At 45.1% G+C, this 57671-nt stretch carries 58 protein-coding genes, 2 tRNA genes and 1 rRNA gene; 56 read left to right on the top strand and 5 right to left on the bottom strand.

The features are described 5' to 3' along the window. The 11 genes from rrf to rsmI all read left to right on the top strand — a co-directional run. Positions 1 to 79: ribosomal RNA gene (gene rrf, locus M3593_RS24405) — 5S ribosomal RNA — on the top strand; the annotation flags it as partial. Between the two features lie 569 nt (positions 80 to 648). Further along, a complete protein-coding gene (locus M3593_RS22455; protein ID WP_395883838.1) occupies positions 649 to 810 on the top strand; it encodes a sigma factor G inhibitor Gin in 162 nt (53 codons plus the stop codon). A gap of 83 nt (positions 811 to 893) precedes the next feature. Then, on the top strand, positions 894 to 2315 hold the full coding sequence (locus M3593_RS22460; protein ID WP_251544914.1) for an aminotransferase class I/II-fold pyridoxal phosphate-dependent enzyme: 1422 nt from the start codon (positions 894 to 896) through the stop codon (positions 2313 to 2315). Next, positions 2316 to 2948, top strand: a complete 633-nt coding sequence (gene tmk / locus M3593_RS22465; RefSeq protein WP_144481328.1) for a dTMP kinase — start codon at positions 2316 to 2318, stop codon at positions 2946 to 2948. 329 nt (positions 2949 to 3277) lie between these two features. Beyond that, a complete protein-coding gene (locus M3593_RS22470; RefSeq protein WP_079504170.1) occupies positions 3278 to 3607 on the top strand; it encodes a cyclic-di-AMP receptor in 330 nt (109 codons plus the stop codon). A gap of 27 nt (positions 3608 to 3634) precedes the next feature. Further along, positions 3635 to 4075, top strand: coding sequence for a YaaR family protein (locus tag M3593_RS22475; protein ID WP_251544913.1), 441 nt, complete (start codon positions 3635 to 3637; stop codon positions 4073 to 4075). A gap of 13 nt (positions 4076 to 4088) precedes the next feature. Next, a complete protein-coding gene (gene holB / locus M3593_RS22480) occupies positions 4089 to 5096 on the top strand; it encodes a DNA polymerase III subunit delta' (protein ID WP_251544912.1) in 1008 nt (335 codons plus the stop codon). Beyond that, the gene (locus tag M3593_RS22485; RefSeq protein WP_144481331.1) at positions 5089 to 5919 is read left to right on the top strand and encodes a PSP1 domain-containing protein; all 831 of its coding nucleotides are present in this window, start codon (positions 5089 to 5091) and stop codon (positions 5917 to 5919) included. Before holB ends, M3593_RS22485 begins: the two co-directional genes overlap by 8 nt. Before the next feature lie 13 nt (positions 5920 to 5932). Beyond that, positions 5933 to 6304 carry a DNA replication initiation control protein YabA gene (gene yabA / locus M3593_RS22490; protein WP_144481332.1) on the top strand — a complete coding sequence of 124 codons (372 nt, stop codon included), beginning with the start codon at positions 5933 to 5935 and terminating at the stop codon, positions 6302 to 6304. Positions 6305 to 6366: 62 nt separating this feature from the next. Continuing rightward, the gene (locus M3593_RS22495; protein ID WP_144481333.1) at positions 6367 to 7110 is read left to right on the top strand and encodes a tRNA1(Val) (adenine(37)-N6)-methyltransferase; all 744 of its coding nucleotides are present in this window, start codon (positions 6367 to 6369) and stop codon (positions 7108 to 7110) included. A gap of 217 nt (positions 7111 to 7327) precedes the next feature. Further along, a complete protein-coding gene (gene rsmI / locus M3593_RS22500; protein WP_251544911.1) occupies positions 7328 to 8209 on the top strand; it encodes a 16S rRNA (cytidine(1402)-2'-O)-methyltransferase in 882 nt (293 codons plus the stop codon). 50 nt (positions 8210 to 8259) lie between these two features. On the opposite strand, the gene M3593_RS22505 is transcribed toward rsmI, so the two are convergent. Next, positions 8260 to 8547: a transition state genes transcriptional regulator AbrB gene (locus tag M3593_RS22505; protein ID WP_079504177.1), complete on the bottom strand. Its 288-nt coding sequence runs from the start codon at positions 8545 to 8547 to the stop codon at positions 8260 to 8262. An 859-nt stretch (positions 8548 to 9406) separates the two neighbouring features. Between M3593_RS22505 and metG the strand changes: the two genes are divergently transcribed. The 8 genes from metG to M3593_RS22545 all read left to right on the top strand — a co-directional run bounded on the left by metG (position 9407) and on the right by M3593_RS22545 (position 17492). Beyond that, positions 9407 to 11362, top strand: a complete 1956-nt coding sequence (gene metG, locus M3593_RS22510) for a methionine--tRNA ligase (RefSeq protein ID WP_251544910.1) — start codon at positions 9407 to 9409, stop codon at positions 11360 to 11362. Positions 11363 to 11658: 296 nt separating this feature from the next. Beyond that, entirely contained in the window at positions 11659 to 12426 is a 768-nt protein-coding gene (locus tag M3593_RS22515; protein ID WP_251544909.1) for a TatD family hydrolase, read from the top strand. Positions 12427 to 12664: 238 nt separating this feature from the next. After that, positions 12665 to 13849: a resuscitation-promoting factor gene (locus M3593_RS22520; RefSeq protein WP_251544918.1), complete on the top strand. Its 1185-nt coding sequence runs from the start codon at positions 12665 to 12667 to the stop codon at positions 13847 to 13849. A gap of 230 nt (positions 13850 to 14079) precedes the next feature. Next, positions 14080 to 14643 (top strand): ribonuclease M5, encoded by a 564-nt coding sequence (rnmV, locus tag M3593_RS22525; protein ID WP_251544908.1) that lies wholly within the window; start codon positions 14080 to 14082, stop codon positions 14641 to 14643. After that, positions 14636 to 15514 carry a 16S rRNA (adenine(1518)-N(6)/adenine(1519)-N(6))-dimethyltransferase RsmA gene (gene rsmA, locus M3593_RS22530; protein ID WP_251544907.1) on the top strand — a complete coding sequence of 293 codons (879 nt, stop codon included), beginning with the start codon at positions 14636 to 14638 and terminating at the stop codon, positions 15512 to 15514. Before rnmV ends, rsmA begins: the two co-directional genes overlap by 8 nt. Positions 15515 to 15817: 303 nt before the next feature. Beyond that, the gene (gene yabG, locus M3593_RS22535; protein WP_144481352.1) at positions 15818 to 16696 is read left to right on the top strand and encodes a sporulation peptidase YabG; all 879 of its coding nucleotides are present in this window, start codon (positions 15818 to 15820) and stop codon (positions 16694 to 16696) included. Between the two features lie 195 nt (positions 16697 to 16891). Continuing rightward, a complete protein-coding gene (gene veg, locus M3593_RS22540) occupies positions 16892 to 17155 on the top strand; it encodes a biofilm formation stimulator Veg (RefSeq protein WP_023613322.1) in 264 nt (87 codons plus the stop codon). Positions 17156 to 17312: 157 nt separating this feature from the next. Beyond that, a complete protein-coding gene (locus M3593_RS22545; RefSeq protein WP_144481339.1) occupies positions 17313 to 17492 on the top strand; it encodes a small, acid-soluble spore protein, alpha/beta type in 180 nt (59 codons plus the stop codon). 198 nt (positions 17493 to 17690) lie between these two features. On the opposite strand, the gene M3593_RS22550 is transcribed toward M3593_RS22545, so the two are convergent. Beyond that, positions 17691 to 17918 carry a hypothetical protein gene (locus M3593_RS22550; RefSeq protein ID WP_144481340.1) on the bottom strand — a complete coding sequence of 76 codons (228 nt, stop codon included), beginning with the start codon at positions 17916 to 17918 and terminating at the stop codon, positions 17691 to 17693. Positions 17919 to 18029: 111 nt separating this feature from the next. On the opposite strand from M3593_RS22550, the gene ispE reads away from it, so the two are divergent. The 18 genes from ispE to M3593_RS22640 all read left to right on the top strand — a co-directional run bounded on the left by ispE (position 18030) and on the right by M3593_RS22640 (position 36332). Beyond that, positions 18030 to 18899, top strand: a complete 870-nt coding sequence (gene ispE, locus M3593_RS22555) for a 4-(cytidine 5'-diphospho)-2-C-methyl-D-erythritol kinase (RefSeq protein ID WP_251544906.1) — start codon at positions 18030 to 18032, stop codon at positions 18897 to 18899. 55 nt (positions 18900 to 18954) lie between these two features. Then, on the top strand, positions 18955 to 19779 hold the full coding sequence (gene purR / locus M3593_RS22560; protein ID WP_144481342.1) for a pur operon repressor: 825 nt from the start codon (positions 18955 to 18957) through the stop codon (positions 19777 to 19779). Between the two features lie 33 nt (positions 19780 to 19812). Then, positions 19813 to 20187 (top strand): RidA family protein, encoded by a 375-nt coding sequence (locus M3593_RS22565; protein WP_144481343.1) that lies wholly within the window; start codon positions 19813 to 19815, stop codon positions 20185 to 20187. Between the two features lie 766 nt (positions 20188 to 20953). After that, entirely contained in the window at positions 20954 to 21244 is a 291-nt protein-coding gene (gene spoVG / locus M3593_RS22570; protein WP_251665138.1) for a septation regulator SpoVG, read from the top strand. Positions 21245 to 21473: 229 nt separating this feature from the next. Continuing rightward, a complete protein-coding gene (glmU, locus tag M3593_RS22575; RefSeq protein WP_144481344.1) occupies positions 21474 to 22847 on the top strand; it encodes a bifunctional UDP-N-acetylglucosamine diphosphorylase/glucosamine-1-phosphate N-acetyltransferase GlmU in 1374 nt (457 codons plus the stop codon). An 18-nt stretch (positions 22848 to 22865) separates the two neighbouring features. After that, positions 22866 to 23822 (top strand): ribose-phosphate diphosphokinase, encoded by a 957-nt coding sequence (locus M3593_RS22580; protein WP_144481345.1) that lies wholly within the window; start codon positions 22866 to 22868, stop codon positions 23820 to 23822. 689 nt (positions 23823 to 24511) lie between these two features. Beyond that, the gene (locus tag M3593_RS22585) at positions 24512 to 25144 is read left to right on the top strand and encodes a 50S ribosomal protein L25/general stress protein Ctc (protein WP_251544905.1); all 633 of its coding nucleotides are present in this window, start codon (positions 24512 to 24514) and stop codon (positions 25142 to 25144) included. A 136-nt stretch (positions 25145 to 25280) separates the two neighbouring features. Next, the gene (gene pth / locus M3593_RS22590) at positions 25281 to 25841 is read left to right on the top strand and encodes an aminoacyl-tRNA hydrolase (RefSeq protein ID WP_251544904.1); all 561 of its coding nucleotides are present in this window, start codon (positions 25281 to 25283) and stop codon (positions 25839 to 25841) included. Positions 25842 to 25989: 148 nt separating this feature from the next. Beyond that, a complete protein-coding gene (gene fin / locus M3593_RS22595) occupies positions 25990 to 26220 on the top strand; it encodes an anti-sigma-F factor Fin (protein ID WP_144481348.1) in 231 nt (76 codons plus the stop codon). A 183-nt stretch (positions 26221 to 26403) separates the two neighbouring features. Next, positions 26404 to 29940, top strand: coding sequence for a transcription-repair coupling factor (gene mfd / locus M3593_RS22600; protein ID WP_251544903.1), 3537 nt, complete (start codon positions 26404 to 26406; stop codon positions 29938 to 29940). A gap of 265 nt (positions 29941 to 30205) precedes the next feature. Further along, positions 30206 to 30742: a stage V sporulation protein T gene (spoVT, locus tag M3593_RS22605; RefSeq protein WP_144481350.1), complete on the top strand. Its 537-nt coding sequence runs from the start codon at positions 30206 to 30208 to the stop codon at positions 30740 to 30742. A 180-nt stretch (positions 30743 to 30922) separates the two neighbouring features. Further along, positions 30923 to 32527, top strand: coding sequence for a putative polysaccharide biosynthesis protein (locus M3593_RS22610; protein ID WP_251544901.1), 1605 nt, complete (start codon positions 30923 to 30925; stop codon positions 32525 to 32527). 30 nt (positions 32528 to 32557) lie between these two features. Continuing rightward, entirely contained in the window at positions 32558 to 34021 is a 1464-nt protein-coding gene (yabN, locus tag M3593_RS22615; RefSeq protein WP_251544900.1) for a bifunctional methyltransferase/pyrophosphohydrolase YabN, read from the top strand. Positions 34022 to 34060: 39 nt separating this feature from the next. Next, on the top strand, positions 34061 to 34333 hold the full coding sequence (locus M3593_RS22620) for an RNA-binding S4 domain-containing protein (protein WP_251544899.1): 273 nt from the start codon (positions 34061 to 34063) through the stop codon (positions 34331 to 34333). Positions 34334 to 34420: 87 nt separating this feature from the next. After that, positions 34421 to 34723 (top strand): sporulation protein YabP, encoded by a 303-nt coding sequence (gene yabP, locus M3593_RS22625; RefSeq protein WP_079504197.1) that lies wholly within the window; start codon positions 34421 to 34423, stop codon positions 34721 to 34723. After that, the gene (gene yabQ, locus M3593_RS22630; RefSeq protein WP_144481417.1) at positions 34720 to 35355 is read left to right on the top strand and encodes a spore cortex biosynthesis protein YabQ; all 636 of its coding nucleotides are present in this window, start codon (positions 34720 to 34722) and stop codon (positions 35353 to 35355) included. Before yabP ends, yabQ begins: the two co-directional genes overlap by 4 nt. A 48-nt stretch (positions 35356 to 35403) precedes the next feature. Beyond that, positions 35404 to 35802, top strand: a complete 399-nt coding sequence (locus M3593_RS22635; protein WP_251544898.1) for an FtsB family cell division protein — start codon at positions 35404 to 35406, stop codon at positions 35800 to 35802. A gap of 74 nt (positions 35803 to 35876) precedes the next feature. Beyond that, positions 35877 to 36332 carry a S1 domain-containing RNA-binding protein gene (locus M3593_RS22640; RefSeq protein WP_144481415.1) on the top strand — a complete coding sequence of 152 codons (456 nt, stop codon included), beginning with the start codon at positions 35877 to 35879 and terminating at the stop codon, positions 36330 to 36332. Between the two features lie 158 nt (positions 36333 to 36490). Here M3593_RS22640 and M3593_RS22645 read toward each other — a convergent pair. Both M3593_RS22645 and M3593_RS22650 read right to left on the bottom strand, forming a co-directional pair. After that, positions 36491 to 36562, bottom strand: a tRNA-Glu gene (locus M3593_RS22645). An 87-nt stretch (positions 36563 to 36649) separates the two neighbouring features. Then, positions 36650 to 36723, bottom strand: a tRNA-Met gene (locus M3593_RS22650). 283 nt (positions 36724 to 37006) lie between these two features. Here M3593_RS22650 and spoIIE point away from each other — a divergent pair. After that, the gene (gene spoIIE, locus M3593_RS22655; protein WP_251544897.1) at positions 37007 to 39481 is read left to right on the top strand and encodes a stage II sporulation protein E; all 2475 of its coding nucleotides are present in this window, start codon (positions 37007 to 37009) and stop codon (positions 39479 to 39481) included. 43 nt (positions 39482 to 39524) lie between these two features. Here spoIIE and M3593_RS22660 read toward each other — a convergent pair whose 3' ends face one another. Beyond that, entirely contained in the window at positions 39525 to 39710 is a 186-nt protein-coding gene (locus M3593_RS22660) for a hypothetical protein (protein WP_251544896.1), read from the bottom strand. A 156-nt stretch (positions 39711 to 39866) separates the two neighbouring features. Between M3593_RS22660 and M3593_RS22665 the strand changes: the two genes are divergently transcribed. The 18 genes from M3593_RS22665 to lysS all read left to right on the top strand — a co-directional run bounded on the left by M3593_RS22665 (position 39867) and on the right by lysS (position 57421). Then, the gene (locus M3593_RS22665; protein WP_251544895.1) at positions 39867 to 40604 is read left to right on the top strand and encodes a vWA domain-containing protein; all 738 of its coding nucleotides are present in this window, start codon (positions 39867 to 39869) and stop codon (positions 40602 to 40604) included. Beyond that, entirely contained in the window at positions 40573 to 41598 is a 1026-nt protein-coding gene (locus M3593_RS22670; protein ID WP_144481412.1) for a protein kinase domain-containing protein, read from the top strand. The genes M3593_RS22665 and M3593_RS22670 overlap by 32 nt, the downstream gene beginning before the upstream one ends. A 168-nt stretch (positions 41599 to 41766) precedes the next feature. After that, positions 41767 to 43155 carry a tRNA lysidine(34) synthetase TilS gene (gene tilS, locus M3593_RS22675; RefSeq protein ID WP_353056116.1) on the top strand — a complete coding sequence of 463 codons (1389 nt, stop codon included), beginning with the start codon at positions 41767 to 41769 and terminating at the stop codon, positions 43153 to 43155. Between the two features lie 27 nt (positions 43156 to 43182). Next, positions 43183 to 43722, top strand: coding sequence for a hypoxanthine phosphoribosyltransferase (gene hpt, locus M3593_RS22680; protein ID WP_251544916.1), 540 nt, complete (start codon positions 43183 to 43185; stop codon positions 43720 to 43722). A gap of 137 nt (positions 43723 to 43859) precedes the next feature. Then, positions 43860 to 45830 carry an ATP-dependent zinc metalloprotease FtsH gene (ftsH, locus tag M3593_RS22685; RefSeq protein ID WP_144481410.1) on the top strand — a complete coding sequence of 657 codons (1971 nt, stop codon included), beginning with the start codon at positions 43860 to 43862 and terminating at the stop codon, positions 45828 to 45830. A gap of 168 nt (positions 45831 to 45998) precedes the next feature. Further along, positions 45999 to 46775: a type III pantothenate kinase gene (locus M3593_RS22690; RefSeq protein WP_186326893.1), complete on the top strand. Its 777-nt coding sequence runs from the start codon at positions 45999 to 46001 to the stop codon at positions 46773 to 46775. A gap of 53 nt (positions 46776 to 46828) precedes the next feature. After that, positions 46829 to 47707, top strand: coding sequence for an Hsp33 family molecular chaperone HslO (hslO, locus tag M3593_RS22695; RefSeq protein WP_144481408.1), 879 nt, complete (start codon positions 46829 to 46831; stop codon positions 47705 to 47707). A gap of 21 nt (positions 47708 to 47728) precedes the next feature. Continuing rightward, positions 47729 to 48613: a peptidyl-prolyl cis-trans isomerase gene (locus M3593_RS22700; RefSeq protein ID WP_251544894.1), complete on the top strand. Its 885-nt coding sequence runs from the start codon at positions 47729 to 47731 to the stop codon at positions 48611 to 48613. A 218-nt stretch (positions 48614 to 48831) separates the two neighbouring features. Continuing rightward, a complete protein-coding gene (cysK, locus tag M3593_RS22705; RefSeq protein WP_144481406.1) occupies positions 48832 to 49758 on the top strand; it encodes a cysteine synthase A in 927 nt (308 codons plus the stop codon). Between the two features lie 162 nt (positions 49759 to 49920). Next, a complete protein-coding gene (locus M3593_RS22710; protein WP_483308941.1) occupies positions 49921 to 51324 on the top strand; it encodes an anthranilate synthase component I family protein in 1404 nt (467 codons plus the stop codon). Beyond that, positions 51321 to 51911 carry an aminodeoxychorismate/anthranilate synthase component II gene (gene pabA, locus M3593_RS22715; protein ID WP_251544893.1) on the top strand — a complete coding sequence of 197 codons (591 nt, stop codon included), beginning with the start codon at positions 51321 to 51323 and terminating at the stop codon, positions 51909 to 51911. Before M3593_RS22710 ends, pabA begins: the two co-directional genes overlap by 4 nt. Continuing rightward, the gene (pabC, locus tag M3593_RS22720; RefSeq protein ID WP_251544892.1) at positions 51911 to 52786 is read left to right on the top strand and encodes an aminodeoxychorismate lyase; all 876 of its coding nucleotides are present in this window, start codon (positions 51911 to 51913) and stop codon (positions 52784 to 52786) included. Before pabA ends, pabC begins: the two co-directional genes overlap by 1 nt. Then, positions 52783 to 53616 (top strand): dihydropteroate synthase, encoded by an 834-nt coding sequence (gene folP / locus M3593_RS22725; protein ID WP_251544891.1) that lies wholly within the window; start codon positions 52783 to 52785, stop codon positions 53614 to 53616. The genes pabC and folP overlap by 4 nt, the downstream gene beginning before the upstream one ends. Continuing rightward, a complete protein-coding gene (gene folB / locus M3593_RS22730; protein WP_251544890.1) occupies positions 53609 to 53968 on the top strand; it encodes a dihydroneopterin aldolase in 360 nt (119 codons plus the stop codon). The genes folP and folB overlap by 8 nt, the downstream gene beginning before the upstream one ends. Positions 53969 to 53970: 2 nt before the next feature. After that, complete coding sequence (gene folK, locus M3593_RS22735) at positions 53971 to 54498, top strand: 2-amino-4-hydroxy-6-hydroxymethyldihydropteridine diphosphokinase (RefSeq protein WP_251544889.1); 528 nt, start codon at positions 53971 to 53973, stop codon at positions 54496 to 54498. Then, positions 54450 to 54653, top strand: a complete 204-nt coding sequence (locus M3593_RS22740) for a helix-turn-helix domain-containing protein (RefSeq protein ID WP_144481400.1) — start codon at positions 54450 to 54452, stop codon at positions 54651 to 54653. The genes folK and M3593_RS22740 overlap by 49 nt, the downstream gene beginning before the upstream one ends. 82 nt (positions 54654 to 54735) lie before the next feature. Beyond that, complete coding sequence (dusB, locus tag M3593_RS22745) at positions 54736 to 55737, top strand: tRNA dihydrouridine synthase DusB (protein WP_144481399.1); 1002 nt, start codon at positions 54736 to 54738, stop codon at positions 55735 to 55737. Positions 55738 to 55936: 199 nt separating this feature from the next. After that, entirely contained in the window at positions 55937 to 57421 is a 1485-nt protein-coding gene (gene lysS, locus M3593_RS22750; RefSeq protein ID WP_144481398.1) for a lysine--tRNA ligase, read from the top strand. Positions 57422 to 57671: the final 250 nt, after the last annotated feature.

Here is a 57671-nt window from a genome sequence, read left to right on the forward strand (position 1 = left end):
TACCGAACACGGAAGTTAAGCTTCTCAGCGCCGATGGTAGTTGGGGGTTTCCCCCTGTGAGAGTAGGACGCCGCCGGGCACACGAAAGAACAGCTGAATGGCTGTTCTTTTTTTGTGTTTTGATCAATTTTCATGAGCAGCAGAATTTTTCCGTTTAGCCAGGTTGGTTGATATCTTTGGCAAAGTGGTTGATATATCTCTGGATTTGGCCGATATATTTGTAAATCCGCCGATAAATTCGAAAATGTGGTCGATAAAATCAAAAAATCGCCAATAAAATTCAGAATGGATCCTCATAGACTATTCTTAGGCACTCTATTACATTAAAATCTTAACTTCTCATGAATATTTTTGAAGGAATATCTCAAAATGTTGGTCTAATATCATCAATCTAAGTCCTAACGCTTATATTTCGATAAAAACAAGTGCAATTCCCCCGTGAACGGCTTAATTAAATAATAAACCAACCTAAATTGTTATAAGACATACAAGGAAATCGAATGACAATCATAAAATATAAAACAATTAAACTTCCTGAAATATTATTCGGAAAATTGTATACAAAATTGGGCTCCTGGCAACAATAGGTGTACGGAGGTGGAGAATTTGGGTTCGCTTTTAGCTAAGAATCAAATCGGGGAGACGTGTGTGGTTTGCGAACAGACGAAAACAGCTGGCATACACCTGTATACTTCATTTATTTGCACAGACTGTGAGAGCATCATGATTAAGACAGATACGAGTGATCCTCAATATAAATATTACGTGGAGAAATTAAGGAAAGTAACTAAACCAGGTATTTACAGTTAAAAGTCCATTTCGGGCTTTTATTTTTTTTGCCATGAATCAGTGTTAGAATAGATAGGTGTGAAAATGACAATAAAGGTGAGAATATGGATCAATCGAAGACCCCCTTGTATTCCCGATTGGTGGGGCATGCTGAAGGGGAACCGCTGTCCTTCCATGTACCGGGCCATAAAAATGGGACTGTTATTTCCGAGAAGGGACAAAGCTTTTTTAAAGATATTCTAAAACTGGATGCCACTGAAATAACCGGACTGGATGATTTTCATACTCCCGAGGGAGTTATTTTAGAGGCTGAAGAGTTGCTCACGGACTTATATAAAACGGAAAAAAGCTTTTTTTTAGTAAATGGATCGACTATCGGGAACCTGGCGATGATTCTTGCCGCGGTTAATGAAGATGATGTTGTGCTGGTTCAGCGCAATTCGCATAAATCAATCATGAATGCACTCAGGCTCGCTAAAGCGAGGCCAGTTTTCATCAGTCCGGAGTATCATGAGGACTATGCTGTCGCTGCAGGACTGAGTTTGGAGGCTGTAGAATCGGCAATCCAGCAGTATCCCGGGGCAAAGGCACTCATTCTGACATACCCAAATTATTATGGATTAACGTATGATCTTAAAAGCATCATTGACTTGGCGCATCGTTATCGGATTCCTGTATTGGTGGATGAGGCACATGGCGTGCATTTTATCGCAGGGGACTATTTCCCGAAGTCAGCGGTTGAGCTTGGTGCTGATCTTGTTGTGCAATCGGCACATAAGACACTTCCGGCCATGACCATGGGGGCGTTCCTTCATTTTCAGACAGAACGGGTAGCGATGAGCAAGCTGGAGTTTTACCTGCAGGCGCTGCAATCAAGCAGTCCTTCCTATCCATTGATGGCATCGCTGGATTTGGCCCGGAGCTATCTGGGTACCTATAATCAGGCGGATCTGACTTATTTGAAAGCAGAATTGCAAAAATTCCGGGTAAGCCTCGAGCACCTGGAAACAATTCGGATTTTGTCAGGGGATGACCCGCTAAAGTTAACCATTCAATCCTGGTCAGGCTTCGAGCTGCAAACTAGACTTGAAGCAAAAGGGATTTTTACAGAATTGGCTGACCCACATAATGTCCTGCTCGTTCTGCCTTTACTTAAAAAGAATATGGCACATTACCTGCAGGAAGCTGCTGATAAGATTAAAGAGGTTGTCAGCAACATTCCAAGAAGAGTCAGTCACCCGGAATCGAAACTAACGGATAAAGGAATTTCCACACTGGCAGCAAGCTATAAAGAGATGGAGAATCAGCTATGTGAGCCTATACCACTGGAAGAGGCGGCTGGCAGGGTTTGTGCGGAACAGATCATTCCGTATCCGCCGGGGATTCCCATTTGCCTGCCAGGGGAATGCATCACTGAAGAAGACATTCAAATGATCTTATATTTAATAAGAAAAGAAGCGAAAATCCAGGGCGGAGAGTATTTGCATGCTGGTAAAATAAAAGTGTTTCAGAGTTGGAGGATATAGATGGACAAGGGTATATTCATTACAGTCGAAGGGCCGGATGGTTCGGGAAAAACGACCATCATTCAGATGCTGGCGGAGAAGCTTGAAAAGGAAGGATATGAGATTGTCGCGACACGTGAACCTGGTGGAATAGAGATTGCGGAACAAATCAGGCAAGTCATCCTCGATCCGAAAAACACCGCAATGGATCCGCGTACAGAAGCCCTTTTATATGCGGCAGCCAGAAGGCAGCATCTTGCCGAAAAGGTCAAGCCAGCGCTGGAAAGAGGGAAAATTGTTTTATGTGACCGATTTGTCGATAGTTCACTGGCGTATCAGGGCCATGCCCGAGGCTTGGGTATTGACGAGGTCTATTCAATCAACCAGTTTGCGATTGAAAGCATGATGCCCAAAATGACACTGTATTTTGATGTAGCACCAGAAGTGGGGCTTGAAAGGATCAATAAAAATAAGGGCCGTGAAGTGAATCGTCTCGATTTAGAAAAGCTGGAGTTCCACCAAAAGGTAAGGGAAGGCTATACGATGATTGCCGAGCGATTCCCGGAGAGGATTGTCACGATTGATGCTTCAAAGGAATTGGAAGAGGTTTACGTACAAGCTGAAGAGAAAATTAAAGAAATATTGAAAATGTAGATTCCATGAACAAGCCTGTCCTCTGTCAGGCTTGTTTTTTATCTGGTAAAGATAGAAGTAAATTTCCAGTCTGCGAATAAAGGGCTGCTTTTTGCAAATGAACACTGTTTACTAGCGAATAAAAAGTTTTTTTAGCGAACTATGTATTAAAATTTGCGAATAAAGAGTTGTCTTTAAGGAATGGGGGCAATTTAGGCACCCTCTTTTCTGGAAGCGAATGGAATTTTACGTTTATATCATGTGTTGTCCCAGGAATCCTGTTATAATAAGGATACAACTGTTACGGAAGCAAAATTTCATGCCAATAAAAAAATTCAGGGGGTAAACGAATGAAATTAATTTTAGCAGTGGTTCAAGACCAGGATAGCAACCGCCTTTCAAATGCGCTGGTCGACCATAATTTCCGTGCAACAAAGATGGCCAGTACAGGTGGATTCCTGAAATCAGGGAATACCACGTTTATCATAGGAACAGAAGACATCAGAGTGGATAAGGCATTGGAGGTCATCAGGGACAACTGTAAGTCTCGTGACCAGCTTGTGGCACCTGTCTCACCTATGGGAGGGAATGCAGATTCATATGTTCCATACCCTGTCGAGGTCGAAGTTGGCGGTGCGACTGTTTTCGTATTGCCTGTCGAGCAGTTTCATCAATTTTAACGGGAAATGCCCGGAGGTTAGCACCAAATGAAAATTAATCAGGATATGCGCCTTAACATAGATAAAGTGCGCCAGGACCAGAAACAGCAGCCTGGCAGCGGCATCAAATTCAATGCACTTGTGGAGAAACAGGAACATAAATTGCAAATCGGACAGCTCCAGCAATTAATGAAGGAAGTGGAATCTGCCGGCGAGCGGCTGGCACGGTCCAGGACTTTCAAGGACCTTGCCAAGTTCAAGACGCTGGTGAAGCAATTCGTTAAAGAAGCAGTCAATTTCGGAATGGAGCTCAAGCACTCGCATAGCTGGAACCAATTTGGCGAAGGCAGGTCTTTGAAGGTCGTGGAAACGATTGATGATAAGCTGGTCGAGTTGACGGATGAGCTGATGAAGAAAAAGGATGAACAGATTGATATCCTCGGCAAGATTGGGGAAGTCAAAGGCCTGTTGATCAATTTATATACGTAAGTGAGTGATCGCCTTGGCAAAGACATGGGACGAGCTGGAGAGACTCCAGCCCAATGTTTTGAAGATGATAAAAAACAGCATCCAGAAAAATCGGGTCGCCCATGCCTATTTATTTGAGGGAATGAGGGGCACCGGCAAAAAGGAGATAAGTATACTCCTTGCCAAGAGCATCAATTGCCAGGCGCCGGTGGATGGCTATAAACCTTGCGAAAACTGTTTGAACTGCAAAAGGATCAACCATGGGAACCATCCGGATATCCATCTTGTAGAGCCTGATGGCCTTTCGATCAAGAAAGGGCAGATTCAGCTGCTGCAGGAGGAGTTTTCGAAAACAGGGGTTGAGTCGAAGAACAAGCTTTACACGATTGTCCATGCTGACCGGATGACGACTAATGCGGCGAACAGTTTGCTGAAGTTCCTCGAGGAACCCCATGCAGGGACTGTTGCTGTGTTGATCACCGAGCAGGCACAGCAAATGCTTCCGACCATCTTATCCAGATGCCAGATGATCAATTTTACGCCATTATCTCCTAAAAATATGACAGAACAATTGATAGCAAACGGGGTCCACCCGCATACAGCCCCGCTGCTGGCACAGCTGACGAATAATTTGGAAGAAGCTTTAGAGATAAGTAGTAATGATTGGTTTGCACAAGCACAAAAAATAGTGTTAAAATTATATGAAGTGCTGAAGAAGAATTCGCTTGAAGCTATGGTCGCGCTTCAGGAGAACTGGTTCACGCACTTTAAAGAGAAAGAACAAATCGATCGTGGTTTGGATTTATTACTTCTTATATTTAAGGATTTACTATACATTCAGCTTGGCAAGAAGGACCAGGTTGTGTATCTAAACGAAAGCTCACGTTTAGAACAGTTTGCACTACAGACATCCGGACGGCGTCTTACCGAACAAATGGCAGCCATTCTGGAGGCGAAGAGGAAGCTGCATGCCAATATGAATCCCCAGCTGCTCATGGAAGAGCTGGTGTTAAAATTGCAGGAGGGATCTACACTTGTATGATGTAGTAGGTGTCCGCTTCAAGAAAGCGGGGAAGATTTATTATTTTGATCCCGGCGATCTCTCAATTCAAAAGGACGAATTCGTCATTGTCGAAACTGTAAGGGGCGTTGAGTACGGCAGAGTGGTCATTCCCCGAAAGCAAGTCGGCGAAAATGATGTGGTCCTGCCTCTGAAAAAGGTCGTCAGAATTGCAGATCAGAAGGATCGTCTCATTGTCGAGGAGAACAAAACAGCTGCAAAGGAAGCATACGATGTTTGCAGTGAAAAAGTGAACGAACATCAGCTTGATATGAAGCTTGTTGATGTTGAATATACATTTGACCGCAACAAAGTCATTTTTTACTTCACGGCTGACGGCCGAGTTGATTTCCGGGAATTGGTCAAGGATTTGGCATCCATCTTCCGGACAAGGATCGAGCTTCGCCAGATTGGTGTCAGGGATGAAGCAAAAATGCTTGGCGGTATAGGGCCATGCGGAAGGATGCTTTGCTGCTCTACGTACCTGGGAGACTTTGAACCTGTTTCAATCAAGATGGCCAAGGATCAAAACCTCTCGCTCAATCCAACAAAGATTTCCGGTCTTTGCGGCAGGCTGATGTGCTGTTTGAAATATGAGAACGACGAATATGAAACAGCGAAAGAGCAGCTGCCAGACATTGGTGAAACAATCTTGACGCCGGATGGACGAGGGAAAGTCGTCGGATTGAACATCCTGGAACGAGTCATGCAAGTTGATATCCCAGGACAGGAACGCGTTCTGGAATATACACTTGAGGAAATTCAGGAAGCAGGAGCTGTATCGTTGCAATCATCCACAGATTAATGAGGTGGAACAGGTGGATAAAAAAGATATCTTTGACTCAGTAAGTAATATGGAAGCGCAGATCGGTGATTTATACCGTCAGCTTGGTGAGTTAAAACAGCATTTGGCAGAGATTCTGGAAGAGAATAATGCACTAAAGCTGGAAAATGAGCATATAAGACGCCGTCTGGATCAAACCATTGGTAAAAAAGATCCAACCATTAAGAAAAGCGGCAAGGAAAACAGCAATCAGGCACAGGCTGATAAAAACGTAGTCGACATCGGTGAAGGCTATGACAATCTTGCCCGCCTGTACCAGGAAGGCTTCCACATCTGCAATCTGCATTTTGGCAGCCCGCGAAAAGAGGATTGCTTGTTCTGCCTGTCCTTTCTTAATAAAAAGTAATTGGCAGCCTTCCTTTATAGGGAAGGCTATTTTTATAAGTTCGTTTTGGAGGAACACAACAAATGGTAAACTTACGAGAAGATGAACGACTGGATTATTTGCTTGCGGAGGATTTGCGGATTATCCAGAGCCCGAATGTATTTTCTTTTTCCCTGGATGCTGTCCTGCTTGCGAGATTTGTATGGGTGCCGATCCAAAAAGGGAAGATCGTCGACCTATGCAGTGGCAATGGGGTGATTCCCTTGTTTTTAAGTGCGAGGACGAAAGGGACAATCACCGGAGTCGAAATCCAGGAACGATTGTACGATATGGCCATCCGCAGCATTGAATACAATCAATTAAATGACCGTCTCCATATGGTTCATGGGGACTTAAAGGATGCTCCAAAACAGCTTGGCTTTGAGAAGTACGATGTTGTAACCTGCAATCCGCCATATTTTCCGACCCCGTCCAAGGAAGAGATCAATGTGAATGAACACCTGGCGATTGCGCGCCATGAGATTCTTTGCACGCTCGAGGATGCGATTCGGTCGGCAAGCCAGCTGGTCAAACAGGGTGGGAAGGTTGCATTTGTCCACCGTCCGGGAAGGCTGATTGACATCATTGAGCTTATGCGGAAATACCGGCTTGAGCCCAAGCGGATCCAGTTTGTCTATCCAAAGGCAGGGAAGGAAGCGAATACGCTGCTGGTAGAAGCCATAAAGGATGGCAGCCCTGACCTTAAGATTCTTGAGCCGTTAACGGTCTATGATGAAAATAATGAATATACCCCAGTGATCAAAGAGATGTTATATGGAAGCAAATAAGTAAAGGCTCTTTTCTGGAACTTTGTTGCCATTTGCTGCAAAATTGCATTGAAGGACCTAGGTAACTTAGCTAAATGGACGATTTAGACGGGAAAAGAGCTTGCAAACTATTTACCGACCAGCAAAACGCCTTATAATACGTTAAAATCGGCTTTAGGATTTTAACAACATTCATTACGAAAACAGCCTAAGTAAAAGAGGAACGGGTGGTTTAAAAATGCAGCAGCAAAAAAGTTTTGAACGCGAGAATGAAAAAGGAATCCTGTATCTGGTGCCTACGCCAATCGGAAACCTGGAGGACATGACCTTCAGGGCGATCAGGATGATGAAGGAAGCGGATTTGATTGCCGCGGAAGATACAAGAAATACAAAAAAGCTGTGCAATTACTTTGAGATTGAAACGCCCGTTACCAGCTATCATGAACATAATAAGGAAAGCAGTGGGCATAAGTTGGTTGAGAAACTGAAGGACGGAGCCAAAATTGCGCTGGTCAGCGATGCGGGAATGCCGACTATATCAGACCCTGGTATGGAACTTGTGGCCGAGGCGATTGCCGAGGGGCTCACGGTCGTCCCGCTGCCAGGAGCAAACGCAGCCCTTACCGCATTGATTGCTTCAGGGATCCAGCCGCAGCCTTTCTATTATTACGGTTTCCTCCAGAGAGGCAAAAAGGATAAAAGAAAGGAACTCGAACAGCTGGCAAAACAGGCAGCCACCATAATCCTTTATGAATCACCACACAGATTGAAGGAGACACTGGCATTGATGCTGGATGGTCTGGGTGACCGCCGAATTGTTCTTTGCCGGGAATTAACGAAGAAATATGAAGAGTTCCTCAGAGGGACTGTTTCTGAAGCACTTGCATGGACTGAAACGGAAGAAGTGCGCGGTGAATTCGTACTGATTATTGAGGGGGCGTCTGTAGATACCCTTGAACTTGAAGAAAATCAATGGTGGGAAAAACTTAGCTTGACTGAACATGTGGAGCATTATATCTCAAAGGAAAATATGAATTCCAAAGATGCCATCAAGCAAACAGCAAAGGACCGGGGTCTGCAAAAACGGGAAGTTTACCAGGCTTACCATATAGAAGAATGAAAACGTAAAAAGGCCGTGGATGCTATCCACGGCCTTGATTATATTTTATATTAAGCTTTTACAGGTTCGAAGCTTCCCTGGATTTCTTTAAGAAGCTGTTCAGCACCTTCACGGCTAAGGATTAACTTGCCGCCAGCCAATGTGATGTTGTTGTCAGATACTTCACCAGTGATGTGGCAAGTCATGTTTGGCTTGTACTTCTTCAGGATGATGCGGTCATCGTCAACATAGATTTCCAAAGCATCCTTTTCTGCGATGCCAAGAGTCCTTCTTAATTCGATTGGAATAACCACGCGGCCAAGCTCATCAACTTTACGTACGATACCAGTAGATTTCATTTTTTATAATCTCCTCTCATTTTCCCATATATTTATTCGTCATTTTTCGACATTTTTCTCTTATTGGTTTTATAATACCAGTGATTCCAATTACCGTCAATTAAATTATTTTTCTTTTATTAGAAAAATTTTACACAGGGCTTGAAGCTTATCATACCAAGGTTTACTGATAAGTAGTATTAGAGGGGAGACACCTGGGAAGGGATTTTTACTAATGGATAAAAGGAGAAAATATTATTCGACGATAACATTAAGCGCATGTTTCGACAAAATTCTACAATCTATTCGACAAAAAAGTCACAAGTTTGTCATATTTGAAAAGCACCGTACATTATTTTCTAATCAGGTATATTCTATTAATGAAATTGGTTATGATTTTATTAAGTAAAAATTCACAGTAGTTCATCTCCTGCCAGAATCATAAGGCGGGATTTTTAATTTAATGATAGAAACAGAGCAAACTGCATTCTGCTAATGACAAAATACGTTAACATTATGAGGAGAATGTCCGTAGCAGTAATTTTTTTTACAAATTTCGAGTTTATTTATAATTTTGGTGCCTGCTCTCCTTTTAGCCACTACATATTCTTCGGTTGTAAGCGGCAAATTTACTTAAGCCGTTTCCGCATGGATTGTTGCTTTTGTGCATCAACCTTAGTTATAAAGCCTCAGGTGCTATTTTCATACAGGCTTCCAAACTGGAAATGCGGGAGTAATAATAAATCCAGAAGCTGTTGTATGTAAAAACAATGTAAATTACGAAAAAGGCCATTGTTAAAGTGTTATGAATCCCAACGCATTAACTGGTATAATAACTACTATTAGAATGAACTAGCAGTATTAGTTAAGGAGGATCTTCATGGAAGAGAAACTGAAAACCTTTTATCTTACGACACCGATTTATTATCCAAGCGGAAATCTTCATATCGGACATGCTTATACAACGGTAGCTGGCGATGCGATGGCCCGCTATAAAAGACTGCGCGGCTATGATGTCATGTATTTGACAGGCACGGATGAGCACGGTCAGAAGATTCAGCGGAATGCAGAGGCAAAGGGTGTTACCCCGCAGCAATATGTAGATGAAATTGTTGATGGGATCCAGGAACTCTGGGGCAAACTGGATATTTCTTATAACGACTTTATCCGTACGACCCAGGACCGTCATAAACAAATCGTTGAGAAAATCTTCGCTCAGCTTCTGGAGCAGGGGGATATATATCTTGACCAATATGAAGGCTGGTATTGCACACCGTGTGAATCCTTCTATACTGACAGACAGCTTGTGGATGGGAATTGCCCGGACTGCGGCCGACCTGTTGAAAAGGTAAAGGAAGAATCTTATTTCTTTAAGATGAGCAAGTACGCTGACAGGCTTCTGAAATACTATGAAGAGAATCCTGACTTCATCCAGCCGGAATCACGGAAAAATGAAATGATCAATAACTTCATCAAGCCAGGACTTGAAGACTTGGCCGTGTCCAGGACAACTTTTGACTGGGGTATCAAGGTTCCCGGGGATCCGAAGCACGTCATTTATGTGTGGATCGATGCGTTATCGAACTATATTACAGCTCTGGGCTATGGTACTGATGATGATTCCAAGTACTTGAACTACTGGCCGGCGGATGTCCACCTTGTCGGAAAGGAAATTGTCCGCTTCCACACCATTTATTGGCCAATTATGCTGATGGCTCTTGATCTTCCGCTTCCTAAAAAGGTTTTTGCCCACGGCTGGCTTTTGATGAAGGACGGAAAAATGTCGAAATCCAAAGGGAATGTAGTGGACCCTGTCACGCTGATTGACCGCTACGGCCTGGATGCTCTTCGTTACTACTTGCTTCGTGAGGTTCCATTCGGTTCTGATGGCGTATTTACGCCTGAAGGCTTTGTCGAAAGAATCAATTTCGATCTTGCCAATGACCTTGGAAACCTGCTGAACAGGACTGTTGCCATGATCAATAAGTATTTCGACGGTGAAATTCCTGCATACAATGGTTCTGAAGGAGAATTTGAAAAGCAGCTGCTTGAAGTGAACAAGGAGACTGTCTTGAAATACGAAGAGGCAATGGAGAAAATGGAGTTTTCCGTTGCGCTTACGACTGTTTGGCAGCTGATCAGCCGCTGCAATAAATTCATCGATGAGACACAGCCATGGGTGCTGGCGAAGGATGAAGAAAAGAAAGCGGCTCTGGCTGATGTCATGGTCCACCTGGCTGAATCTTTAAGAAGAGTGGCGATCCTGTTAAAGCCATTCCTGACAAGGACTCCGGATAAAATCTTCGCTCAGCTGAATGTTGCTTCCGAGGGACTACAGACATGGGAAAGCCTTGAAGAGTTCGGACAGATACCAGCAGGAACCAAGGTGGTCCAAGGTGAACCGATTTTCCCTCGTCTTGAACTGAAGGACGAAGTGGAGTTCATCAAGGAAAAAATGCAGGGATCTGCTCCTGCCGCGGCACCTGTGGAAGAAGAGAAGCCGGAATTGCAGGAAGAAATCACGATTGATGACTTCATGAAAGTTGAACTGCGTGTAGCACAAGTCATTCACGCAGAGCCTGTCAAAAAAGCTGATAAGCTGCTGAAGCTTCAATTGGATCTTGGCTATGAAAAACGCCAGGTCGTTTCGGGTATTGCAAAGTACTTCAAACCGGAAGACCTTGTGGGCAAAAAAGTGATTTGTGTGACCAACCTTAAGCCTGTTAAACTTCGCGGGGAGCTTTCCGAGGGAATGATCCTTGCAGGTGAAAAAGATGGCGTCATGTCACTGGCATCAGTTGATGATTCACTGGCTATCGGGGCGAAAATAAAATAAAACCATACGAACCTGAAAATGTTTCATGTGTAACATTTTCAGGTTTTTTGTGTTAAAAAGGCAATTTTTTAAATAGCGTGATTTATGATAGATAAGAGAGTCAGTTAGCAAGCATTCCCGACACTTGTCGGGTTTTTATGAAACCGAATCCAGAAATTTGACCTGGACATTGGAAAAAAGTTATGATATCGACACAACTTTATCACAATAATAAGAACATGGCAGCGGGTCTATTCTCCCTAACAGGGAGCTGGATTAGTATAAAGCTGCAGGCAATGCCAGTAAAGGAGTTAAATATGCTTTTTGATACACATGTACACTTAAACGCGGAACAATACAACGAAGATCTCCAGGATGTCATTGACCGGGCCCTTGCTGAAGGAGTTACCAACATGGTGGTTGTCGGGTTCGATGAAGTGACAATCAAAAAAGCGATTGAGCTCGCAGAAAGCTATGAATTTCTTTATGCAAGTGTAGGATGGCATCCAGTCGATGCGATCGATATGACGGAGGAGTATCTGGCTTGGCTGAAAGAACTGGCGAGCCACCCTAAAGTCGTCGCTCTCGGGGAAATGGGACTTGATTATCACTGGGACAAGTCACCGAAGGACATCCAGAAAGAGGTCTTCCGCAAACAAATCAGGCTTGCAAAAGAAGTGAATCTTCCTATCATCATACATAATCGTGACGCAACAGCAGACATAGTGGAAATTTTAAAGGAAGAGAATGCCGGGGAAGTTGGCGGGATCATGCACTGTTTCAGCGGCAGCGTGGAAACAGCACTTGAATGCGTTGATATGAACTTCTATATATCACTTGGCGGACCGGTTACGTTTAAAAATGCAAAGAAACCGAAGGAAGTGGCAGAGGCGATTCCAATGGACCGTCTTTTGGTCGAAACAGATTGCCCTTACCTGACTCCGCATCCATATCGCGGAAAACGAAATGAACCAGCCTATGTAAAATTGGTAGCACAGCAAATTGCGGAATTGAAAGGGCTAACTCTCGAAGAAGTTGCAGGCGAAACAGCCAAAAATGCAAAAAAATTATTCGGCATAAAGTGATAGGGAATGTTGTCGATTTATCAGCAAGGTTGTCCAAAACTTTTCTGATTCTAAAAAGTTCTACATGTCTCACTTGCGACATAGGATAACCGTGTCGATAACTCTTGCTTTTCTTTTTATGGTGCATCTTGCATAATAGGGACTACGTTTGGGCAAGGGTGTCTGGGTTGACAAGTCGGCAACAATATCTTTATAATCACTCCGAGAAGAGGAGGCGTTTTTCATCGTGATTAATAGCATGAAAAACCTGTTTTCCAAGACTTTGAGTAAGAAGAAACTGGTGCTTTTTTCTGCTAGTTTCCTAGTTTTTGCCGCTGCTCTTGGGATCTTCATGTATGAAGGGACCAAAAAGACAGTCGCATTGACATTGGATGGCGAAGAAAGAGTCATTAAAACACACGCAAATACTATCCAGGATATATTTAATGATCTCGATATCTCATTGCGCTCAGAGGATTATTTATCGCTGGCGGCACACACCAAGGTGAAGAATAACCTATCAATCGTGTGGAAACCGGCCAAACAGGTAGAAGTAATACAGGACCAGGAGACCAAGAAGTATTGGACAGCAGCCGATACGGTCGAAGATTTCCTGAAAGAACAGAATATCGTTATAAATGAACACGACAAGTTAAGCCCAAACCCAGACGCTAAGTTAAAGCAAGATGTGAAGATTGCCATTCAAAGAGCTTTCCCGCTTAAACTCGTAGTAGGCGGAAAAGAGCAAGATGTATGGTCGACTTCGACTACGGTCGCTGACTTTTTATCACAGCAAGGAATCACACTGAACGATATGGACCGTGTTGAGCCTGCGTTAAAGCAGACAGTCACAAAAGATGCCGTGATTAATGTCACTCGAGTTGAAAAAGTCACCGATGTAGTTGAAGAACCAATTAGCTATGCTGTCGTCACGCAAAAGGACAGCAAACTGGAAAAAGGGAAACAAGAAGTTGTGACAGAAGGCCAGGAAGGTTTGCTTTCCAAGGAATATGAAGTCGTCCTTGAAAACGGCAAGGAAGTATCAAGAAAACTGGTCAGAGAAAAGACATTAAAAGAGAAAAAGGATAAAGTCGTGGCAATGGGAACGAAGGTCATCGTTGCTCAAGTTTCACGTGGCTCAAGTGAACCGGCAGGGAAGGAATTCTATGTTTCCTCCACAGCTTATACTGCTAACTGTAACGGTTGCTCCGGCTACACTGCTACAGGGATTAACCTGAGGGCGAATCCAAATGTCAGAGTCATTGCAGTAGATCCAAGCGTCATTCCATTAGGAACCAAAGTATATGTTGAAGGCTATGGCTATGCCATCGCTGCCGACAAGGGCTCAGCGATTAGAGGTAACAAGATCGATGTTTTCTTCGCATCAAAATCAGATGCCTACCGCTGGGGACGTAAGACAGTCAAAATCAAAATCCTAAATTAATTAACGGATGCAGGGGAACCTTCCTCTGCATTTTTGTTTTTTCAAACAGTCTTTAAGGTATAATAAGAAAAGCATATCACCTAAAAAACTTTACACTTATATAGACGATTATATTTCAAAAATGTTTCATTTATTTCATAGGAAATTTTTTCTTTTTAAAAAAAGTGTAATTAAAAAGTCTACTGCTGGCTGAATGAAGCAGCGTAAGCAATATAGGTATCGGAGGAAACATGAGATTAAAAGAAATCATTGTAGTCGAGGGCAAGGATGATACAACGGCGATCAGGCGTGCCATCGACGCGGACACTATTGAAACGAATGGTTCTGCCGTAAACGCAGAAACAATTGAAAAGATCCGGAATGCCCATGAAAAAAGAGGAGTCATTATTTTTACCGACCCGGATTTCCCTGGTGAAAAAATTCGCAAGACCATTTCAGAACAGGTTTCTGGCTGCAAGCATGCATTCATTCCAAAGGAATTGGCCAAGCCCAAGTCTGGAAGAGGCCTGGGCGTTGAGCATGCCGCTCCCGAAGTGATCCGTGAAGCACTCAAGGATGCACAGATCATGGACGCAGAGGCAGTCGAGGAAATCACCCAGGAGGATTTGCTTGTTGCCGGGCTGATTGGCGGCCCTGGTTCCAAGGAGAGGCGGGAAAAGCTTGGAAGGCTGCTGAAGATCGGATATACAAACGGCAAGCAGCTCCACAAGCGCCTGATGATGTTTCAGGTGAAAAGACAGGATTTCGCAGATGCTCTGGCTGAGATCCTCAAGGAGGAACAACAAAATGCATAAAGATATTGCAACCCCTGTGAGAACGAAAGAAATATTGGATAAGTACGGCTTTTCTTTTAAAAAGAGCCTGGGACAGAACTTTCTGATCGATACCAATATCCTCAACCGGATTGTTGATCATGCAGAATTAACGGACGGAAGCGGCGCGATTGAAATTGGCCCTGGAATTGGCGCATTGACCGAACAGCTGGCGAAAAGAGCAGAAAAGGTTGTCGCTTTTGAGATTGACCAGCGCCTCCTCCCGATTTTGGAGGACACCCTTTCGCCATATCCCAATGTGAAAATCATCCATAGTGATGTCCTGAAAGCAGATGTCCATGCAGTCATGGAACAAGAATTTGCCCAATTTAAAGATGTGATGGTCGTTGCCAACCTGCCTTATTATGTGACGACACCGATCCTTATGAAGCTGCTCGAGGAAAGACTGCCGATCAGGGGAATCGTCTGCATGCTTCAAAAAGAAGTGGGAGACAGGATTTCAGCCAAGCCGGGGACAAAGGAATACGGTTCCCTTTCGATTGCTGTCCAGTATTACACGAAGGCAGAGACCGTGATGATTGTTCCGAAAACAGTATTCATGCCGCAGCCAAATGTCGACTCTGCGGTCATCCGGCTGACATTGCATGATGAGCCGCCTGTAAAAGTGACGGATGAAGCTTTCTTTTTCCATGTCACCAGGTCAAGTTTTGCCCAAAGACGAAAGACCATCCTGAATAACCTGACCAGCCAGCTCCCAGATGGAAAGCTGAAGAAAGAAAGTATACAAGCAGCGCTTCAACAGGCAGGAGTGGAAGAATCGCGCCGGGGGGAAACTCTAACGATTGAAGAATTCGCACAATTGAGTAATGCACTGTATCCATATTTTCATTAAAGCTTAGGATTGTGTTCGAAAAGCAGTACGTAATACAGCTGTCAAAGGTCTGGAGACTCCAGGCCTTTTTTGCTGTTTCGGAATAAAATAAGAAGTTAAGGAATATATTTTGTTTTTTCAGGAATAAAACGCTGCGAGTCAGGAATATATCCAGAATCTAAGGAATATATCAGCAGAACTCAGGAATATGCTTCCTGGATGATACTCCGGAGCCTAAAAAGCACATGTCTATAGGTGTTTGCATATTTTATGAAAGAAAACCACTTAGCGCAGCCTGTGTGCGGGGCAATTGGAGTGAGGATGATGAATATTAACCTCATGGATATCGTCGGCAGGGTTTCGCATCAATGCGATATTATGTTCCGGGTAATCGATATCAGAGAGAATAATGGGAAAAAAATTGCGATATTATATGGTGAGGATTTCCGATTGATTGCGGATGCGCCCTATGAAGACCTGATCAAAATCGATCCGGGGATGCGCATGAGGCTGACAGAGGAATTCCGGTCACTTGAAGAACAATCATATAAGCTATTCCGGCAGGATGTTGATTTATTGCAGCAAAAACAGGAATATGAGTCGACCGAGGGTTACAGCAAATCATATAACTATTTTCAGATGCCTGGAAAGGTTCTCCATATTGATGGAGATCCAATTTATTTAAAAAAGTGCCTGACCTTATACGAAAAGGTTGGGGTTCCGGTTTATGGGTTTCATTGCAATGAAAAAGAAATGCCCGATAAGGTCGGGATGCTGATTGATTATTATCGGCCGGATATACTGGTCATCACCGGACATGATGCCTATTCAAAGTCGAAAGGCTCTATGGATGATATCAATGCCTACCGCCATTCCAAGCATTTTGTCCAGACGGTGAGGGAGGCACGAAAGAGAATTCCCCATCTTGACCAGCTCGTCATCTTTGCGGGTGCATGCCAGTCTCATTTCGAGTCGCTGATCCATGCAGGAGCCAATTTTGCCAGTTCGCCATCAAGAGTCAATATCCACGCGCTTGATCCAGTCTATATCGTCGCAAAAATCAGCTTTACCCCTTTCATGGAACGGATTAATGTATGGGATGTGCTGAGAAATACCCTGACGGGGGATAAAGGATTAGGCGGCATTGAAACAAAGGGAGTATTAAGGACCGGAATGCCATATAAGAAGAATTCGTCGGACTGATTTATATACGTCCGGCGTTTTTATTTCTTCATACATAATTTTCCGCAATACCGGCCACCCTAAAAATGTAGAAATTTAGAAGAAAAAGAAGACGAAAATATATTGACTTTTAAATTTAAGTACTGTTATAATTTATGTTTTTGTTTGACTAAAGTGTGTAAGCGTGTTATACTTTTATGTAGTGAGGTGGACCGAATGCCAAAAACATTATCGGATATCAAAAAAGCACTTGATTCAAACTTGGGAAAAAGACTTATGCTAAAGGCCAACGGCGGACGCAGAAAGACGATCGAACGTTCAGGCGTATTAGCGGAAACTTATCCTTCAGTTTTCGTCATTGAGCTTGACCAGGATGAAAATGCTTTTGAACGTGTTTCGTACAGCTACGCAGATGTATTAACTGAAACGGTTGAAATTACCTTCTTTGAAGATACAACAGGATCAATTGCTTTGAGCTAATCTATGCTCAAATGCAGTACAGGCAGTGAACTCTCGGGTTAGCTGCTTTTTATTTTGCCCATTTTTTTAAGAGGCAAAGGATAAATAAGGTGCACATGAAAATCTCCTTTACCCAGAATACTAAAAATACTGTGATGGTGAAAAGGAGATGGTAGTATTGGGCAGAAGAAGAGGAATTATGTCTGACAGGCTGAAGGAAGAGCTTGCGAAGGAGCTCGGCTTTTATGATGTCGTCCAAAATGAAGGATGGGGCGGAATCAGGGCCAGGGACGCGGGCAACATGGTAAAGCGGGCGATTGAGCTTGCTGAACAGCAGCTTGCGAACCAGAACCGCTGATTGTGATCGACATTCTTTGTAAACTGCCGTAAAACTGTTCCTGACAGTGACCAATATAATTCAGACCATCACGGTGCCGGGGCTATTGCTCCGGCTTTTTTGCGTTAGATTCCTGGAATCCTAATTCTTTGTGAAATGACTGTATTCGCCAATGAGCAAATGATAAAATAGAGGAATGTTTCTATAGAGGAGTCTTACTTATTTTACTTTCAGAGTGTATTGTTTAAATTCGATCATTGTCCAGCTCCAGCGCCTAACTCCTCGAGTCGCTTGTCTAGTGTTGCCTCCTAGAAACTCCGAAACTTCAACTCCGCCGGCAGAAGCAAAGAGCGCTTCTTTGTCGGAGTCTCCAGTTTCTGCGTTTCTGGGCAGTCGGCTATACTTTTCGATTTCGGTTCTGGCAATGAAGTCAAAAAGCGACTTCACTGCCAGGCCCTCCAGCGCTTGTCGAAGTTGACCAAGGCGCTTGCGCTTTTCTATTCTTTTTGTGGTAAAATAGGACAAAATGTGGAATTCGTGTAAAAGTAGGTGGAAGTAGTGAAGATTTTAGTGAAGGCGCCAGCAAAGATCAATTTATCACTTGATGTTTTGCATAAACGTCCGGACGGTTACCATGAGGTAGAAATGGTGATGACGACGATTGATCTGGCTGACCGCATTGAACTTAGTTTATTAGAAGAAGACAGGATCATGATCCATTCTCATAATCGATTTGTTCCGGATGATCAGAGGAACCTTGCTTACCAGGCGGCCATACTGTTAAAAGAGAGGTTCCAGGTGAAAAAAGGTGTAATGATCGGGATTGAAAAAACTATCCCAGTAGCAGCTGGTCTTGCTGGCGGCAGCAGTGATGCAGCGGCGACATTAAGGGGATTGAACAAGCTGTGGAATCTTGGTTTATCATTGGACGAGCTGGCGGTGCTTGGCGCAGAAATTGGTTCGGATGTTTCCTTCTGTGTGTACGGAGGAACAGCACTTGCCACAGGGCGAGGGGAAATCATTGAAGAGCTGCCTGCGCCGCCAACATGCTGGGTCGTTTTGGCGAAGCCTTTTATTGGTGTATCAACAGCAGAGGTATATCGCCGTCTTAATGTAGAAAAAATTCAGCACCCGCCTACTAAAGAAATGATCTCTGCGATTGAAGAGGGTAATTTTAAAGGGGTCTGCAACAGTGTCGGCAATGTACTGGAGGATGTGACGCTATCCCTATATCCTGAGGTCGCCCAAATAAAGGATCAGATGAAGCGTTTCGGTGCAGATGCCGTGTTGATGAGCGGAAGCGGCCCCACCGTTTTCAGCCTGGTGGCCCACGATTCGCGCATGCATCGCATTTATAACGGACTACGCGGTTTTTGCGATCAGGTATTTGCGGTAAGGATGCTGGGTGAACGCCATACCCTTGATTAAATCCGTATAATGGTGTTATATTAACCTTAAATATTCGGATTTTGGAGGTTCTGGAATGAAATTTCGACGCAGCGAGCGTTTGATCGATATGACGACCTATTTACTGGAACATCCCCGTCAATTGGTGCCGTTAACCTATTTTGCGGAGAAGTATGGTTCAGCTAAGTCATCGATCAGCGAAGATCTCGGAATCATCAAAGAAACATTTGAACAAAGAGGAATTGGAGTCCTCCAGACTGTGCCGGGAGCCGCCGGAGGAGTGAAATTCCACGTTCATGTAAGTGATGAAAAGGCAAGGGCAGTCATTGATGAACTATGCAAGATCATGGCTACTCCTGATAGACTGCTTCCTGGTGGTTATCTCTTCATGAATGACATCCTTGGCAACCCTGCGATCGTCCAGGAGGTTGGACGCCTGCTGGCATCCGCTTATGCCGAAAAAGACATTGAAGTGGTTATGACTGTGGCGACGAAGGGAATCCCGATTGCTTATGCAGTCGCAAGCCATCTTAATGTCCCGGTTGTGATTGTCAGAAGGGACAGCAAGGTGACAGAAGGGTCTACGGTCAGTATCAATTATGTCTCCGGTTCATCTAAAAGGATCCAGACAATGGTGTTATCGAAGCGGAGCCTTGCAGAGGGTTCCAAGGTTTTAATTGTGGATGACTTCATGAAAGCAGGCGGCACAGTCAACGGCATGATCAACCTGCTGGAGGAGTTTAATGCAAAATTGGCGGGAATCGCAGTATTGGTGGAATCGGAAAACATCGAAGAGCGACTTGTTGATGAATATCTTTCACTCGTCCGTCTTTCCGACGTTGATGTTAAAGAAAGAAAAATTACCGTTAGTGAAGGAAATTACTTTGCCCGTAAAGAATAGTTGTTCAGACGAAAAAAATAATGGGGTGACAATATGAATATTGTACAAACTTCCAATGCACCAGCAGCAATCGGACCCTACTCTCAGGGAGTAGTAGTGAACAATCTTTTCTACAGTTCAGGCCAGATTCCATTGACTCCTGAGGGGATGATGGTAGAAGGCGACATCCAGGCCCAGACACATCAGGTCTTCAAAAACCTAAAAGCTGTGCTGGAAGCTGCAGGAGCATCGCTTGAAACAGTCGTAAAGGCAACTGTGTTCATCAAGAATATGGATGAATTCGCTCAATTGAATGAAGTCTATGCTGAGTATTTCAATGAACATAAACCGGCACGCTCCACAGTCGAAGTGGCAAGATTGCCAAAAGACGCTCTGGTGGAAATCGAAGTAGTAGCGCTCGTTAAATAACGGGCGTTTTTTTTATGCCTGAAAAAGGTGAAGAGCCAACATGTGCCCGTGAAGAGGAAAAAAGCGGTTTGACGGTCACGAGAAAGGCAAACATGTGCCCATGAAGAGAGAAAAAGTGTTTTGACGGTCACAAGAAAGGTTAACATGTGCCCGTGAAATGGGGAAAGGCGGTTTGACGGTCATGAGAAAGGTAAACATGTGCCCGTGAAGAGGGGAAAAGTGTTTTGACGGTCACAAGAAAGGCAAACATGTGCCCGTGAAGAGTGGAAAAGTGTTTTGACGGTCACAAGAAAGGCCAACATGTGCCCATAAAGAGTGGAAAAGTGTTTTGACGGTTACAAGAAGAGCCAACATGTGCCCGTGAAGCGAGAAAAAGCGTTTTGACGGTCACAAGAAAGGCAAACATATACCCATCAAGTTCAAAATCGGCCCGACGGTCACAAGAAGCCCAAATATCTCCCGGCAAGAAGGAAAAAAGCCGATGACGGTCATATGGTTCAATTATTATAAGCCAATAAATTAATACAAAAAAACTCTTTTCTGGATAGAAAATAAGCACGTAATCATATAGAGTTTTTTATCGGAGTCAATAGCCGAAAAAGCCTATTTTACAGGGTGGTAATGAATTGTAAAGGCTTTCCCTATGAAAAAGTTCACAAAATTGACCTATTTTTTCAAAAAAATTTTCTTGTAAAAGAAGGAGTTTTGATTTCAACGTGGAATTATTTAACTAGAATTTTATCTATTTGTAAAGGTGGTGAACAGAATGGAAGTAACTGACGTAAGATTACGCCGCGTTAATACAGATGGACGGATGAGAGCGATCGCTTCCATCACGCTTGACAACGAGTTTGTTGTCCATGATATCAGGGTGATTGATGGAAACAACGGCCTATTTGTTGCAATGCCAAGTAAGCGCACTCCTGATGGCGAGTTCCGTGATATCGCGCATTCGATCAACTCGGGTACACGCGGAAAGATTCAGGACGCTGTTTTGGCAGAGTACCACCGTTTGGGTGAATTGGAAGTTGAATTCGAAGAAGCTGGCGCTTCCTAGAACATAAAAGTGCATAACATCAAGAGCCTGCTGCATAAGTTAGGCTCTTTTTTATTTCCCCGGTTTATCCGCAAGCTAAACCTATTCTCATAAAAATTTATCCATCTATTTGGAAAAATACCTTCCCCCCTAAACTGACAAATAATTGTACTTGTTCTTCTATTCTTGAAATGGCCGGCTATTTAAGATATATTCGTAATGGATAAAAAGGTAAATTGGAGGCCTGCTAATGTCTAATCGTTATGCAATCATTTTAGCAGCCGGTCAGGGAACAAGAATGAAGTCCAAGTTGTATAAGGTGCTTCACCCTGTATGCGGCAAGCCAATGGTACAGCATGTAATTGACCAGGTGAAAAGTCTTGATATAAACGAAATCGTGACCATTGTCGGTCATGGCGCCGAAAAGGTGAAAGAGCAGCTTGGCGAGGATAGCCAGTATGCCTTGCAGGCGGAACAGCTGGGAACAGCCCATGCTGTACAGCAAGCGAGTGAAATGCTTGCAGATAGGGAAGGGGTCACCATTGTTGTCTGCGGTGATACTCCGCTGATCAAGGGAGAAACAATGGAAGCTCTTTTCAAGCACCATGAAGAGACACGCGCCAAAGCGACCATCCTGACTGCAAGAGCGGAAGACCCAACTGGCTACGGCCGTATCGTCCGGAATGCAGAAGGCTTTGTCGAAAAAATTGTCGAGCACAAGGATGCGAATGAGCAGGAAAGAACCATCAATGAAATTAACACAGGTACGTACTGCTTCGATAACAAAATGCTATTCGAAGCGATCCAGAATGTATCAAATGATAATGTTCAGGGGGAATACTATCTTCCTGATGTCATCGAAATCCTGAAAAACCAGGGTGAAACTGTATCAGCATACGTTACGGATAATTTCGCTGAAACGCTTGGCGTAAATGATCGTGTTGCACTTGCCGAGGCAGAGCGCACGATGAAAAAGCGAATCAATGAGTTCCATATGCGCAATGGTGTTTCGATTATCGATCCTGATAATACCTATATTGGACCGGATGTAGCAATCGGACAGGACACAGTCATTTTCCCGGGAACGACACTTTCCGGCAGCACAGACATCGGATCTGAATGCCAGATTGGACCAAATACTGAAATTAGCAGCTGTGAGATTGGAAACAATACAGTTATCCGTCAATCAGCGGCCTTTGACAGCAAGATTGGCTCTGAAGTCAATATTGGGCCATTTGCACATATCAGGCCTGCTTCTGATATCCATGATGAAGTGAAGATCGGCAATTTCGTCGAAATTAAAAAAGCGGTATTCGGCAAAGGAAGCAAGGCTTCCCACCTGAGCTATATCGGTGATGCAGAAGTTGGCGCTGATGTGAACATCGGCTGCGGATCGATCACAGTGAATTATGATGGCAAAAATAAATTCCTGACCAAGATTGAGGATGGCGTATTCATTGGCTGTAATTCAAATCTTGTTGCACCAGTGAAAATCGGCAAAGGCGCATATGTTGCGGCCGGTTCGACGATCACTGAAGATGTCCCAGGTGAAGCACTTGCGGTAGCACGTGCCCGCCAAGTCAACAAAGAAGATTATGTAGGGAAAATGAACGTAAAGAAATAAGAGTCTTGGAGGTCCCCAATGTCAAACCAGTATCTTGATCCAAATTTGAAGGTTTTTTCACTTAACTCAAACGTAGAACTAGCCCAGGAAATCGCGCAAGTCATCGGAGTCGAGCTCGGAAAATGTTCTGTATCCCAGTTCAGCGATGGAGAAATCCAGATCAATATCGAAGAAAGTATCCGTGGCTGTGATGTATATGTCATCCAGTCTACCAGCTCTCCAGTAAATGAGAACATCATGGAATTGCTGATCATGATTGATGCATTGAAGCGTGCATCAGCTAAAACAATCAATATTGTTATGCCTTATTATGGATATGCACGTCAGGACCGCAAAGCCCGTGCCCGTGAACCAATCACAGCTAAGCTTGTAGCGAACCTGCTTGAGACTGCCGGTGCTACCCGCGTAATCACGCTTGATCTTCACGCTCCGCAAATTCAGGGCTTCTTCGATATTCCAATCGATCACCTGATGGGTGTGCCAATTCTTTCTGAACACTTCAAAAGCAAGGAATTGAATGGCGACGTCGTCATTGTTTCTCCTGACCATGGCGGAGTTACTCGTGCAAGAAAGATGGCTGAAAGGCTGAAAGCGCCGATTGCGATCATCGATAAGCGCCGTCCAAAGCCGAATGTTGCTGAAGTTATGAATATCGTTGGTAACATCGAAGGCAAGATTGCGATCCTGATTGATGATATCATTGATACAGCCGGCACCATTACATTAGCGGCAAATGCCCTCGTTGAGAATGGAGCACTAGAAGTGTACGCTTGCTGTACGCACCCTGTATTGTCAGGTCCGGCGATTGAGCGTATCGAAAACTCTAAGATTAAAGAACTGGTAGTGACAAATACAATTGCGCTTCCGGAAGAAAAGCGCATTGGAAAGATCGATCAGCTGTCTGTTGCTCCACTGATTGGGGAAGCGATTATCCGCGTCCACGAAGAGCAATCCGTCAGCACATTGTTTGATTGATTTTATAAAGGGATTACAGGCTTGCCAATCGGCAAGCCTACTCTTGTTTCTGATTGCATTTACAAACGAACTGGGCTAACCAATTCGCTTCCGCTTTTTCATGCCTTTCCGCAGGAAAAGCTGAAGCTGCCAAGATAAGCACGTTATTGTGACAGGTTTTAAGGACAAAGGGTCAAAGCTGTCAAGAAACCCTCGTTATTGTGACAGGTTTTAAGGACAAAGGTCCAAAGCTGTCAAAAAAACCTCGTTATTGTGACAGGTTTTAAGGATAAAGGTCCAAAGCTGTCAAGAAACCCTCGTTATTGTGACAGGTTTTAAGGACAAAGGGTCAAAGCTGTCAAGAAACCCTCGTTATTGTGACAGGTTTTAAGGATAAAGGGTCAAAGCTGTCAAGAAACCTTCGTTATTGTGACAGGTTTTAAGGACAAAGGGTCAAAGCTGTCAAGAAACCCTCGTTATTGTGACAGGTTTTAAGGATAAAGGGTCAAAGCTGTCAAGAAACCTTCGTTATTGTGACAGGTTTTAAAGATAAAGGATCAAACCTCTCAAGAACCTGAAGCAATTTACTGTGCAGAGCGAAAGGGCCATGTTAATAAAAGCGTTTTAAAAAAGTAAAACGTTTAGACCTTCCTGTTTTGGGGCATTTTTTATATAGACAAGTACTAACGAAATAGGAAGGGGACAAAATCATGGGTGCATTATTGAAAGCAAATGAACGCACAAATGCTCAACGTTCTGCCTTGAGGAAATTACGTCAAGAGGGGAAAATCCCGGCTGTCGTATACGGAAGGAATACAGAAAATCAGTCGATTTATATTGACAGTATCGAATTTATTAAAACGATTCGTGAAAATGGCAGAAATGGTGTTATATCGCTTGATGTCAATGGCAAACAGCAGGACGTCATGCTTACTGATTACCATCAGGACCATGTTAAAAATGAAATTTTGCATGCGGATTTTCTTGCGGTGGACAAGAGTTCTAAGGTGCATACGAGCGTCAGGGTGAACCTGGTCGGCGAGGCAGCGGGTGTGAAGGATGGAGGCGTCCTTCAGCAGCCGCTCCATGAGGTGAATATCACAGCGACACCGGGAAATATTCCGGATTCGATCGATGTGGATGTCACGAACCTTCAGGTCGGAGAGAATTTGACTCTGGCTGATGTTAAAACAGGAAACTATGAATTAAATGATGATGAAAGCACGGTAATCGTTTCAATCCTTCCTCCTAAGGTGGAAGAAGAAATCAACTCCGGTGAAGAACAAGAACCAGGAGAGCCTGAAAATGAAGAAGGAAGAGAAACGGAAGCAAGCGGAGAATAAAGATGCAATGGACGTAGCCTGAAAGGGTTACGTCTTTTGCGGTTTTCATGTACATTAGAAAAGGATGGTTTTTCTGGCAGCCCCTGCATCGAGGGGAAGCCTAAAACCTTAAGTTTTTGGTTAGGGGTGTGGAAAGTTGAAATTATTCGTGGGGCTTGGGAATCCAGGAAGACAATATGACCAGACTAGGCATAATATCGGCTTTGAGGTCATTGATGAATTATCCAAACGGTGGAATATCCCATTGGATCAGGCAAAACATAAAGGGCTTTATGGTAAGGGATTTGTGGGCGGAGAAAAGGTCATTCTTTTGAAGCCGTTAACCTATATGAATCTGTCTGGTGAATCAATCAGGGCGGTTATGGACTTTTATGATATAGATGTGGAAGATTTAGTCGTGATTTACGATGACCTTGATATGCCTACAGGCAGGATTCGTTTGCGTCAAAAGGGCAGTGCAGGGGGCCATAATGGAATAAAATCCACTATCGCCCATACAGGCACACAGGAATTCAAAAGGATCAGGGTGGGCATAAGCCGTCCGACGAATGGAATGGCGATCACGGATTGGGTGCTTGGCCGTTTTACCGCAGAGGAGAAGGACCAGATGAATGAAGCTGTGGTGAAATCCGCAGATGCTTGTGAAGCATGGATCAAGAAGCCGTTCCTGGAAGTCATGAATACGTTTAATCAGTAAAATACATCAGGGAAGAGAGTACACGAAATCATTTCAATCTTCTGATTAAGTAATATAATGTTAAAATAGAATCATACAATAGGCTAAGTGCATAAGTTCCTCACAACGGGTCAATAATGAATAATGACTTAAATTGGGAGGGACGGGCATGGCTATACATTATCATTGCCGTCATTGCGGCACGAATATTGGCTCATTGGACAGGTTGTCTGTCCACAGTGAAAGCTTAGGGTTGCACAAGCTGACAGAGGAAGAACGCCAGGAAATGGTTTCTTACTCAGGTGATGGCGACATTCATATAAAATCGATTTGTGAAGATTGTCAGGAAGCCCTGGAACGCAACCCGGACTTCCACCAGCATGACTACCTGATTCACTGACAAGCTTTGGATTCCACATCCAAAGCATTTTTCTGTTTACAATATTCACTATCTTGAAGTGATCATAGGCTCTGATCAACCGGTTTCTCTTAAACCGTTAGACCCGGAATGAATATCAACAGCCATGTTTAATAAAGCCAAGTTAAAAGATTAGGATTTTTAAAAAGAGAGGGAGAGGTTTGGATGCAGGGGCTGAAAGCTCTTTTTAGTCATCAGGATGATGTCCAATCTGTCATTTCCGGAATGGAAGCGGGTCTCAGGGAACAGCTCGTTGCAGGCCTGTCCGGTTCGGCAAGGACGGTTTTTTTAGCGGCGATTTACGAACAGACGAAGCGCCCCGTCCTGATTGTGACACATAATTTATTGCAAGCTCAAAAGCTATATGATGACATGATGAATTTAGTAGGGGAAAATGACGTTTATCTTTATCCCGCCAATGAACTGATTGCTGCTGAAATCAGCATTTCCAGTCCTGAGCTTAAGGCGCAGCGGATCGAAGCTTTGAATCATTGGAGCAAAAAGAAAACGGGGATTGTGATTGTCCCAATGGCGGGTTTGAGAAAGCTATTGCCGCCGAAGGAGCTTTGGTCAAAATTCCAGATGTCATTTAAGGTTGGCGAAGAAATTGAACTGGAATCCATATTGAACCGCTTCGTCAGCATGGGCTATGTACGGGCGGAAATGGTGTCCGCACCTGGGGAATTCAGTGTCCGCGGCGGAATCATTGATATCTACCCGCTTACTTCTTCGGATCCGATCAGGATCGAACTGTTTGACACGGAGGTAGATTCAATCCGGACGTTCTCGCTTGAGGATCAGCGGTCAAAGGAAAAAATGAAAGCCGTGGCGATCGGGCCTGCGACGGAAAACCCGATTGAGCATGAACAGCTGGACCGGATGGTTTCAGGCATCAAGGAAGGCCTGGCGAAAAGCCTTAAAAAGCTCAAGGATGACAAAGCGAAGACGCTGATGTCACAGAATATCGGCTATGAACTGGAACAGCTCCGCAACGGGCAAAAACCGGATCAAGTGTTTAAATACTTATCGATTGCATACGAAAAGCCTCAAAGTTTAATAGATTACTTGCCGTCGAATGGTTTTCTGTTTATTGATGAAATCAGCAGGGTGCAGGAGATGAACGAGTCGCTCAGCAAGGAAGAAGCTGAATGGTATACAAGCCTCCTGGGCGAAGGGCAGATAATCCATGATTTGAAAATTTCTCACCATCTTCCTGAATTGATGAGTAAAACCCAAAAGCCGATTGTCTATTTATCGTTATTTTTACGGCATGTGCCAAACACGAGTCCGCAGAATATCATCAATATCTCCTGCAAACAGATGCAGAACTTCCACGGGCAGATGAATGTGCTGAAAGGAGAAGTCGACCGTTGGCGCAAAGGGAATTATGCAGTCATTTTTGTCGGTCCTGATGCCGAAAGGGTGAAGAAGCTAGAGCGTGTCCTCGAAGACTATGAGATTGATGCAGTAAAGGTGGGCAGCAAGCAGGAATTGCTGCCAGGGAAGGTGCAGATCATCCAGGGAAGCCTGAATACCGGCTTCGAATTCCCGATCCAAAAGATTGCCGTGATCACGGAAGAGGAGCTTTTCAACAAGAAAACAAAGAAGCCGGCAAGACGGCAGAAGCTTTCGAATGCAGAGCGGATCAAAAGCTATTCAGAACTGAAAATCGGCGACTATGTCGTCCATGTCAATCATGGAATCGGGAAATACCTTGGCATTGAAACGCTTGTCATCAATGGTGTCCATAAGGATTATCTTCACATCCGCTATCAAGGGACGGATAAGCTGTATGTCCCTGTAGAGCAGATTGACCTTGTCCAGAAGTATGTGGGCTCTGAAGGGAAAGAGCCAAAGGTCTACAAGCTGGGCGGAAGCGACTGGAAGCGTGTCAAGAGCAAGGTGCAATCCTCTGTCCAGGATATTGCCGATGATCTGATCAAGCTATACGCAGAGCGTGAGGCGAGTGTCGGCCATGCTTATTCACCGGATGGCGAAATGCAGCGCGATTTTGAATCGTCCTTCCCCTATCAGGAAACAGAGGACCAAATCCGTTCCATCCATGAAATCAAGCGGGATATGGAGCGTGAAAGACCGATGGACCGCCTGCTGTGCGGAGATGTTGGCTATGGGAAAACAGAGGTGGCCATCAGGGCAGCATTCAAAGCAATTGCAGACGGGAAGCAGGTCGCATTCCTCGTGCCGACGACCATCCTGGCACAACAGCATTATGAAACACTTCGTGAAAGGTTCCAGGACTTCCCGATCAATATTGGCCTCATGAGCAGGTTCCGCACACGCAAGCAGCAAACGGAGACCATCAAGGGCTTGAAAGCGGGAAGCGTCGATATTGTCGTCGGGACCCACAGGCTTTTATCAAAGGAAATCACTTATCGTGACTTGGGCTTGCTGATCATCGATGAAGAGCAGCGGTTCGGGGTCACCCATAAAGAGAAAATCAAGCAGCTGAAGACGAATGTCGACGTCCTGACTTTAACAGCAACTCCAATCCCGAGGACGCTGCATATGTCGATGCTTGGTGTCAGGGACCTGTCCGTCATCGAAACACCGCCGGAAAACCGTTTCCCTGTCCAGACATATGTCATGGAATATAACGGGGGACTCGTCCGTGAAGCGATTGAACGGGAACTGGCGAGGGACGGACAAGTATACTTCCTATATAACCGTGTCGAGGACATTGAACGGAAAGCAGAAGAGATTTCCATGCTCGTGCCGGATGCACGCGTTACTTTTGCCCACGGCCGGATGACTGAAAATGAGCTTGAATCGGTGATGCTTGGTTTCCTTGAGGGAGAGTATGATGTCCTTGTCAGCACGACGATCATCGAAACGGGTGTGGACATACCGAATGTAAACACCTTGATTGTTTATGATGCCGATAAAATGGGACTTTCCCAGCTATACCAGCTGCGTGGAAGGGTTGGACGCTCCAACAGGGTGGCCTATGCCTATTTCACCTACAGGAAAGACAAGATTCTTACAGAAGTGGCGGAAAAGCGCCTGCAAGCCATCAAGGAGTTCACTGAACTCGGCTCCGGATTTAAAATCGCGATGCGTGACCTGTCGATCCGCGGTGCCGGAAATCTGCTCGGTGCCCAGCAGCATGGCTTCATTGATTCAGTCGGTTTTGATCTGTATTCACAAATGCTCAAGGAAGCCATCGAAGAACGCAAGCCTGAAAAAGAACAGATTCGCAAGCCTTCAATTGAAATCGACCTGGAGCTTGATGCCTATATCCCGGACAGCTATATTTCCGATGGCCATCAAAAAATCGAAATGTATAAGCGATTCCGCGGTATCGAGACATTGAAGGATATCGATGAATTGAAAGAAGAGATCACCGACCGCTTTGGGGATTATCCGCAGGAGGTTGGAACCTTATTCAAGGTGGCAGAGCTTAAGGTCTATGCCATTACCGCAGGAGTGGAATCCATCAAACAGGCGAAGCAGGATGTGACGATCCTGTTATCAGAGAATGGCAGCACCCGGATTGACGGACAAAAGGTGTTCAAGCTGAGCAGCCAGTACAGGAATGCTGTAGGGCTTGGCATGGAAGGCAACAAGCTAAAGATGGTTGTCCATACAAAAGCATTGAAGGACAATCGTTGGTTCGACATTACTTTCGAGATGGTTAAGGGACTGCACGACTCCCAAAAGGAACAGGAAAATACTGTATCCTGATATGTGGAAATATTTTGTAATACAAATGTAAAACAAGAAGGTGTTTCAAAAAAGATAGACAAGGGTAATTTTTGTGTGTACGCAAAAGTTGACTGGAAGGTTTATCCGTTTTTGGCACCTTTATCACTTCAAAGAAAATAATGATGAGAAGTGTATAGAACTTTCCATATGAAAGATACTAAGTTCAAATCTTGGTAAAGATGATGAATAAAGCCATTATCGCTACCAAAAAAATAATCATCAGATGAAAGTGAGGCAACGTTGGATGAAAGCAACTGGTATTGTTCGTCGAATCGATGATTTAGGTCGTGTCGTTATTCCTAAAGAAATTAGGAGAACCCTTCGTATTCGTGAAGGAGATCCACTTGAGATTTTCGTGGACCGTGATGGTGAGGTAATCCTTAAGAAGTATTCACCAATCAGCGAGCTGAGCGATTTTGCGAAGGAGTATGCAGAAGCGCTGTATGACAGCCTTGGCAACCCGGTTCTGATCTGCGATCGAGATACTTATATCGCAGTGGCGGGCGGTTCCAAGAAGGACTACCTGAATAAAAACATCGGTGAACTAGTCGAGAAGACAATGGAAGACCGTACTTCCTCGCTTGTGAACCAGCAATCTAACTTCGCGCTTGTGGATGGTAATGAAGAGTCTATTTCTTCTTATACAATCGGGCCGATCATCGCTAACGGAGACCCAATTGGGGCCGTAATCATCTTCTCTAAAGAAGGGTCACTAGGAGATGTTGAACAAAAAGCAGTGGAAACTGCTGCAGGCTTCCTTGCAAGACAGATGGAGCAATAATCGAGAGTTTTAACCGTATTTTCTATCATACCTGAAGGGGCAGCTGACAAAGCTGCCTTTTTTCATGCCCTGGTTTATTACGGCTATTTTACAATTGATAAAATGGCTTCTTGGCTTGGAGCCGTCATGTTCATGCTATGATATAATACGTTTGAAACTGAAATTGGAAGGAGATGGGCGATGAAGCCCGTTGCAGATTCAAACGAATTGATGAAGGGAGCCATGGTCCTTACTCTGGCAGCCCTGGTTACAAAAATATTAAGCGCTGTATACCGTGTCCCATTCCAGAACATTGTCGGAGACATTGGTTTTTATATTTATCAGCAGGTATATCCCTTTTTTGGCATTGTCATGGTTTTATCTACATATGGATTTCCTGTGATCATTTCGAAATTATATACGGAGGAGCAGGCTGCCGGCCATCATGGCAGAGCGGACAGGCTGTTGGCCATCTCGCTTGTGTTTCTCAGCTTGATCGGGGTGCTGCTTTTCCTCTTCTTCTTTTTTGGAGCGTCATGGATTTCCGGTAAAATCGGAGACCCTGAATTAACTCCACTATTCAAAGTCGTATCGATCCCATTTTTGCTCTTCCCGTTCATCTCTGTGTTCCGAGGTTACTTTCAGGGGAAGGGAAATATGGTTCCGACAGCGATTTCCCAGGTTTCGGAACAATTCATCCGTGTTGCGACCATCCTGATTTTATCAGCATTCTTTGTACGGCAAGGTTTCTCACTTTATGTAACGGGAGCCGGCGCTGTATTCGGATCAGTAACTGGGGGCCTGATCTCTGTGCTGCTGCTTGGCTTTTATTTCTGGAAAAATAGAGGCGGAGACCCATTCAAGCATTTTCAGGCCAAAGACCTGTTCCATGACACAGCCTGGGCCGTAAAAGCTCTTGTTGTCCAGGGCCTTGCGATCAGCGTCAGTGGCATGCTGTTGATCCTGTTCCAGCTTGCGGACTCATTGAATATGTATTATTCCTTGCTGGATACAGGGCTGACGGCAGACGAAGCAAAGTCGGCAAAAGGGATTTTTGACCGTGGACAGCCGCTCATCCAGCTGGGTGCTGTTGTTGCTACATCGATGTCATTGAGTCTTGTACCAGCCATTTCCGGGGACAAATCAAGTGATCGTCATGAGGGAATCCTCGCGAAAGTCAGGCTGGCGCTTCAAACAAGCCTGGTTTTTGGCGCGGCAGCTGCGGTGGGATTATCCAGCATCATGGTCCCGGTGAATATCATGCTGTTTAAGAATGCCGCTGGATCAAATGTCCTGGCAGTGCTAAGCCTGATGATTTTATTTGCCTCTGTCATCTTGACGATCATGAGCATCCTTCAGGGTCTTGATCACTCGCTGTTCCCGGCAGCAGTCGTTATTGCCGGATTCGGCATGAAATATATATTGAATCTTATCCTGATCCCGAATTTTGGGACGATGGGAGCTGCCTGTGCCACCCTGCTAGCCATGCTGGCTGTCATGATGGTCCTGATTGCAAAATTGCGGCGCGAACTTGGCGGGCCTGTTTTATCACTCGTATTTATCGGGAAAATCCTGCTATCCTCGGCTGTGATGGCTGTTATTTTGCGATTCTTCCTGTTTATAACAGATTTCGGTTATGGATATATTGAACCAGACAGACTCGGAGCTATTTTCCAGGCATTAAGCTCAGTGGCTGTTGGGGCACTTGTTTATTTTTTAGTGCTGATTAAAACGAGGGCTTTGACTGAAGATGAGCTGGCGACCCTGCCATTCGGAAGCCGGATTGTGCAGCTGTTCTCCAGGTAATGCTTAAATTTAAGAAGGAGGAAGCAGGAAATGACGAAAAAGATTGTCATCATCGGGCTGGGCGCTGGCGACCTCGACCAGCTGCCGCTTGGTGTATATAGAAAATTGCAGCAAGAGAAGAACCTGTTTTTACGGACAAAGGAGCATCCGGTGGTTGCTGAGCTCGAGAAGGAGGGCATGCAGTTTCAATCGTTCGACGCAGTCTATGAGAAGCATGACCAGTTTGCGGATGTATATGAGGAAATCACTGAGTTTTTGCTGGCAGAAGCAGACAAGGAACCTGTAACTTATGCTGTTCCCGGACATCCTTTGATTGCGGAGCGGACCGTGCAGCTATTGCTTGAACGAGGTCCAGAACGTGAAACGGAAATTGAGATCGGAGGCGGCCAAAGCTTCCTTGATGCGATGTTCCAGTCGCTGGCGATTGATCCAATCGATGGATTCCAGCTGCTTGACGGCACTGCTCTGTTAAAAGAAGACCTCTTGCTGAAAAGCCATACAATCATCGGCCAGGTGTATGATGCGTTTGTAGCCTCTGAAGTGAAGCTGACGTTGATGGAAAAATTGCCGGATGACTACGAGGTATACATCGTCACGGCAGCAGGAAGCAGTGGGGAAGTAATTAAAAAGGTTCCATTATATGAACTTGACCGGGAGATGGAATTGAGCAATCTGACATCGGTATATGTTCCTCCGGTTGAAGAGGAACAGATTTTATACAAGGATTTCCGGAAGCTGCGTGGAATTATATCAGAACTGAGGGGTCCAAACGGCTGCCCTTGGGATAAAAAACAAACCCATCAGTCCTTGAAGAAATACTTAATTGAAGAATCATACGAGCTGCTCGAAGCCATCGACAATGACGATATTGACCATATGATAGAGGAATTGGGAGATGTGCTCCTGCAGGTCATGCTTCATGCCCAGATTGGCGAGGATGAAGGATATTTCTCCATTGACGATGTCATTGAAGGATTATCATCAAAGATGGTTCGCAGACACCCTCATGTTTTTGGCAACAAGACAGCAGAAAATGAAGAGGACGTCATGCGCAACTGGCAGGAAATCAAGGAGCAGGAAAAAGGCGGCGCCGTAAAATCATTGCTCGAGGGAGCCGGCAAAGGGCTGCCAAACCTGCTGAAGGCTTATGAACTGCAAAAAGAAGCAGCAAAAGTCGGCTTTGACTGGAAGACAGTTGCCCCTATCCTGGATAAAGTTAAGGAAGAAATTGAGGAGCTGTCAGCTGAAATAAGCGGGAACGGCCGGTTTGATGACATTCAGCTTGAATACGGAGACATGCTGTTTGCACTCGTGAACTTTGCAAGGCATTACGATATTAATCCGGAAGAAGCGTTATACAAAACAAACCAGAAATTCATACGGCGTTTTGCTTTCATCGAAGAGAAGGCAGCTGAAAATGGCCGGAAGCTCGAGGAACATTCCCTGGATGAGCTGGACGCTTATTGGGACGAAGCTAAGAAAAAAGGATTGTAAGGTAAATCAAACCAATTTTAAAAAAGGGGTTTAACTGCGATGAGGCTGGATAAATTTTTAAAGGTGTCAAGATTGATCAAAAGAAGAACATTGGCAAAGGAAGTATCGGACCAGGGAAGGATTTCCATCAACGGTGTTCCGGCAAAAGCGAGCACCAATGTCAAAGCGGGCGATGAACTGGCGATCCGTTTTGGACAGAAAGTGGTTTCCGTCAAAATTGAGCGGATCCAGGAGAATACCCGTAAGGAAGACGCGGCTGAAATGTATACAATCCTTGGGGAAGAGCGAATCCCGGGGGACGACGAAGAGTAAACCTGGCTTCGTCGGAAGGCTTGTTCTATTCTGCCTTATCCAATCATAAACATGTACAAAAGTGCATTATGATTGTGAGGGGTTAAGATGAGCCAATATTATGAAACGAATCAGACAAAGAGCAACTTGCCGGATCACGATTTAGTGATGAGAGGCAGACGGACATTGGAAATCACAGGGGTAAAGCAGGTTGAAAGTTTTGATAACGAAGAGTTCCTGCTGGAAACGGTCATGGGGTTCCTGGCGATCAAAGGCCAGAATCTGCAAATGAAGAATCTGGATGTCGACAAGGGTGTCGTCTCGATCAAGGGGAAAATCTTCGATCTGGTCTATCTCGATGACCAGCATGGGGAGAAAGCTAAAGGGTTCTTTAGCAAGTTATTCCGATGACACTGTCGACCCAATTTTTGACGATGCTCGCCATGATTGGGATGGGCAGCCTATTCGGAGCTTCACTTGATACGCATAACAGGTTCCTGAAAAGGTCGAAGCGGAAATCCTGGATTGTCTTCATCAATGACATCCTGTTCTGGGTATTCCAGGGTTTGTCGATTTTTTATGTGTTATTTTCAGTAAATATGGGAGAATTGCGTTTTTATATTTTCCTGGCATTATTATGCGGCTTTGCTGCCTATCAAAGCCTATTCAAGAAAACGTACCTAAAGGTGCTCGAGCGCGCGATTTCTATCACCATCAATATCTATTTGTTCTTTGTAAAGGCTGTCAGGCTGCTCATAGTCAGGCCGCTGCAAATGCTGGCCGCCACTGCTCTATCACTCGTGCTCATTACGGGGAGAGGCCTTTATGTTCTGTTAAAATGGCTTCTTTCCGTTTTATTGTGGCTGCTGAAAAACATCATTTGGAAGCCAGTTAAGATGATTTTCCTACTTTTTTGGAAACTTTTGCCGAAAACAGTTAAAAAAAGCGTCGAGAAGTTATATAATAAATTGGCAGGATTTCTAATTATAGTAAAGAATTATTCTACTAAGCCGATAAAATGGATAAAGAACTTAAAAAAATAGGCAGTTTAAAAATATGCCCTAAAATAAATGTAAGGAGGACTGCGGGGAATGAGTGTCATCAGGAAAAAGAACATAGCCAGGATTGAAAATCAATATGTACAGCAGCGTGAAAAAGCAGGTATAGCTGAAACCAGGAAGCGGAAACTGCTATTCAGGCGCCTCGCAGTCTTTGCTTTATTCGCATCAATCATCTCCTATTTGATGATCTCTACCTTCATTTCCCAGACGGCAGCGCTGGAAAAGAAGCAGGAGGACAAAGCTCAGCTTGAGCAAAAGTTAGCAAACCTCCAGAAAAGGCAGGAAATTCTGGATGAGGAAATTGTCAAATTGAACGATGACGAATACATAGCGAAGCTTGCCCGTAAGGAATACTTCCTATCCGAAAAGAATGAAATCATCTTCAACCTTCCTAAAGAGAAAAAGGACTCCCAAGATTCGCCTTATTGACACTCTTTTTTTATATTCTGTATAATATAAGGTAAGTTTGATTTTTTATATCTTTAAGGAGGCAAAACTTTTTTATGTCAATCGAAGTAGGCAGCAAGCTACAGGGAAAGGTAACAGGTATTACAAATTTTGGGGCGTTCGTGGAACTGCCGGGCGGTTCAACCGGACTCGTTCATATCAGTGAGGTTGCTGACAATTATGTCAAGGATATCAATGACCACCTCAAAGTAGGCGACCAGGTTGAAGTGAAGGTAATCAATGTTGAAAAAGACGGTAAAATTGGTTTATCTATCAAAAAAGCTGTTGACCGACCAGAACGACCAGAGCGACCTGCAAGACCAGAAAGAACTGATCGACCATACTCCCAGCGTCCACGTGGCGGCGGAAGAGGAAATGACAACCGAAATGCCCGTCCTGAAAATTTCGAGTCAAAAATGGCGAAATTCCTGAAGGACAGTGAAGACCGTTTGTCATCTCTGAAACGCGCTACCGAATCCAAGCGCGGTGGAAGAGGAGCCAGAAGAGGGTAACTTGCTGCTAAGTGAATATAAATAATAGCAGGTATTATGCTATACCAAGACAAGTCGATCGCTGGCTTGTCTTTTTGTTTTTTTCTTAAAAAAGTGCTCATCTTAAAATAAAAAACCTCGCTCCTTTAAAAGGAACGAGGTTTTTGCAGTGTGTTGTATGACCCCTACGGGATTCGAACCCGTGTTACCGCCGTGAAAGGGCGGTGTCTTAACCGCTTGACCAAGGGGCCGTATAAAGATTTTATGTGTCCAGCTGCGGCTCCTAGCTCCTCGAGTCTCTTCGATTGGAGCTAAGCAGTCGCCTGCGCTTTTCTAAGTAGCGGCGGAGGGGATCGAACCCCCGACCTTACGGGTATGAACCGTACGCTCTAGCCAGCTGAGCTACACCGCCATATTGGTATTGTTTTGAGGCACAAGAAATATAATACATAGATATTAAAATAGTGTCAATGGATTTTTTAAAAGAAAGATAAAAAAGTAAGAGGTAATTTTTAGAGGTCTCTGCAAAATTTCAACATGCGGCGAAAAATAATCCGTGGTTTTTCGAGGAATTGCTTTGTTTACGGGGAAATGAGTCGAACGAAAATTGGTAGCTTGTCCTTGTTTTTGACAAACTTCTGGATTGCTCCCTTTTATAATAATCAGCAACGATAAAAAAGTGGGGAGTGTATTTAATGCAAAAGGTAGAAAGGAACATGATGGAACCGATCGGTGAAGTTCATCTCGAGGAATCGCGATTCAGATTGGCAAAAGGCATGTCGAAGCTGCAATCCAAGATCGAAACCCTTTTCCTGAAAAAAGGCTATATATTCTTGTTCATTGGATTCTTGCTTGGCCGTGCCTTGATACTGGCACAATTAACCCCTTTTAGCCTTCCATTTTTTGCGGCCGTTTACCTCATCCGTAAAGACCGAGCCCCAATTGCACTGTTTGGACTGGTTGCTGGAGCCGCGACCCTATCTTTTACAGACGCGGTTTTCACCTTCGGCTCGGTATTCCTGTTCTTGCTTCTCTACAAACTGACAAAAAAGTGGATCAAGAACAATCTGAAAGTGCTTCCCTTCTATATATTTTTCACTATATTAATAGCCAAAATGTTGAAAGCTCTCATTTTGTCTGGAAATATTACAATGTATGAAGGGATGATGACAGGAGTCGAAGCAGGGCTGGGTTTGGTGTTGACATTCATTTTCCTGCAAAGCATTCCGTTGATGACCTCAAGTCTGCGCAAGCAATCTTTGAAAACAGAGGAAATTGTCTGTTTGATCATCATGCTTGCCTCTGTGATGACAGGAACAATTGGCTGGACCATTTATGACTTATCGGTCGAACACGTCATGTCCCGTTACTTAATCCTCATTTTTTCATTTGTCGCCGGAGCCACGGTGGGTTCTACAGTCGGTGTTGTAACAGGCCTGATTTTCAGTCTTGCGAATGTGTCTAGTTTTTACCATATGAGCCTGCTGGCATTTTCAGGTCTGCTCGGCGGCTTGCTGAAAGAAGGAAAAAAGCCGGGGGTAGCACTCGGACTGTTCATCTCCACACTTTTAATTGGCATGTATGGCGAGGGCGGGGGTGCCCTTAGCCAGACATTGACCGAGTCGGCTGCGGCTGTCCTGCTCTTTTTCCTGACTCCTCAATCACTTATGTCACGTATCGCCAAACATATTCCGGGAACAGCGGAGTACTCAGCAGAGCAGCAGCAATATATGAGAAAAATGAGAGATGTGACAGCACAGCGTGTCGTCCAGTTCTCGAATGTATTTGAAGCATTGTCGAAAAGCTTTTCGACTTTGCAGGTCCAGGATGAAACGATTGAAACAGATCGCGATATGGATTATTTCTTGAGCAATGTCACCGAAAAGACATGCCAGACTTGTTTTAAGAAAGACCATTGCTGGACAAGGAACTTTAATACAACCTATGATTATATGAGCGAAATTATGCAGGAGATGGATCAAAATTCCGGTGCAGTGCCCCAGAAACTATCCCGGGATTGGGACAAGCATTGCACGAGATCGAAGAAAGTTCTTGAAATCATGCAGCAGCAGCTGACCTATTACCAGGCCAACCGTAAGCTGAAAAAGCAGGTTCAGGAAAGCAGGCGGCTTGTTGCCGATCAATTGCTGGGTGTATCAGAAGTCATGGGCGATTTCGCCAAGGAAATCCAGCGTGAGCGCGAGAACCACTCCAAGCAGGAAGAGTTGATTCTGGAGTCTCTGCAGGATTTTGGCATTCATATCGAGCACGTGGAAATCTATAGCCTTGAACAGGGCAATGTGGATATCGATATGACCATTCCATATTGCCAGGGACATGGGGAATGCGAAAAGCTGATCGCGCCTATGCTGTCAGATATCCTCAAGGAAAACATCGTCGTCAATTCGGAAGAATGTTCGACATTCCCGAACGGTTTTTGTCATGTGACATTCCGTTCTGCCAAAGCTTTTGTCGTATCGACTGGAGTAGCGCATGCCGCCAAAGATGGAGACCTTGTTTCCGGTGACAGCTATTCGACCATTGAACTGAGCGGCGGGAAGTTTGCGATTGCCATCAGTGACGGAATGGGCAATGGAGAAAGAGCACATTCAGAGAGCAGGGACACACTGTTATTGCTGCAGCAAATCCTGCAATCTGGAATTGAAGAAAAAGTGGCAATCAAGTCAGTGAACTCCATTTTATCGTTAAGAACAACAGATGAAATATTCTCGACCCTGGACCTCGCTATGATTGACCTGCAAAATGCATCGACAAGATTCCTGAAAATCGGTTCGACCCCGAGTTTCATCAAGCGCGGCTCCAAGGTAATGAAGGTACAGGCAAGCAACCTGCCGATGGGCATTTTGCAGGAATTCGATGTGGATGTCGTTGGCGAGCAGCTGAAGGCTGGAGATCTGTTGATCATGATGAGCGATGGTGTTTTCGAAGGGCCGAAGCATGTCGAGAATTACGATCTATGGATGAAGCGGAAAATCAATGAGCTCCAGACCGAAGATCCGCAGGCCATCGCCGATTTGATCATGGAGGAAGTCATCCGTTCCCGCGGAGGGTCCATAGAGGATGACATGACCGTCGTTGTCGCGAAAATCGATCACAATATCCCGAAATGGGCATCGATTCCGATGGCTAATTATCAAAAAAGAGCCTAACCGCTTTAATAAGGCAATATGCGGTTCCCACTGGGAGAAATGTCTAGCTCCAGCGCCTAGCCCCTCGAGTCGCTTGTCTAGTGTCGCCTCCTAGAAACTCCGAAACTTCAACTCCGCCGGCAGAAGCAAAAAGCGCTTCTTTGTCGGAGTCTCCAGTTTCTGCGTTTCTGGACAGTCGGCTATACTTTTCGGTTTCGGTCCTGCCAATGAAGTCAAAGAACGACTTCACTGTCAGGCCCTCCAGCGCTTGTCGGGGCTGACCAAGGCGCTTTCGCTTTTCGTATGTATATTTCCCCTCTACTTCGTCGAAAATGGTAACAAATTTATTATAGGCTTCTTCCTTTTACTAGATTGTAAAAGTAGGGCCTGGAAGTGAGGGGATTGCATGAAAACAGGTACGATCAGGCAAATATTGCTCATTACAGATGGATGCTCAAATCAAGGTGAAGATCCGATCGCGATGGCTGCGCTGGCCAAGGAGCAGGGGATTACGGTTAATGTCATTGGTGTGATGGAACAGGACGTGATAGATGAACAGGGCATGAAAGAAATTGAGGGAATTGCGATGTCCGGCGGAGGTGTCAGCCAGATTGTGTATGCTCAGCAGCTTTCGCAGACAGTGCAGATGGTAACGAGGAAAGCGATGACCCAGACTCTTCAGGGAGTGGTCAATAAGGAGCTTCAGCAAATCCTTGGAGGGGGCAGGACAGTAGAAGACCTTCCTCCGGAGCAGCGCGGGGAAGTCATGGAAGTTGTGGACGAGCTTGGGGAGACGGTCGAGCTCGATGTGTTGATTCTTGTCGATACGAGCGCGAGCATGAAGCATAAGCTGCCGACTGTAAAAGAAGCCTTGCTGGACTTGAGTTTGAGTTTGAATGCGCGTTCAGGCGATAATCACTTTTCGGTGTTTGTATTTCCCGGGAAACGAAACGATGTCGAAAAATTGCTGGATTGGACACCTAAGCTTGAATCGCTTACCAGCATTTTTGCCAAGCTGACGACTGGCGGAATTACACCGACAGGACCGGCGATTCGTGAAGCCCTTTCCTATTTCAATAAAAAACGATCTTTAAGGAGCCTTCTGTCCCGTGATGATGAATCCTTCTTTGAAGAATCTGTGTAAGGTCATTCCCGGAACCATCATTGAAGGGAAATGGCATCACAATCGCTATACCATCATTAAAGAGCTTGGTTTTGGAGCCAATGGGATTGTTTATTTAGCAAGGCATGACAATAAACAAGTTGCATTGAAAATGAGCGATAATGGAATGTCGGTCACTTCTGAGGTCAATGTATTGAAAGCTTTTGCCAAGGTCCAGGGATCTGCCCTCGGGCCTTCTTTGCTGGATGTGGATGATTGGGAACGCCCTGGAAAGAAAGTCAGCTTCTATGTCATGGAATTCATAAAAGGACCGGATTTTCTCGCTTTTCTTGAGCAAAAGGGACCAGACTGGACTGGAGTGATGATCCTCCAGCTGCTGGCTGATTTGCAGCTGCTTCATGATAATGGCTGGGTATTCGGCGATTTAAAACCGGAAAATTTGATTGTGACAGGACCACCGGCGAGGATTCGCTGTATCGATGTCGGCGGAACGACGATGCAGGGCCGATCAATCAAAGAGTTCACGGAATTCTTCGACCGGGGTTACTGGGGACTTGGAAGCAGAAAGGCAGAGCCCGGGTACGATTTGTTTGCCGTCGGCATGATCATGGTCAACACTGTCTATCCGAAAAGGTTTACGAAGAACTCAGGCGGAATCAATGAAATCATGGAAAAGGTGAAGCAAAGCCCGGAGTTGAGGAGATACGAAAAGGTCATTTACAATGCACTGTCTGGGAAATACCGGTCTGCAAAAGAAATGAGGAATGATTTACTCCGGGTACATCAGCCGGATGCACCATCGAGAAACACTCGCCAGCAAAAGCCTGCCCCACAGAAGCAGACACAGCCGAGTCCGGCACGAAGCACTGTGAGGAGGTCATCATCAACAGCATCCGGACAGACGCGAAAGGGCTATAACAAGAGAAGGAAGAAGTCCTCCACTCTCGAAACCGCCACCATCATCCTGATTATCTCATTGTTATATTTTTTCTATATTTATAGCCAGATTACCTGATATTTTTGAAACCTTTTACGGGCTCATCCGTAGATAATGGATTAGAGTCCTCATTTTTGATAAGTACTATGGAAAGTGTTAAGCTGAAAAAATAATAAACCTATTTAGAAGATTAATGAATTGCCGGCTTGGGTATAGAGTTAAACCGGCAATTCGGTAAGGAAGAGCATGATGATTGATATGAAGGTGAATGCCTTTCTTGAAAGGCATGGTTTTCAGCTGAATAACAAGTCAATCGCGGTTGGTGTTTCCGGAGGACCGGATTCGCTTGCTCTGCTTCACTACTTATCTGAGCAGCGGGAACGGAAATCATTGAGGATTATTGCTGTCCACGTTGACCATATGTTCCGTGGTGATGAATCTTATCAGGATGCTTTGTTTGTAAAAGATTTTTGCGGAAAACGGGGTCTTCCCTTTGAGATGAAAAGGGTCAATGTGCCAGCTTATATGGAAGAGACAGGTTTAAGCTCCCAACAAGCCGCCCGCGAATGCCGATATGCCTTTTTCGAGGAAGTGATGGATAAACATCAACTTGAATACCTTGCATTGGGGCATCATGGGGACGACCAGGTCGAAACGGTTTTGATGAGGCTTACCAGGGGCAGTTCAGGAGCAGCTAGGGCAGGTATTCCTTTTTCCCGCAAAATGGGTCCGTTCACGGTTTTCAGGCCATTTTTATGCCTGACAAAAAGGGAACTGGAAGAGTATTGCTCCGAGAATTCCCTGGAACCCAGAATCGACCCCAGCAATCAGAAGGCATACTATAGCAGGAACCGATTCAGGAAAACCGTCCTGCCCTTTTTAAAAGAAGAGAATCCGGGAGTCCATGAACATTTCCAGCGCTTCAGCGAAGAATTGCAGATGGATGAAAAGTATCTTCTTGAATTAACAAGGAAAGAATTGAATAAAGTAATGAAGAAAGAGGACCGAGGGGTCACGATCCATATTAGTTCTTTTCGGGAAATGCCAATGCCTTTACAAAGAAGAGCGATTAAACTAATATTAAATTATCTTTACAATGATCGACCTGCTTCTCTTTCCGCCATACATATTGAAAAGATTTTTTCAATAATTCGCAACCCCCATCCGTCAGGAACACTTGATTTCCCCAGCGGTTTAAGAATCATACGATCGTATGGAAATTGCCAATTCACATTGAACCCGCCAGAAAGGCAAAGCTATTGTTTTGAAATTTCAGGACCAAAACAGCTGATCTTGCCGAATGGTGACCTCATTGATGCCCAATTGCTCAATGATGCTCATGTCAGGGATATTTCCAATTATCGTTTCATCGTCGACCTGGAGGAAACAGGCATTCCCTTGTACATCCGCACAAGAAAGGATGGTGACAGGATGTCTTTGAAGGGGATGAAGGGGTCAAAGAAGCTGAAAGATATTTTCATCGATATGAAAATCCCATTAGGACAAAGGGATGAATGGCCGGTCGTCACAGACCGGGAAGACAGGATCCTTTGGCTTCCAGGCCTGAAAAAGTCGAATAATGAGGCAAATGAACAAGGAAACAGGTTATTACTATTAACTTATATAAAGCATTGATATCTTCCAGGGGGCACAATGATCATGATGAAAAATGATATTGAAAAAGTATTGTTTACAGAAGAAGACATTCAGGAAAAAACAAAGCAGCTGGCGGCTCAATTAACTGAAGAATACCAGGACCGTTTCCCGCTGGCAATCGGAGTCCTGAAGGGTGCAATGCCTTTCATGGGTGACCTGCTTAAGCGCGTGGATGCTTACCTTGAAATGGATTTCATGGATGTTTCAAGTTATGGAAATGCTATGGTATCATCCGGTGAGGTCAAAATCCTTAAGGATCTTGATACTTCCGTTGAAGGAAGGGACATTTTAATCATCGAGGACATCATCGACAGCGGATTGACTCTCAGCTATTTGGTGGAGTTGTTCAGATACCGCAAGGCAAAGTCCATCAAAATTGTCACTCTGCTTGATAAACCAACAGGAAGAAAGGCTGACATCGCAGCAGATTATGTTGGGTTTATCGTTCCTGATGAGTTTGTTGTTGGATATGGTCTTGATTACGCGGAAAAATACCGTAACCTTCCGTATATTGGTATTCTAAAGCCGGAAGTATATACAAAATAAAAAACGGTTACGATTTAGTGAATGAAAATTAACATTCCGCATAACAACTAAATATTCTGAATGTTAATTTCTTGTATTAGCATAATTTGCTATGATACTATTTAGTATAGTTTGTCTACCGTGGGAGGAGGTAAGGGATGAATCGGATCTTCCGTAATACCATCTTTTATTTATTGATATTTTTAGTCATTATCGGAGTAGTGAGCTTCTTTAATGGAAATAACCAGCCAACTGAACAAATCTCTTACGATAAATTCATGCAAGAACTTGAGGCAGGCAATGTGGCAGGAACTCTGACGCTGCAGCCTGAACGAGGTGTGTATGAAGTAAGGGGCCAGATGAAGGGCCAGGAAGAGGGCAAAGGCTTCATTACTTATGTATGGAGCAACCCGGATACATTAAACCGCATTGAACAGACGGCTGCTGATGCAGATGTCGATATTAAACCTGCAAAAGAAACAAGCGGATGGGTAACGTTCTTTACATCCATCATTCCGTTCATCATTATTTTCATTCTGTTCTTCTTCTTGCTTAACCAGGCTCAGGGCGGCGGCAGCCGTGTCATGAACTTCGGCAAAAGCAAAGCGAAGCTGTATAACGAAGAAAAGAAGAAAGTCCGCTTCAAGGATGTTGCGGGTGCAGATGAAGAAAAGCAAGAGCTTGTCGAGGTTGTTGAGTTCCTTAAGGACCCTCGTAAGTTCGCCGAGCTTGGAGCTCGTATACCAAAGGGAATCCTGTTGGTAGGACCTCCAGGAACCGGTAAAACATTGCTTGCACGTGCTGTTGCCGGGGAAGCGGGAGTACCGTTCTTCTCAATCAGCGGTTCCGACTTCGTAGAAATGTTTGTCGGTGTCGGTGCGTCACGTGTGCGTGATTTATTTGAAACAGCTAAAAAGAATGCTCCATGTATTATCTTCATCGATGAAATCGATGCTGTCGGCCGCCAGCGTGGTGCTGGTCTGGGCGGTGGGCACGATGAGCGTGAACAGACGCTCAACCAGTTGCTTGTTGAAATGGATGGATTTGGTGCCAACGAGGGAATCATCATCGTAGCGGCTACAAACCGCCCTGATATCCTTGACCCTGCATTGCTGCGTCCAGGACGTTTCGACCGCCAGATTACAGTTGACCGCCCGGATGTAACTGGCCGTGAAGCTGTATTGAAGGTGCATGCGAGAAATAAACCACTTGATGAGTCTGTTAACTTAAAGAGTATTGCGGCTCGTACTCCAGGTTTCTCTGGAGCGGACCTTGAAAACTTGCTAAATGAAGCAGCGCTTGTTGCTGCCAGAAGGAATAAGAAGAAGATCGACATGTTGGATTTGGATGAAGCAACAGACCGCGTCATTGCCGGTCCTGCCAAAAAGACACGTGTCATCTCCAAAAAGGAAAGAAATATTGTTGCCTTCCATGAAGCCGGCCATACCGTCATCGGGGTCGTTCTTGATGAAGCTGAAATGGTCCACAAGGTAACGATTGTCCCTCGCGGACAGGCAGGCGGCTACGCGGTCATGCTTCCTAAGGAAGACCGTTACTTTATGACAAAGCCTGAACTTCTTGATAAAATCACCGGCCTTCTTGGCGGCCGTGTAGCGGAAGAAATCGTCTTTGGCGAAGTGAGCACTGGTGCCCACAATGACTTCCAGCGCGCGACAGGCATTGCGAGAAGAATGGTTACTGAATTCGGGATGAGTGATAAACTCGGACCATTGCAGTTCGGCCAGGCGCAGGGCCAGGTATTCCTTGGACGTGACCTGAATAATGAGCAGAACTATTCAGATAAGATTGCTTATGAAATTGATGTGGAGATCCAAACCATCATCAAGGATTGTTATGCAAGGGCGAAGGACCTTCTTACAAAGCATCGTGATAAGCTTGATATTATCGCGAATACGCTTCTTGAAGTCGAAACGCTCGATGCAGAACAGATCAAGCATCTGATCGATCATGGACGTCTTCCTGAGCGCAGTGTGAGCCTGGATAATGACGACATGAAAGTGAACATCAACACGAAAAAGGATGAGCTGCCTGCAATCGAAGAGACTGACAGGACAGTTGACTCAGTCATTGAGGATCCAAAGGCAATCGACGAGAATCCAAAAGAATAAATTCATGAAGCAGGTGTCCTGTTACGGGACACCTGCTTATTTTTCTGGACGCTTTTCAGTTGGCAGGGACAATCAGAATCGGTTGACTTTATTTAGTGAATTCCCGGCGATTATGGTATGATATTTGCAGAATTGATTCAGAAAACTACTGATAAGTTGGTGAATAGCTTGATTTTTGTTTTTGACGTCGGGAATACAAATATCGTGTTGGGTGTTTATGAGCAGGAAGAGTTGAAACACCACTGGAGAATCGAAACAAACCGCCATAGAACAGAAGATGAGTTTGGGATGATCATCAAAAATCTTTTTGACCATGTCAATCTCTCTTTTTCTGATATAGATGGAATCATCATATCGTCCGTTGTACCGCCAATCATGTTCTCGCTTGAAAGAATGTGCCAGAAGTATTTCCACCTGAAACCATTAGTCGTCGGGCCTGGCATCAAGACAGGTCTTGACATCAAATACGAAAATCCGAGGGAAGTCGGTGCAGACCGAATCGTCAATGCAGTTGCGGCAATCCATGAATATGGCAGCCCGTTGATTATCGTCGATTTCGGAACAGCGACAACCTATTGTTATATCAATGACCATAATCAGTATATGGGCGGAGCGATTGCCCCGGGGATCGGCATCTCTACCGAAGCCCTTTATTCGCGTGCTGCCAAGCTTCCGAGGATTGAAATCAGCCGTCCGGATGACGTGATTGGCAAAAACACGGTGTCAGCGATGCAAGCGGGTATCCTGTATGGATATGTTGGGCAAGTAGAGGGAATAGTTAAACGGATGAAAGATAAGAGTGCGGTCACGACTAAAGTGATTGCCACTGGCGGACTGGCGAATTTAATCGCCCAGGAATCAACTGTCATTGACGTTGTCGATCCGTTTTTGACTTTAAAAGGACTGCAGCTTATCTATAAGCGCAACATGGATAAAAACAGCTAAGCTTCCTGGATGGGAGGACGCATTAAACTTTACAGCATGAAGGGAGTAGAACAATGAGTGATTATTTAGTAAAGGCACTTGCTTTTGATGGACAGGTCAGGGCGTATGCAGCAAAAACGACTGAAACTGTTGGAGAGGCACAGCGCCGCCATTATACATGGCCTGTTGCATCAGCCGCACTTGGCCGCACGATGACTGCTGGTGTGATGATGGGTGCGATGATGAAAGGCGAAGATAAATTAACGGTTAAAATCGAAGGCGGCGGTCCGCTTGGACTGATCCTCGTTGACAGCAATGCCAAAGGGGAAGTCAGAGGCTATGTTTCGAATCCTCATGTCCACTTCGACCTGAATGAGCATGGCAAGCTGGATGTAAGACAGGGTGTCGGTACAGACGGAACGCTTACGGTTGTAAAAGATCTTGGCTTGCGTGACTATTTTACGGGACAAGTTCCTATTGTTTCAGGAGAACTAGGTGAAGATTTCACTTATTACTTTGCGACATCTGAGCAGGTCAATTCTTCAGTTGGTGTCGGAGTGCTCGTCAATCCTGACAACTCAATCAAAGCGGCAGGCGGCTTCATCCTCCAATTGATGCCTGGAACGACAGAAGAAACGATTTCAGCAATCGAAAAGAGATTAGAATCCATTCCGCCGGTCTCGAAACTAATTGAAAAAGGCCTGTCTCCTGAGGAACTTTTAGAAGAACTGCTTGGCAAAGACAATGTCAAGTTCCTTGAGACGATGCCGGTTTCATTCGTGTGCAACTGTTCAAAAGACCGCTTCAGCAATGCACTGGTCAGTCTCGGAGCAGAAGAAATCCGTGATATGATCGATACAGAAGGACAGGCTGAAACGCATTGCCATTTCTGCAACGAAAAATATATGTTCACAAAAGAAGAACTGGAAGAGATAGAAAAAGAAGCAAAATAAGCAAGTGCTGGGGGAAGAGAAGTGGAAAAAAAGCAGCTTTGGTACATTATTGCCGGGTTAGCCATATTGAATGCAATCACTCTTGTCATGCTTCTGGCCAAGCCTGCAATCCTTGAAGGGAAGAAGGAGACAGTAGCGGAGGTTGGCAAGGAGTCGATCACCCGCCAGCAATGGCTCACCGAGCTGGAAGAACGGTATGGACAAGAGACGCTCAGGGACCTGATCGATCAGGAAGTGGTCAGGCAGATGGCTGACGAATATGGAATTGAATTATCCGACAAAGCAGTCGAACGGGAACTGACCATTTATAAGGCGATGTATTCGTCGCCAGGGAATGAACCTAAGAGCGAAGAAAAATGGAAGCAGCAGATCAAATACAGTTTGCTGCTTGAAGAACTGCTGACAAAGGATGTCCAAGTATCAAATGAGGATATGAAAACCTTCTATGATCAAAACAAGAGTCTCTTTGATATCCCTGCCTCGTATCATCTATCTCAAATCATTGTCGAAACGAAACAAGATGCAGAATCTGCAGTGAAGGAGCTAAAGGATGGCTCTAGCTTTGCAGCACTGGCGATGGAGCGTTCGATCGATGAGTTTTCTGCTAATGAGGGCGGCGACATAGGCTTTGTAACCGAAGAAGATGAACTCATTTCCCCGGAAGTGATTTCAGCGGCCAAAACCCTGAAACCTGAGGAATGGACAGGACCTGTAAAAGTGGAAAATGGCTATGCGATTGTTTACCTGCACGAAAAGCTGGAAGGCAAGAAATATAGCTTCAGCGAGGTCAAGAACCAGATCCGCAGACAGATAGCCCTGGAACAGATGGATATCCCTGTGTCTGCCCGTGCATTTTGGAATGATGCCGAAGTCAGCTGGTTCTATGGCGAGACCAGCAAAAAATAATCATGGAAGCACCGGTTTTAGCGACCGGTGCTTTCTTTCTATCATTCGCTCTGCGATGCGTTTTTCTTGTTTAGTGGGAGTAAAAATAGGATAGTTTAAAAAGGATGGGCAGAAGCCTGATATCTGTTTTTGTCGAAGCATACTGATTGACATAGACTAAAAGTACTGGTAAATTTTAATAAAACCAATTAAAATACTCGGATTAAGAGGTGGATAATATGGTACGTATTGCGAACTCGATTAATGAGCTGATTGGCCAAACACCGATTGTGAAACTGAACAGGCTGGTTGATGACCAAAGTGCCGATGTGTATCTGAAGCTTGAATACATGAACCCGGGAAGCAGTGTCAAGGATCGGATCGCACTTGCGATGATTGAGGATGCTGAAGGAAAGGGTGTCCTTAAACAGGGAGATACAATCATTGAACCTACAAGCGGTAATACCGGGATCGGTCTTGCAATGGTGGCAGCTGCTAAGGGATATAAAGCCATTCTCGTCATGCCGGAAACGATGAGCATGGAGCGCCGTAACCTGCTGCGGGCATATGGGGCAGACCTCGTGCTGACTCCTGGTCCTGAAGGGATGGGCGGAGCGATCCGCAAGGCAGAGGAGCTGGCTAAGGAAAATGGCTATTTCATGCCTCAGCAGTTCGAGAATGAAGCCAATCCTACCATCCACGAAAGAACGACCGGTCCGGAAATCGTCGAGCAGATGGGTGACCAGCTTGATGCGTTCATTGCGGGCATCGGGACAGGGGGAACCATCACCGGTGCAGGAAAGGTTCTTCGCCAGAAGTATAAGGACATCAAAATTGTTGCTGTCGAACCGACAGACTCTCCCGTTTTATCAGGAGGAAAGCCAGGACCCCACAAAATCCAGGGGATTGGCGCAGGTTTCGTGCCTGGCGTCCTTGACACCGATGTATACGATGAAATCATCAAGGTGGAAAATGAACAGGCATTCGACTATGCCCGCCGTGCGGCAAAAGAAGAAGGCATCCTCGGAGGAATCTCTTCTGGTGCGGCGATCTATGCAGCGCTTGAAATTGCGAAAAAACTGGGCAAAGGCAAGAAAGTCCTTGCGATCATCCCAAGCAACGGGGAACGCTATCTGAGCACACCACTTTATCAATTCGACAACTAATATTTAACGGGAGGCAGGCCGGCAAAGCTTGCCTCTTTTTGCTGTGTCCAAGAATCCACTTAAAAAACTGCTCCTTTTTCTGCAAAATCCATGAATTTAAAAATGAAAGCGCGCGTTTCATAATGTATGATGGATAAAGAGAAAAAAATAGGGGTGACGAGCTTGCCGCACTACAGCATTCATACTCAAAGTATATCTTATACGGCTTCACGTTTTTTTCATCAATACGACCATATTGCCCAACAATATAAAGAGCATGTCATCCTCGAAAGTGGACGGGGCGGGCGTTACAGCATGGCTGCTTTTCGTCCGGAAATCACTTTTTCAGGAAAAGACCATAAATTGATGATTCATAAAAATGGAATGAAAACCACGCTTGAAGGGAATCCTCTTGACTTAATGAAGCGGGAAATGGAAGACTTCCGGGTCCCGGAAGTGGAAGGTCTCCCAGATTTCCAGGGTGGGGCGATTGGCTATATCAGCTATGATTATGCCCGCTATATCGAAAAGCTTCCGCAAATGGCAAAGGATGATTCCGGCATACCAGAGGTGTATTTCCAGGTGTTCCTGGAGTGGTTCGTGTTTGATCATCATACCGAAACCTTATGGATCATGGTCATGAGCGAACCAGGCCAGGATGAGCAGTCAAAAGAAAAGCTGACTGATTGGCAAAAACGCTGGGAGTCTGAGGTACCTGGGATGCATGCTGAAAAGGCGGACAAGCCTGGCTCAGAGGAGCTGCATGTCTCGATGGATGAAGATGCCTTCATCGACGCAGTAGGGCGTGTCCAGCAATACATTTCGCAGGGCGATGTATTCCAGGTCAATTTGTCGGTCAGGCAATCAAAGCCAATTCAAACAGAAGCGATCGAAGTGTACCGCCAGCTGCGCAAGCTGAATCCGTCTCCGTATATGGGCTATTTGCATACGCCGGATTTCCAGCTCGTCAGCGGCTCACCCGAACTTTTGGCAAAAGTAAATGGTTCGGAAGTCAGCACCAGGCCCATTGCCGGAACTCGTTCGCGGGGCAGGACAGATCAGGAAGATCTGCAGCTTGCCAGCGAGTTGATCAATAACGAAAAAGAACGGGCTGAACATGTCATGCTTGTCGATCTTGAACGGAATGACCTTGGAAGAGTGTGCAAATACGGAACAGTCGAGGTCAATGAATTCATGGTCATCGAAAAATACTCTCATGTGATGCATATCGTTTCGAATGTCAGGGGCGAGCTTGCAGAAGGTGAAACCTGGTTCGATGTCGTGAATGCGACCTTCCCGGGCGGAACGATTACAGGCGCTCCGAAGGTCAGGACGATGGAAATCATAGAAGAGCTTGAGCCGGTAAGAAGGGGACCTTATACCGGTTCGCTAGGCTGGATTGGGTTTAATGGCAATATGGAATTGAACATCATCATCCGCACGATGCTTGTCAAGGATGGGATGGCACATGTCCAGGCGGGGGCAGGTGTCGTCATCGACTCGATCCCCGAAAATGAATACAAGGAATCCTTGAAGAAAGCCATCGCGCTTTGGAAGGCAAAAGAGCTTGCGGAGGGAAACGCATGATTTTGATGATCGATAATTATGATTCATTCACATATAACCTGGTTCAATATCTCGGTGAAATGGGTGAGGAACTGAAGGTTATCCGCAATGACCAGACATCCATCCAGGGAATCGCAGAGCTGGATCCAAAGTTTTTGATGATCTCCCCGGGGCCGTGCAGTCCGAATGAAGCAGGCATCAGTTTGGAAGCCATCAAAAATTTTGCTGGCAAGACGCCGATCTTTGGTGTCTGCCTCGGCCATCAGTCCATTGCCCAGGTATTTGGCGGTGACGTTATCCGGGCGGAGCGGCTCATGCACGGAAAAATATCGATGGTCTACCACGACGGAAAGACTATTTTTGGAGGTGTGGAAAACCCATTCCCTGCGGCACGCTATCATTCTCTCATTGTCAAAAAGGAAACCCTTCCAGACTGCCTTGAGATCTCAGCCTGGACGGAAGAAGGGGAAATCATGGCCATCCGCCATAAAAACCTGCCTGTGGAAGGTGTCCAATTCCATCCCGAATCGATTTTGACAACTCCGGGAAAGCAGCTGCTGAGGAACTTCATTGCACATTACAATTTAACGAAGGAAGTAAGCTTTTAATGAAACTCTATATAAATGGCCGGTTCATGGATAAGAATGAGGCAGCGATTTCTCCTTTTGACCATGGTTTTTTATATGGTTTGGGTGTCTTCGAAACCTTCAGAATCTACAATGGCCACCCGTTTTTGCTGGATGACCATCTGGAGCGGCTGAATGCCAGTCTGCGGATTCTGGACATCGTAGCTGAATTCACCAGGGATGAAACGGTCAAGATTCTGGATGCCCTTTTAGCTGAAAACTCTCTCATGGATGCGTATATCCGGTTTAATATCTCCGCAGGGAATGGAGAAATCGGCTTGCAGACGGAAAGCTATAATGAGCCAAATGTGATTGTTTTTGCAAAACCTATGCCACCGGCAGGCGAGATGAATGAGAAACAGGCCGTGCTGCTTGAGTTAAGGCGCAACACTCCAGAAGGAAGTGCCAGGTTGAAATCGCATCATTATCTCAATAACGTATTGGCCAAGCGTGAGGCGGGCCCTGCAATGGATACAGAGGGTGTTTTTTTGAATGATGAAGGTTTCCTGGCGGAAGGGATTGTCTCAAATCTATTTTGGTACAGGGATGGGATCTTGTTCACTCCGGCCGTCGATACCGGTATTTTGGATGGAGTAACCCGCAGGTTCGTCATCGAGTTGGCCCGTACAGCAGGCATTGAGGTACGTGAAGGCTTTTACAAAAAAGAGGAAGCGGAAGCAGCCGGCGAAATCTTCCTGACGAACTCGATCCAGGAAATCGTCCCGGTCACTTCTTTTTCAGGTAAAAGTTTTCCTGGGAAATCTGGCGAGATTGTCAGAAGTCTATTTGGGCGATATGAAGTACTGCGGGAAACGCTATGGAGCAGAATACAATTGGATGGAGGACTCGCAAAATGAAAACTGTGATAAAAGCTGGTCCATATACATTGGATTACAGCAATCAAACGTTGATCATGGGAATCTTGAATGTAACGCCCGATTCGTTTTCGGATGGCGGCAAGTACAACCACCTTGAAACTTCCGTGGTCCGCGCGAAGCAAATGATGGGGGACGGAGCACATATCCTAGATATCGGCGGTGAATCGACCAGGCCTGGTTATGAACGGATTTCGGATGAAGTGGAAATCAGCAGGGTGGTGCCTGCAATCGAAGCAATCACAAAGGAATTGCAGGCACCGATCTCCATCGATACCTATAAATCAAAGGTTGCCAAAAGCGCGATCGACGCCGGAGCGGTGATCATCAATGATATATGGGGAGCGAAGGAAGACCCTGAGATTGCCGATGTTGCAGCTGAAACGGGCGTGCCAATCATCCTGATGCATAATCGCAATGATCGAAACTATACTCATTTCATTCGTGACGTACTGAATGATCTATATGAAAGCATTACAATTGCCAAGAAAGCTGGCGTCAGTGATGAACAAATCATCCTGGATCCGGGTATTGGCTTTGCAAAAGACCTGGCAGAGAACCTGGAGATGATGCGCCATCTAGATACTCTTGTGTCACTGGGTTATCCAGTTCTGCTGGGCACCTCAAAAAAATCGATGATTGGCGGCGTGCTCGACCTTCCTGTTTCTGAACGGACGGAAGGAACAGGAGCGACAGTATGCTATGGAATCCAGAAGGGCTGCCAGATCGTCAGGATCCATGATGTAAAAGAAATGTCGCGAATGGCAAAAATGATGGATGCGATGATGGGGAAGGGTGAGTTCAGTGGATAAAATACATGTCAATCAAATGGAGTTTTACGGCTACCATGGTGTGTTTCCTGAAGAAACAAGGCTTGGCCAGAGGTTTGCGGTGGATTTGACGGTGGAGCTGGACCTTTCGAGAGCTGGAAAAAGTGATGACCTTCAGCATTCCATCAACTACGCTGACTTATATCAAGTATGCAAAGATATTGTGGAAGGCAAACCATACAAGCTGGTGGAAGCCATTGCTGAGAAGATTGCCGGCACCATTCTCGATCAGTTTTCGCTTGTCGAAGCATGCCATGTAAAAGTCATCAAGCCAGACCCGCCAATACCGGGACACTATAAATCCGTCGCAGTCGAAATCACAAGGAGTAGATGACAGTGGAAAACAAAGCATATATTGCACTAGGGTCCAATATGGGTGACCGGTTCGGGTATTTGACTCAGGCCATCATACTCCTTGAGGGCCATGAGGAAATTTCAGTGGTAAATACTTCTTCCATCTATGAGACGGACCCGGTTGGCTATACCGATCAGGATCAATTTTTAAATATGGCAATCGAAGTAAAGACAAGTCTCCCTCCTGTTGAACTCCTTGATACATGCCTGGAGATCGAATTGAAGCTTGGGAGAAAAAGGGAAATAAAGTGGGGTCCCAGAACTTTAGACCTTGACATCTTGCTGTATAATCACGAAAATATTGAAACAGAGAAGCTTACAATTCCGCACCCTCGGATGAGCGAACGCGCATTTGTAATCCTTCCATTGCTTGAAATGGATCCATATATCACGCTCCCATCCACCGGGGAGCCACTGGCAAACGATTTACTAAGTATACCGGATAGAGAAGGAGTACGAATATGGAAGCAGAAAAATGGGGAAGACGTATTCGCGCTTATCGAAAGCTGAAGGGTTACACACAGGAAGGCTTCGCAAAAGAGCTTGGCATTTCGGTTTCAGTCCTCGGAGAAATCGAACGGGGAAACAGAATGCCTCATGAAAAATTGATTGCCAGAATCGCAGAGTTTCTGGATGTCGGATTGGATGAGTTAACCCCGCAGTAGGGTTTAAGTGATCCTTTACCATCGTGATTGTGGTTTTCCGCTTCGTGTGGAACTCAACAGGACGAAAAGAAGGAGGAAGGACATGCTTAAGATTGGCGATATTGAGATGAAGAACCAGGTCGTGCTTGCGCCAATGGCTGGCGTCTGCAACTCTGCGTTCCGTCTGACGGTAAAAGAATTCGGCGCAGGACTTGTATGTGCGGAAATGGTCAGCGATAAAGGAATTGTTCTGCAAAACGATCGGACACTCGATATGTTATATATAGATGAACGTGAAAAGCCGCTCAGCCTGCAGATTTTTGGCGGCGAAAAAGAAACGCTTGTCCAGGCGGCCAAATATGTCGACAAAAATACGAATGCCGATATCATTGATATCAATATGGGCTGCCCTGTACCGAAGATCACAAAATGTGATGCAGGTGCGAAATGGCTTCTTGACCCAAACAAAATCTATGAAATGGTATCTGCTGTTGTTGATGCCGTTGATAAGCCGGTAACGGTTAAAATGCGCATGGGCTGGGATGACGAACATATTTTCGCCATAGAGAATGCACGCGCTGTAGAACGAGCTGGGGGTAAGGCGATAGCCCTTCACGGCCGTACACGTGTCCAGATGTATGAAGGACAAGCGAACTGGGACATCATCCGTGATGTCAAGCAGGCAGTAACCATTCCTGTGATTGGCAATGGTGATGTCCAGACGCCTCAGGATGCAAAGAGAATGCTTGATGAAACAGGAGTGGACGGAGTGATGATCGGCCGCGCGGCTCTCGGTAACCCGTGGATGATTTACCGCACGGTTAAATACCTGGAAACAGGCGAATTGATGGGTGAACCGACCGCCCGCGAGAAGATCGATGTCAGCATCCTTCACCTGGACCGCCTGATCGCACTGAAAAATGAACACATAGCTGTCCGCGAAATGCGCAAACATGCTGCATGGTATATGAAAGGCATCCGCGGCAACGCAAGGATTCGCAATGGAATCAATGAATGCACAACGAGAGACCAATATGCCAGCTTAGTAAGAAACTTCGCTGATGAAGTGGAAACAGAAGAGCAAAATGCACATCAGGTTGGATAAAAATTGACATTAACCATCACATTTCCTATAATACCTTTATCCTTAAATGTAACTGCCAGTGGTCAAACTGGCAGTTTTTATTCTATTTAAGAGATTTTTAATGTCTGAATACGTTTGTTTGTGTAAAATAATAAAAGTATCCACCAAACATAATCAGGATTACATATTAAATTTAATTATATATTGGAGTGAAAGCGACATGAGTCATGAAGAATTAAACGACCAGCTCAGAGTCAGAAGGGAAAAAATGAGTGCATTGCGTGAAAAGGGCATGGACCCATTCGGCAAAAGATTCGAGCGCACCCATCTTACTGAAGAGCTGATCAGCGAATATGGTGAATTGGAAAAAGAAGAAATCGAGACAAAGAATGTCGCGGTGAAGATTGCTGGACGGATCATGACGAAGCGCGGAAAAGGAAAAGCAGGCTTTGCACACATCCAGGACCTAGCTGGCCAGATCCAGATTTATGTCCGCCAGGATGCAGTCGGCGAAGAACAATACGAAGTTTTTGACTCTGCTGACCTTGGTGATATTGTCGGTGTTGAGGGAACCCTTTTCAAAACCAAAGTTGGCGAACTTTCCATAAAAGCTCAAAACTTTGTGTTCCTGTCAAAAGCACTGCGCCCGCTTCCTGAAAAGTTCCATGGACTCAAGGATGTCGAGCAGCGTTATCGCCAGCGTTATCTTGACCTTATTACGAGCAACGAAAGCAAGACGACATTCATCAACCGCAGCCGCATCATCCAGTCAATGCGCCGTTATCTTGATGGACAAGGATACCTTGAAGTGGAAACGCCATTAATGCACTCTATTGCCGGCGGAGCTTCAGCACGTCCTTTCATTACTCATCATAACGCTCTCGATATGCAGCTTTACATGCGGATCGCAATCGAGCTTCACTTGAAGCGCCTGATTGTCGGAGGCCTGGAAAAGGTATATGAAATCGGACGTGTATTCCGTAATGAAGGTGTATCGACAAGACATAATCCGGAATTCACCATGCTTGAGCTTTATGAGGCATATGCTGATTGGAGAGACATCATGTCCCTTACAGAGAACATGGTTGCGTACATTGCAGAGGATGTTCTCGGAACAACGACGATCCAGTATGGCGAATATGAAATCGACCTGAAGCCGGAGTGGAAGAGAGTTCATATGGTTGATGCGATTAAGGAACATACAGGAGTGGACTTCTGGCCGCAAATGAGCACAGAGGAAGCACGTGCGCTGGCGAAAGAACATGGAGTGGAAATCACTGAACATATGCAGTTCGGACACATCGTCAATGAATTCTTTGAGCAAAAAGTAGAAGAGCACCTGATCCAGCCTACATTCATTTACGGCCACCCGGTTGACATTTCTCCTTTGGCGAAAAAGAATGATGAGGACTCTCGCTTCACGGACCGCTTCGAATTGTTCATCGTTGCCAGGGAACATGCTAACGCGTTCACTGAGCTGAATGATCCAATCGATCAAAGGGAACGTTTTGAAGCGCAACTGAAAGAAAAAGAGCAAGGTAATGATGAAGCACATGAAATGGATGAAGACTTCATCGAAGCATTGGAATATGGGATGCCGCCAACAGGCGGACTGGGAATTGGGATCGACCGGCTTGTTATGCTGCTGACCAATTCACCATCCATCAGGGATGTACTGTTATTCCCATTGATGCGCCATCGTTAATAATATTGGAAGGCAAAACGGCAATCGTCGTTTTGCCTTTTATTTTTGTGAAGTATATAGGTGGATTCGTCAGTAGATTTGCCTACAGAAATATGAATTATCTTTCTTTTGTTTCTGTGAATAAAAATCTAAAAAAGAGGTTGCTATTGAAGAATAAAGGTGCTATATTTATATCTGTTGCTGCGAGCTACTTAGTTAGCAACAAAGAAAATGGAAAAAACTTATTGACATCGGGTTTTGAACCTGATAG

Source organism: Mesobacillus sp. MER 48 (assembly GCF_023714225.1).
Classification (GTDB): Bacteria; Bacillota; Bacilli; order Bacillales; family Cytobacillaceae; genus Mesobacillus; species Mesobacillus oceanisediminis_A.

What these genes read in the sequence shown, in the direction of transcription:
- rsmI (WP_251544911.1), top strand. Translation starts at nt 7,328, where the DNA reads ATGCAGCAGCAAAAAAGTTTTGAACGCGAGAATGAAAAAGGAATCCTG.
- M3593_RS22515 (WP_251544909.1), top strand. Translation starts at nt 11,659, where the DNA reads ATGCTTTTTGATACACATGTACACTTAAACGCGGAACAATACAACGAA.
- M3593_RS22470 (WP_079504170.1), top strand. Translation starts at nt 3,278, where the DNA reads ATGAAATTAATTTTAGCAGTGGTTCAAGACCAGGATAGCAACCGCCTT.
- cysK (WP_144481406.1), top strand. Translation starts at nt 48,832, where the DNA reads ATGGTACGTATTGCGAACTCGATTAATGAGCTGATTGGCCAAACACCG.
- tmk (WP_144481328.1), top strand. Translation starts at nt 2,316, where the DNA reads ATGGACAAGGGTATATTCATTACAGTCGAAGGGCCGGATGGTTCGGGA.
- M3593_RS22665 (WP_251544895.1), top strand. Translation starts at nt 39,867, where the DNA reads ATGAAAACAGGTACGATCAGGCAAATATTGCTCATTACAGATGGATGC.
- M3593_RS22475 (WP_251544913.1), top strand. Translation starts at nt 3,635, where the DNA reads ATGAAAATTAATCAGGATATGCGCCTTAACATAGATAAAGTGCGCCAG.
- M3593_RS22460 (WP_251544914.1), top strand. Translation starts at nt 894, where the DNA reads ATGGATCAATCGAAGACCCCCTTGTATTCCCGATTGGTGGGGCATGCT.
- tilS (WP_353056116.1), top strand. Translation starts at nt 41,767, where the DNA reads ATGATGATTGATATGAAGGTGAATGCCTTTCTTGAAAGGCATGGTTTT.
- yabG (WP_144481352.1), top strand. Translation starts at nt 15,818, where the DNA reads ATGAATATTAACCTCATGGATATCGTCGGCAGGGTTTCGCATCAATGC.
- yabQ (WP_144481417.1), top strand. Translation starts at nt 34,720, where the DNA reads ATGACACTGTCGACCCAATTTTTGACGATGCTCGCCATGATTGGGATG.
- fin (WP_144481348.1), top strand. Translation starts at nt 25,990, where the DNA reads ATGGCTATACATTATCATTGCCGTCATTGCGGCACGAATATTGGCTCA.
- glmU (WP_144481344.1), top strand. Translation starts at nt 21,474, where the DNA reads ATGTCTAATCGTTATGCAATCATTTTAGCAGCCGGTCAGGGAACAAGA.
- M3593_RS22505 (WP_079504177.1), bottom strand. Translation starts at nt 8,547, where the DNA reads ATGAAATCTACTGGTATCGTACGTAAAGTTGATGAGCTTGGCCGCGTG.
- hpt (WP_251544916.1), top strand. Translation starts at nt 43,183, where the DNA reads ATGAAAAATGATATTGAAAAAGTATTGTTTACAGAAGAAGACATTCAG.
- M3593_RS22640 (WP_144481415.1), top strand. Translation starts at nt 35,877, where the DNA reads ATGTCAATCGAAGTAGGCAGCAAGCTACAGGGAAAGGTAACAGGTATT.
- M3593_RS22740 (WP_144481400.1), top strand. Translation starts at nt 54,450, where the DNA reads ATGGAAGCAGAAAAATGGGGAAGACGTATTCGCGCTTATCGAAAGCTG.
- spoIIE (WP_251544897.1), top strand. Translation starts at nt 37,007, where the DNA reads ATGCAAAAGGTAGAAAGGAACATGATGGAACCGATCGGTGAAGTTCAT.
- pabC (WP_251544892.1), top strand. Translation starts at nt 51,911, where the DNA reads ATGAAACTCTATATAAATGGCCGGTTCATGGATAAGAATGAGGCAGCG.
- M3593_RS22580 (WP_144481345.1), top strand. Translation starts at nt 22,866, where the DNA reads ATGTCAAACCAGTATCTTGATCCAAATTTGAAGGTTTTTTCACTTAAC.
- purR (WP_144481342.1), top strand. Translation starts at nt 18,955, where the DNA reads ATGAAATTTCGACGCAGCGAGCGTTTGATCGATATGACGACCTATTTA.
- lysS (WP_144481398.1), top strand. Translation starts at nt 55,937, where the DNA reads ATGAGTCATGAAGAATTAAACGACCAGCTCAGAGTCAGAAGGGAAAAA.
- ftsH (WP_144481410.1), top strand. Translation starts at nt 43,860, where the DNA reads ATGAATCGGATCTTCCGTAATACCATCTTTTATTTATTGATATTTTTA.
- rsmA (WP_251544907.1), top strand. Translation starts at nt 14,636, where the DNA reads ATGCATAAAGATATTGCAACCCCTGTGAGAACGAAAGAAATATTGGAT.
- spoVT (WP_144481350.1), top strand. Translation starts at nt 30,206, where the DNA reads ATGAAAGCAACTGGTATTGTTCGTCGAATCGATGATTTAGGTCGTGTC.
- hslO (WP_144481408.1), top strand. Translation starts at nt 46,829, where the DNA reads ATGAGTGATTATTTAGTAAAGGCACTTGCTTTTGATGGACAGGTCAGG.
- veg (WP_023613322.1), top strand. Translation starts at nt 16,892, where the DNA reads ATGCCAAAAACATTATCGGATATCAAAAAAGCACTTGATTCAAACTTG.
- spoVG (WP_251665138.1), top strand. Translation starts at nt 20,954, where the DNA reads ATGGAAGTAACTGACGTAAGATTACGCCGCGTTAATACAGATGGACGG.
- M3593_RS22520 (WP_251544918.1), top strand. Translation starts at nt 12,665, where the DNA reads ATGAAAAACCTGTTTTCCAAGACTTTGAGTAAGAAGAAACTGGTGCTT.
- M3593_RS22585 (WP_251544905.1), top strand. Translation starts at nt 24,512, where the DNA reads ATGGGTGCATTATTGAAAGCAAATGAACGCACAAATGCTCAACGTTCT.
- dusB (WP_144481399.1), top strand. Translation starts at nt 54,736, where the DNA reads ATGCTTAAGATTGGCGATATTGAGATGAAGAACCAGGTCGTGCTTGCG.
- pabA (WP_251544893.1), top strand. Translation starts at nt 51,321, where the DNA reads ATGATTTTGATGATCGATAATTATGATTCATTCACATATAACCTGGTT.
- M3593_RS22620 (WP_251544899.1), top strand. Translation starts at nt 34,061, where the DNA reads ATGAGGCTGGATAAATTTTTAAAGGTGTCAAGATTGATCAAAAGAAGA.
- rnmV (WP_251544908.1), top strand. Translation starts at nt 14,080, where the DNA reads ATGAGATTAAAAGAAATCATTGTAGTCGAGGGCAAGGATGATACAACG.
- metG (WP_251544910.1), top strand. Translation starts at nt 9,407, where the DNA reads ATGGAAGAGAAACTGAAAACCTTTTATCTTACGACACCGATTTATTAT.
- M3593_RS22635 (WP_251544898.1), top strand. Translation starts at nt 35,404, where the DNA reads ATGAGTGTCATCAGGAAAAAGAACATAGCCAGGATTGAAAATCAATAT.
- M3593_RS22670 (WP_144481412.1), top strand. Translation starts at nt 40,573, where the DNA reads ATGATGAATCCTTCTTTGAAGAATCTGTGTAAGGTCATTCCCGGAACC.
- folP (WP_251544891.1), top strand. Translation starts at nt 52,783, where the DNA reads ATGAAAACTGTGATAAAAGCTGGTCCATATACATTGGATTACAGCAAT.
- mfd (WP_251544903.1), top strand. Translation starts at nt 26,404, where the DNA reads ATGCAGGGGCTGAAAGCTCTTTTTAGTCATCAGGATGATGTCCAATCT.
- M3593_RS22610 (WP_251544901.1), top strand. Translation starts at nt 30,923, where the DNA reads ATGAAGCCCGTTGCAGATTCAAACGAATTGATGAAGGGAGCCATGGTC.
- yabP (WP_079504197.1), top strand. Translation starts at nt 34,421, where the DNA reads ATGAGCCAATATTATGAAACGAATCAGACAAAGAGCAACTTGCCGGAT.
- yabN (WP_251544900.1), top strand. Translation starts at nt 32,558, where the DNA reads ATGACGAAAAAGATTGTCATCATCGGGCTGGGCGCTGGCGACCTCGAC.
- M3593_RS22565 (WP_144481343.1), top strand. Translation starts at nt 19,813, where the DNA reads ATGAATATTGTACAAACTTCCAATGCACCAGCAGCAATCGGACCCTAC.
- M3593_RS22495 (WP_144481333.1), top strand. Translation starts at nt 6,367, where the DNA reads ATGGTAAACTTACGAGAAGATGAACGACTGGATTATTTGCTTGCGGAG.